This window comes from Microbacterium sp. NPDC089190 (assembly GCF_040701795.1).
Lineage (GTDB): Bacteria > Actinomycetota > Actinomycetes > Actinomycetales > Microbacteriaceae > Microbacterium > Microbacterium galbum.
In genome coordinates, this window is record NZ_JBFBHF010000001.1 from 676,073 (window position 1) to 733,374 (window position 57,302).

Annotated in this window: 51 protein-coding genes and 1 pseudogene (2 of these 52 running past the window's edge); 25 read left to right on the plus strand and 27 right to left on the minus strand. The window is 70.2% G+C overall.

From position 1 onward, the window contains the following. Together nirB and AB0230_RS03330 are read right to left on the minus strand one after the other, a co-directional pair. Window positions 1–802: the 5' portion of a nitrite reductase large subunit NirB gene (nirB, locus tag AB0230_RS03325; RefSeq protein ID WP_366373951.1), read on the minus strand. Its footprint begins 1,778 nt before the window's first position; 802 of the gene's 2,580 nt are visible here — the first part of the coding sequence; its start codon is at window positions 800–802; its stop codon lies off the left edge, out of view. A 315-nt stretch (window positions 803–1,117) separates the two neighbouring features. Next, entirely contained in the window at window positions 1,118–1,555 is a 438-nt protein-coding gene (locus tag AB0230_RS03330; protein WP_366373953.1) for a nitroreductase family deazaflavin-dependent oxidoreductase, read from the minus strand. Window positions 1,556–1,631: 76 nt separating this feature from the next. Here AB0230_RS03330 and AB0230_RS03335 point away from each other — a divergent pair, with 76 nt between their 5' ends. Next, a complete protein-coding gene (locus AB0230_RS03335; RefSeq protein WP_315993433.1) occupies window positions 1,632–3,083 on the plus strand; it encodes an NCS2 family permease in 1,452 nt (483 codons plus the stop codon). A 442-nt stretch (window positions 3,084–3,525) separates the two neighbouring features. Here AB0230_RS03335 and AB0230_RS03340 read toward each other — a convergent pair whose 3' ends face one another. From AB0230_RS03340 to sucC, 3 genes are all read right to left on the minus strand, one after another. Beyond that, window positions 3,526–3,807 (minus strand): hypothetical protein, encoded by a 282-nt coding sequence (locus AB0230_RS03340; protein WP_366373955.1) that lies wholly within the window; start codon window positions 3,805–3,807, stop codon window positions 3,526–3,528. Between the two features lie 706 nt (window positions 3,808–4,513). Then, on the minus strand, window positions 4,514–5,416 hold the full coding sequence (gene sucD, locus AB0230_RS03345) for a succinate--CoA ligase subunit alpha (protein ID WP_315993434.1): 903 nt from the start codon (window positions 5,414–5,416) through the stop codon (window positions 4,514–4,516). 17 nt (window positions 5,417–5,433) lie between these two features. Beyond that, window positions 5,434–6,597, minus strand: coding sequence for an ADP-forming succinate--CoA ligase subunit beta (gene sucC / locus AB0230_RS03350; protein WP_363386639.1), 1,164 nt, complete (start codon window positions 6,595–6,597; stop codon window positions 5,434–5,436). A gap of 264 nt (window positions 6,598–6,861) precedes the next feature. Here sucC and AB0230_RS03355 point away from each other — a divergent pair, with 264 nt between their 5' ends. Together AB0230_RS03355 and AB0230_RS03360 are read left to right on the plus strand one after the other, a co-directional pair. Next, entirely contained in the window at window positions 6,862–7,557 is a 696-nt protein-coding gene (locus AB0230_RS03355) for a WYL domain-containing protein (protein ID WP_366373958.1), read from the plus strand. A 93-nt stretch (window positions 7,558–7,650) separates the two neighbouring features. Further along, window positions 7,651–8,031, plus strand: a complete 381-nt coding sequence (locus AB0230_RS03360) for a VOC family protein (RefSeq protein ID WP_363386645.1) — start codon at window positions 7,651–7,653, stop codon at window positions 8,029–8,031. A 106-nt stretch (window positions 8,032–8,137) separates the two neighbouring features. Here the strand turns inward: AB0230_RS03360 and AB0230_RS03365 are convergent, their stop codons facing one another. The 4 genes and pseudogenes from AB0230_RS03365 to AB0230_RS03380 form a co-directional block, all read right to left on the minus strand. Further along, a complete protein-coding gene (locus AB0230_RS03365; RefSeq protein ID WP_315993438.1) occupies window positions 8,138–8,353 on the minus strand; it encodes a hypothetical protein in 216 nt (71 codons plus the stop codon). Window positions 8,354–8,423: 70 nt separating this feature from the next. Continuing rightward, window positions 8,424–8,615: pseudogene (locus tag AB0230_RS03370) on the minus strand (nucleoside deaminase); the annotation flags it as partial. Window positions 8,616–8,708: 93 nt separating this feature from the next. Next, window positions 8,709–9,062 (minus strand): hypothetical protein, encoded by a 354-nt coding sequence (locus AB0230_RS03375; RefSeq protein WP_366373961.1) that lies wholly within the window; start codon window positions 9,060–9,062, stop codon window positions 8,709–8,711. Between the two features lie 56 nt (window positions 9,063–9,118). Beyond that, window positions 9,119–9,394 (minus strand): hypothetical protein, encoded by a 276-nt coding sequence (locus tag AB0230_RS03380; protein ID WP_366373963.1) that lies wholly within the window; start codon window positions 9,392–9,394, stop codon window positions 9,119–9,121. Between the two features lie 147 nt (window positions 9,395–9,541). On the opposite strand from AB0230_RS03380, the gene AB0230_RS03385 reads away from it, so the two are divergent. Both AB0230_RS03385 and AB0230_RS03390 read left to right on the plus strand, forming a co-directional pair. Then, window positions 9,542–10,003, plus strand: a complete 462-nt coding sequence (locus tag AB0230_RS03385; protein WP_366373965.1) for an SRPBCC family protein — start codon at window positions 9,542–9,544, stop codon at window positions 10,001–10,003. A gap of 261 nt (window positions 10,004–10,264) precedes the next feature. Then, complete coding sequence (locus tag AB0230_RS03390; protein ID WP_366373967.1) at window positions 10,265–13,348, plus strand: chitobiase/beta-hexosaminidase C-terminal domain-containing protein; 3,084 nt, start codon at window positions 10,265–10,267, stop codon at window positions 13,346–13,348. A gap of 143 nt (window positions 13,349–13,491) precedes the next feature. Here AB0230_RS03390 and AB0230_RS03395 read toward each other — a convergent pair whose 3' ends face one another. From AB0230_RS03395 to AB0230_RS03425, 7 genes are all read right to left on the minus strand, one after another. Next, complete coding sequence (locus tag AB0230_RS03395; protein WP_366373969.1) at window positions 13,492–14,193, minus strand: peptidase E; 702 nt, start codon at window positions 14,191–14,193, stop codon at window positions 13,492–13,494. Then, window positions 14,190–16,913, minus strand: a complete 2,724-nt coding sequence (locus AB0230_RS03400; protein ID WP_366373971.1) for a sugar-binding domain-containing protein — start codon at window positions 16,911–16,913, stop codon at window positions 14,190–14,192. The genes AB0230_RS03395 and AB0230_RS03400 overlap by 4 nt, the downstream gene beginning before the upstream one ends. Window positions 16,914–16,917: 4 nt before the next feature. Then, the gene (locus AB0230_RS03405; RefSeq protein WP_363578142.1) at window positions 16,918–17,778 is read right to left on the minus strand and encodes a carbohydrate ABC transporter permease; all 861 of its coding nucleotides are present in this window, start codon (window positions 17,776–17,778) and stop codon (window positions 16,918–16,920) included. Next, window positions 17,775–18,764, minus strand: coding sequence for a sugar ABC transporter permease (locus AB0230_RS03410; protein WP_363578140.1), 990 nt, complete (start codon window positions 18,762–18,764; stop codon window positions 17,775–17,777). Before AB0230_RS03410 ends, AB0230_RS03405 begins: the two co-directional genes overlap by 4 nt. Continuing rightward, window positions 18,761–20,830: a DUF6259 domain-containing protein gene (locus AB0230_RS03415; RefSeq protein WP_363578138.1), complete on the minus strand. Its 2,070-nt coding sequence runs from the start codon at window positions 20,828–20,830 to the stop codon at window positions 18,761–18,763. The genes AB0230_RS03410 and AB0230_RS03415 overlap by 4 nt, the downstream gene beginning before the upstream one ends. Window positions 20,831–21,097: 267 nt before the next feature. Then, window positions 21,098–22,363, minus strand: coding sequence for an extracellular solute-binding protein (locus AB0230_RS03420; RefSeq protein ID WP_363578136.1), 1,266 nt, complete (start codon window positions 22,361–22,363; stop codon window positions 21,098–21,100). Between the two features lie 64 nt (window positions 22,364–22,427). Next, a complete protein-coding gene (locus AB0230_RS03425) occupies window positions 22,428–23,690 on the minus strand; it encodes an extracellular solute-binding protein (protein ID WP_315993452.1) in 1,263 nt (420 codons plus the stop codon). Window positions 23,691–23,869: 179 nt separating this feature from the next. Here AB0230_RS03425 and AB0230_RS03430 point away from each other — a divergent pair, with 179 nt between their 5' ends. Together AB0230_RS03430 and AB0230_RS03435 are read left to right on the plus strand one after the other, a co-directional pair. After that, the gene (locus AB0230_RS03430; RefSeq protein WP_363578134.1) at window positions 23,870–25,180 is read left to right on the plus strand and encodes a DUF3863 domain-containing protein; all 1,311 of its coding nucleotides are present in this window, start codon (window positions 23,870–23,872) and stop codon (window positions 25,178–25,180) included. Next, on the plus strand, window positions 25,177–27,684 hold the full coding sequence (locus AB0230_RS03435; RefSeq protein ID WP_366373975.1) for a family 78 glycoside hydrolase catalytic domain: 2,508 nt from the start codon (window positions 25,177–25,179) through the stop codon (window positions 27,682–27,684). Before AB0230_RS03430 ends, AB0230_RS03435 begins: the two co-directional genes overlap by 4 nt. A 287-nt stretch (window positions 27,685–27,971) precedes the next feature. Here AB0230_RS03435 and AB0230_RS03440 read toward each other — a convergent pair whose 3' ends face one another. After that, complete coding sequence (locus tag AB0230_RS03440) at window positions 27,972–28,733, minus strand: SDR family oxidoreductase (protein ID WP_315993455.1); 762 nt, start codon at window positions 28,731–28,733, stop codon at window positions 27,972–27,974. A gap of 74 nt (window positions 28,734–28,807) precedes the next feature. Between AB0230_RS03440 and AB0230_RS03445 the strand changes: the two genes are divergently transcribed. Genes AB0230_RS03445 through AB0230_RS03455 form a run of 3 tightly spaced genes read left to right on the plus strand, consistent with a single transcriptional unit; the run spans window position 28,808 to window position 31,589 of the window. Further along, complete coding sequence (locus AB0230_RS03445; RefSeq protein ID WP_315993456.1) at window positions 28,808–29,710, plus strand: SIS domain-containing protein; 903 nt, start codon at window positions 28,808–28,810, stop codon at window positions 29,708–29,710. Beyond that, complete coding sequence (locus AB0230_RS03450; RefSeq protein WP_366373977.1) at window positions 29,707–30,663, plus strand: NAD(P)-dependent oxidoreductase; 957 nt, start codon at window positions 29,707–29,709, stop codon at window positions 30,661–30,663. Before AB0230_RS03445 ends, AB0230_RS03450 begins: the two co-directional genes overlap by 4 nt. Then, window positions 30,660–31,589, plus strand: a complete 930-nt coding sequence (locus AB0230_RS03455) for an aryldialkylphosphatase (protein WP_366373979.1) — start codon at window positions 30,660–30,662, stop codon at window positions 31,587–31,589. The genes AB0230_RS03450 and AB0230_RS03455 overlap by 4 nt, the downstream gene beginning before the upstream one ends. Window positions 31,590–31,643: 54 nt before the next feature. On the opposite strand, the gene AB0230_RS03460 is transcribed toward AB0230_RS03455, so the two are convergent. Continuing rightward, entirely contained in the window at window positions 31,644–34,097 is a 2,454-nt protein-coding gene (locus AB0230_RS03460; protein ID WP_366373981.1) for a glycoside hydrolase family 2 protein, read from the minus strand. 134 nt (window positions 34,098–34,231) lie between these two features. On the opposite strand from AB0230_RS03460, the gene AB0230_RS03465 reads away from it, so the two are divergent. The 9 genes from AB0230_RS03465 to AB0230_RS03505 all read left to right on the plus strand — a co-directional run bounded on the left by AB0230_RS03465 (window position 34,232) and on the right by AB0230_RS03505 (window position 44,214). Then, window positions 34,232–34,834: a glucose-6-phosphate isomerase family protein gene (locus AB0230_RS03465; RefSeq protein ID WP_315993460.1), complete on the plus strand. Its 603-nt coding sequence runs from the start codon at window positions 34,232–34,234 to the stop codon at window positions 34,832–34,834. Further along, window positions 34,827–35,516: a deoxyribose-phosphate aldolase gene (deoC, locus tag AB0230_RS03470; RefSeq protein WP_363578124.1), complete on the plus strand. Its 690-nt coding sequence runs from the start codon at window positions 34,827–34,829 to the stop codon at window positions 35,514–35,516. The genes AB0230_RS03465 and deoC overlap by 8 nt, the downstream gene beginning before the upstream one ends. Then, window positions 35,513–36,481: a shikimate dehydrogenase gene (locus tag AB0230_RS03475; protein WP_366373984.1), complete on the plus strand. Its 969-nt coding sequence runs from the start codon at window positions 35,513–35,515 to the stop codon at window positions 36,479–36,481. Before deoC ends, AB0230_RS03475 begins: the two co-directional genes overlap by 4 nt. Window positions 36,482–36,484: 3 nt before the next feature. After that, complete coding sequence (locus AB0230_RS03480; RefSeq protein WP_366373986.1) at window positions 36,485–37,996, plus strand: FGGY family carbohydrate kinase; 1,512 nt, start codon at window positions 36,485–36,487, stop codon at window positions 37,994–37,996. After that, a complete protein-coding gene (locus AB0230_RS03485; protein WP_363578118.1) occupies window positions 37,993–38,718 on the plus strand; it encodes an SDR family oxidoreductase in 726 nt (241 codons plus the stop codon). Before AB0230_RS03480 ends, AB0230_RS03485 begins: the two co-directional genes overlap by 4 nt. A gap of 10 nt (window positions 38,719–38,728) precedes the next feature. Beyond that, complete coding sequence (gene eda / locus AB0230_RS03490; RefSeq protein WP_366373988.1) at window positions 38,729–39,346, plus strand: bifunctional 4-hydroxy-2-oxoglutarate aldolase/2-dehydro-3-deoxy-phosphogluconate aldolase; 618 nt, start codon at window positions 38,729–38,731, stop codon at window positions 39,344–39,346. Window positions 39,347–39,610: 264 nt separating this feature from the next. Continuing rightward, window positions 39,611–42,505, plus strand: a complete 2,895-nt coding sequence (locus AB0230_RS03495) for a chitobiase/beta-hexosaminidase C-terminal domain-containing protein (RefSeq protein WP_366373990.1) — start codon at window positions 39,611–39,613, stop codon at window positions 42,503–42,505. 151 nt (window positions 42,506–42,656) lie between these two features. Further along, window positions 42,657–43,367 carry a histidine phosphatase family protein gene (locus AB0230_RS03500; protein WP_366373992.1) on the plus strand — a complete coding sequence of 237 codons (711 nt, stop codon included), beginning with the start codon at window positions 42,657–42,659 and terminating at the stop codon, window positions 43,365–43,367. After that, entirely contained in the window at window positions 43,360–44,214 is an 855-nt protein-coding gene (locus AB0230_RS03505) for an ADP/ATP-dependent (S)-NAD(P)H-hydrate dehydratase (protein WP_366373994.1), read from the plus strand. Before AB0230_RS03500 ends, AB0230_RS03505 begins: the two co-directional genes overlap by 8 nt. 31 nt (window positions 44,215–44,245) lie before the next feature. On the opposite strand, the gene AB0230_RS03510 is transcribed toward AB0230_RS03505, so the two are convergent. Beyond that, window positions 44,246–44,614, minus strand: coding sequence for a hypothetical protein (locus AB0230_RS03510; RefSeq protein WP_315993469.1), 369 nt, complete (start codon window positions 44,612–44,614; stop codon window positions 44,246–44,248). 246 nt (window positions 44,615–44,860) lie between these two features. Here AB0230_RS03510 and AB0230_RS03515 point away from each other — a divergent pair, with 246 nt between their 5' ends. Together AB0230_RS03515 and AB0230_RS03520 are read left to right on the plus strand one after the other, a co-directional pair. Beyond that, the gene (locus AB0230_RS03515; RefSeq protein ID WP_363578112.1) at window positions 44,861–46,165 is read left to right on the plus strand and encodes an MFS transporter; all 1,305 of its coding nucleotides are present in this window, start codon (window positions 44,861–44,863) and stop codon (window positions 46,163–46,165) included. Between the two features lie 54 nt (window positions 46,166–46,219). Then, window positions 46,220–46,474, plus strand: coding sequence for a hypothetical protein (locus tag AB0230_RS03520; RefSeq protein ID WP_363386723.1), 255 nt, complete (start codon window positions 46,220–46,222; stop codon window positions 46,472–46,474). A 39-nt stretch (window positions 46,475–46,513) separates the two neighbouring features. Here AB0230_RS03520 and AB0230_RS03525 read toward each other — a convergent pair whose 3' ends face one another. The 5 genes from AB0230_RS03525 to AB0230_RS03545 all read right to left on the minus strand — a co-directional run bounded on the left by AB0230_RS03525 (window position 46,514) and on the right by AB0230_RS03545 (window position 51,277). Beyond that, window positions 46,514–47,278: an alpha/beta hydrolase gene (locus AB0230_RS03525; RefSeq protein ID WP_366373997.1), complete on the minus strand. Its 765-nt coding sequence runs from the start codon at window positions 47,276–47,278 to the stop codon at window positions 46,514–46,516. A gap of 88 nt (window positions 47,279–47,366) precedes the next feature. After that, on the minus strand, window positions 47,367–47,672 hold the full coding sequence (locus AB0230_RS03530; protein ID WP_315993473.1) for a hypothetical protein: 306 nt from the start codon (window positions 47,670–47,672) through the stop codon (window positions 47,367–47,369). 154 nt (window positions 47,673–47,826) lie between these two features. Continuing rightward, on the minus strand, window positions 47,827–48,291 hold the full coding sequence (locus AB0230_RS03535) for an HPP family protein (protein ID WP_315993474.1): 465 nt from the start codon (window positions 48,289–48,291) through the stop codon (window positions 47,827–47,829). 59 nt (window positions 48,292–48,350) lie between these two features. After that, the gene (locus AB0230_RS03540) at window positions 48,351–48,809 is read right to left on the minus strand and encodes a hypothetical protein (protein ID WP_363578106.1); all 459 of its coding nucleotides are present in this window, start codon (window positions 48,807–48,809) and stop codon (window positions 48,351–48,353) included. Next, window positions 48,806–51,277: a nitrate reductase gene (locus AB0230_RS03545; RefSeq protein WP_366374000.1), complete on the minus strand. Its 2,472-nt coding sequence runs from the start codon at window positions 51,275–51,277 to the stop codon at window positions 48,806–48,808. The genes AB0230_RS03540 and AB0230_RS03545 overlap by 4 nt, the downstream gene beginning before the upstream one ends. 179 nt (window positions 51,278–51,456) lie before the next feature. Here AB0230_RS03545 and AB0230_RS03550 point away from each other — a divergent pair, with 179 nt between their 5' ends. The 3 genes from AB0230_RS03550 (at window position 51,457) to AB0230_RS03560 (ending at window position 52,887) form a co-directional block, all read left to right on the plus strand. Then, window positions 51,457–51,666 (plus strand): DUF1653 domain-containing protein, encoded by a 210-nt coding sequence (locus AB0230_RS03550; RefSeq protein WP_363578102.1) that lies wholly within the window; start codon window positions 51,457–51,459, stop codon window positions 51,664–51,666. 35 nt (window positions 51,667–51,701) lie between these two features. Next, window positions 51,702–52,304: a hypothetical protein gene (locus tag AB0230_RS03555; protein WP_366374003.1), complete on the plus strand. Its 603-nt coding sequence runs from the start codon at window positions 51,702–51,704 to the stop codon at window positions 52,302–52,304. A gap of 181 nt (window positions 52,305–52,485) precedes the next feature. Beyond that, a complete protein-coding gene (locus AB0230_RS03560) occupies window positions 52,486–52,887 on the plus strand; it encodes an aldehyde dehydrogenase (RefSeq protein ID WP_366374005.1) in 402 nt (133 codons plus the stop codon). A 48-nt stretch (window positions 52,888–52,935) separates the two neighbouring features. Here AB0230_RS03560 and AB0230_RS03565 read toward each other — a convergent pair whose 3' ends face one another. The 3 genes from AB0230_RS03565 to AB0230_RS03575 form a co-directional block, all read right to left on the minus strand. Beyond that, window positions 52,936–53,193 carry a nuclease gene (locus AB0230_RS03565; protein WP_315993480.1) on the minus strand — a complete coding sequence of 86 codons (258 nt, stop codon included), beginning with the start codon at window positions 53,191–53,193 and terminating at the stop codon, window positions 52,936–52,938. Between the two features lie 149 nt (window positions 53,194–53,342). After that, complete coding sequence (locus AB0230_RS03570) at window positions 53,343–54,857, minus strand: hypothetical protein (RefSeq protein ID WP_366374007.1); 1,515 nt, start codon at window positions 54,855–54,857, stop codon at window positions 53,343–53,345. Window positions 54,858–54,866: 9 nt separating this feature from the next. After that, window positions 54,867–55,814: a hypothetical protein gene (locus tag AB0230_RS03575; protein ID WP_366374009.1), complete on the minus strand. Its 948-nt coding sequence runs from the start codon at window positions 55,812–55,814 to the stop codon at window positions 54,867–54,869. Between the two features lie 414 nt (window positions 55,815–56,228). On the opposite strand from AB0230_RS03575, the gene AB0230_RS03580 reads away from it, so the two are divergent. Further along, on the plus strand, window positions 56,229–57,302 hold the 5' portion of the coding sequence (locus tag AB0230_RS03580) for an MFS transporter (protein ID WP_366374011.1). 324 nt of this gene lie beyond the right edge of the window; the window shows 1,074 of its 1,398 coding nt (coding positions 1–1,074); the start codon lies at window positions 56,229–56,231; its stop codon lies beyond the right edge, outside the window.

The following is a 57,302-nucleotide window of genomic DNA, read 5'->3' on the forward strand; positions in this document are numbered from 1 at the left end:
CGACGGCGAGGTCCGCGGTACGCGCGAGCTCGTCACGGGGGCGCACGCCGACCGTGAAGACGACGATGTCGACGGCCTCCCACGTGCCGTCGCGCAGCTCGAGGCCGCACACGGCGCCGGACTTGTCGGCATCCACCCGGGTCGTCACCGCCCGCGTGCGCACCTCGATGCCGCGCGCCTCGATGAGCCGCTGCAGCGCCTTCGCGCCGCCGAGGTCGAGCTGCGCCGACATGAGGCGCTCGTTCGACTGGAGCACGAACGGCGAGACGCCCTCGGCCTGAAGCGCTCCCGCTGCCTCGAGTCCGAGCAGACCGCCGCCGACGACGGCACCGCGCAGGGGCCGGCCGAGCTGCGCAGAGCGCTGCGCGACCCACGCGCGCATCCCGGCGACGTCGTCGAGGGTGCGGTAGACGAAGCAGCCCCGGTGGTCGAAGCCGTCGAGCGCGAGGCGTGCGGCGTAGGAGCCGGTGGCCAGAACGAGGCGGTCGTAGGCGTGCGTGGAGCCGCCCGCGGTGGTGACGGTGCGCGCCGCGCGGTCGATTCTGGTAACGCGGGCGTCGGTCTCGACGCGCACCCGCTCGTGAGCGAGCACCGCGGGATCGAGCGCGAGGTCATCGGGGGTCCTGCCGCTGAAGACGCCGGTCAGTCCGACCCGGTCGTAGGGCCCGCGGGCTTCGTCGCCGAGCACCGTGATCGACCAGCGGCCGTCGGTGTCGCGGCTGGTGAGGCTCTCGACGAAGCGGTGGGCCACCATCCCGGCACCCACGACCACGACGGATCCGGATGGAGCGGGGTGGAGCATGCCGTCACGGTACGCGGCGGACTTTGCCGACGCGTCAGCACCGTGTTTCGTTCCGGTTGCGGGGTTCGAGCGGGCCATGCCCCGACGCTAAGCATCCGAGGTTTCCCCCGCCCTCGCCCCGGCGTTACCCCGGGCGAACGTTTCCCTCACGCAGCGGTGGCGCTCGTGTGAGGTTTGGCCGCCGGCATCCGTCCCGCTCTTCCGTGCCCGGCGCGCTCTCGCGCTTCTCACCCGTTGAGTGTCCAAAACACCCCGGACGAATTTTCGCGACGTCCGGGTGTCTCGGACACTCAACGCCCACCGAGGGACGCCGCGTCAGTCGACAGGCTCCAGCACGAACAGCTCGATGCGCCGCTCCGTCTTCCTCTGGTACTCGTCGTAGTCGGGCCAGACCTCCGTCGCGTAGCCCCACCACTCCTCGCGCTCGGCGCCCTCGGCCTGGTGCGCGTCGTACTCCTTCTTCACGTCGCCGTCCTGGAGGGCGACGCGCGGGTTCTTCACGAGGTTGTAGAACCACGCGGGATGCTCGGGTGCCCCACCCTTGGATGCCACGACCGCGTACTTTCCGTCGTGCTCGACGCGCATGAGGGCGGTCTTGCGCAGGCCGCCCGTTTTGGCGCCGACGGTGGTGAGGACGATGATGGGTACGCCCCGCAGTTCGGCGGATTCCTGGCCTCCCGAGGCCTCGAACGTCTCGGCCTGCTGGCGGGCCCATTCGCTGGTGCTGGGCAGATACTCTCCTGAGAGCGACATGTCTCCCACGATACGTCGGCGTCTTCCCCTCCGGTCCTCACCCTCCCCTGTTTCTCTCCCGTTTCCTGGAGCCTTCATGAGCGCTTCCGCTCCCGAGACCACGGCCACCCCCGCACCGAAGAACGGCCTCGACCGCTTCTTCGAGATCACCGCCCGCGGCTCGACCGTGAGCGCGGAGGTGCGCGGTGGCGTCGTCACGTTCGTGACGATGGCGTACATCGTCATCCTGAACCCGATCATCCTGTCGGGCACCCCCGACGTCTCCGGCAACGCCCTCGGCTTCCCGCAGGTCGCCGCGGTCACCGCCCTCACCGCGGGCGTGATGACCATGCTCTTCGGGCTCGTCACCCGTCTGCCCTTCGCCTTCGCCGCGGGCCTCGGCATCAACTCGTTCCTCGCCGTCGGCATCGTCGGCGAGGTCACCTGGCCCGAGGCGATGGGCCTGGTCGTCATCAACGGCCTGATCATCGTGCTGCTGGCGGTCACGGGCCTCCGCCGCATGATCTTCGAGGCCGTCCCGCTGGCGCTGAAGACCGCGATCACCGTCGGCATCGGCCTCTTCATCGCCTTCATCGGCTTCGTCGACAGCGGCCTCGTCACCTCGACCGGGCTCAACTCTCCCCCGGTCGGCCTGGGCGTGGGCGGCTCGATCGCCACGATCCCGACGGCCCTGTTCGTGCTGACCCTCGTCATCACCGCCGTGCTGCTGGTGCGCAAGGTCAAGGCCGCGCTGCTGATCGGCCTGCTCTCGGGCACCGTCATCGCGGTGATCGTCGAGGCCGTCATGGGCCTCGGCGCGAAGGCAGACGGCAACCCCGGCGGCTGGGGTCTGAGCGTGCCGACGCTGCCGTCGCAGTGGGTGAGCCTGCCCGACCTGTCGCTCGTGGGACAGGTCGACCTCGCCGGATCCTTCGGCCGCATCGGCGCCCTCGCGGCCCTGATGCTCGTCTTCACCCTCGTTTTCACGAACTTCTTCGACGCCATGGGCACGATGACCGGCCTCTCGCGCGAGGCGGGCCTCGCCGCCCCCGACGGCACCTTCCCGCGCCTGCGCTCCGCGCTGGTGATCGAAGGCATCGGGGCCGTGGCGGGTGGGGCGACCTCCTCGTCGTCGAACACCGTCTTCATCGAGTCGGGCTCCGGCATCGGCGAGGGCGCCCGCACGGGCCTCGCCAACGTCGTCACGGGCGGGCTCTTCCTGCTCGCGATGTTCTTCACTCCGCTGACGAGCATCGTTCCCACCGAGATCGCCGCCGCAGCGCTGGTGATCGTCGGCGCGCTGATGATGGCGCAGATCCGCCACGTCGACCTCAGCGACATGTCGGTGCTCATCCCGGTCTTCCTGACCGTGACGGTCATGCCCCTGACCTACTCGATCGCCAACGGCATCGGTGCGGGCTTCGTCAGCTGGGTCCTCATCCAGGCGCTGTCGGGCCGCGCCCGCCGCGTGAGCCCGCTGCTGTGGATCGTCGCCGCCGGCTTCGTGATCTTCTTCGCGCGTGGTCCGGTCGAGGCGCTGCTGGGCTGAGCCTGGTGGTGTGCGGGGGCCCGGATGCCACGGCATCCGGGCCCCTTTCCCGTGGCCGCCGCGACAGGCGCCTCCGCGGCGCCGAAACCGCACACGTTTCCCGAGGCCGCACCCGTTGGGCGTCAGTCCGATGCGCTTTCGGCAATCGGATGCGTTCTCGTGCCGCGGCGGCCGCCCCCGCGGCGGTTACGCCGCGTGGGCGGTGGGCAGGGTCGCGGCCGGTCGCGGCGGGGTTTCGTCGCCGAGGCCGCACTCATTGCCCGAGGCCGCACCCGCTCGGCGCCCATCCGGTGCGTCCTCGGCATTCGGATGCGGTCTCGCGCCGCGACGGCCCACCCACCCCGGAGACACGAAGGGACGACCGCGACAGCCTGGCGCCCGGATCACGCGATGGAGCGAGACCGAACTCAAGCGGGAGAGTGTCGCGCGTTTCGTAGCCGCGTCAGCGCCTCTGCCCGCTGATTAGCAGAGGGCGGAGGTAAGTAACCGTCTGCATCAGCGGCGCCAATCCGAACACCGCGAACACGGGATACAACCCGAGGATCGGGACCACGGTGATGATCCAGGTCAACGCCCCGTACGTGTGCCCGATCGAGACGGCCACCGCGACGATAAGGCTCAGGATGCCGGGGAGCAAGGTCACGACGCCGATGATGACGGCGCACCAGATGAGCTCGCCCACGATGAACCACCCCGGTCCCGCGTGCAGAAGCCACGCGAACATCGGATTGTTCTCGTAACCGGTCGCAGGGTCAGACCAGTACGTCGCGGATTGTCCGAGGAGCGTCGACATCGAATCGGTCAGCGAACACGCGCATGCAGGGAGGGCGATCAACACCCGTTGGCGCGGGCTCGGCTGCAGCCAAACGCTTCTGAGCACGCGCATGAACACCCTTCCGACGTGACTTTCGCCGATGCTATGGCGCCGAAGCAGAGGACCAGCCCTCACGTCGGCCGTACGCGGGGATGTTCACCCATGAAGCACATCAGGGACTGACCCGGCTCACCTACTCCGGCCACGCGTCGCGCCGAAGCTCCCGTCACCCCGGATCCCGGGTCTCCTCGTCGTCACGAGCGGACCTTCGTCAACGGGTCGAAGAGCGGTGACAGTGTCCCCTGCTGTTCGACTCTCTGACACGCGACCGATGGGTGCGCCGCCCGGCGCCGGCGGCGGCTCCGCCGGCCGTGACGTTGGCCGAGATGACCCGCGTCCGCCGAGATGACACGCGTTCGGCCCGAATCGTGGGTCCGCTCGCGAATCCCCCGTCATCTCGAGGCCCCGCCGCCTGATAACCCGCCGCTCGACGGCCGCCCGACCGCCCACACCCCAGCCGTACGCCGCACCTCACCGCCGCGGCGGCGTCCCGCGCCCACCCCGGACAGGCGAAGGGGCCCGGATGCCATGGCATCCGGGCCCCAAAACCGAAACGTCAGAGCGCTTCGATGATCTCGCGCATCAGCGACGCGGTCTCGGACGGCGTCTTGCCGACCTTCACGCCGGCGGCCTCGAGGGCCTCCTTCTTCGCCTGGGCGGTGCCGGCCGAGCCGGAGACGATGGCGCCGGCGTGGCCCATGGTCTTTCCCTCGGGAGCGGTGAAGCCGGCGACGTAGCCGACGACCGGCTTGGTGACGTTGGCCTTGATGAAGTCGGCGGCGCGCTCTTCGGCGTCTCCACCGATCTCACCGATCATGACGATGGCCTTGGTCTCGGGGTCGGCCTCGAACGCCGCGAGGGCGTCGATGTGCGTCGTGCCGATGACCGGGTCGCCACCGATGCCGATGGCGGTCGAGAAGCCGAGGTCGCGCAGCTCGAACATCATCTGGTAGGTCAGGGTGCCCGACTTCGACACGAGGCCGATCGGGCCCTTGCCGGTGATGTTCGCGGGGGTGATGCCCACGAGCGCCTCACCGGGCGTGATGATCCCGGGGCAGTTCGGGCCGATGATGCGGGTCTTCTCGCCCTTCGACTTCGCGTACGCCCAGGCCTCGGCGGTGTCGCCGACGGGCACGCCCTCGGTGATCACGACGAGGAGGGGGATCTCGGCGTCGATGGCCTCGACCATCGCGTCCTTCGTGAAGGCCGGGGGCACGAACGCGATCGACACGTCGGCGCCGGTCTCGCGCATGGCCTCTTCGACCGAGGCGAAGACGGGGAGCTCGACGTCGTTGCCGGAGGCGTCCTTGTGCGAGACCGTGGTGCCGGCCTTGCGGGCGTTCACGCCACCGACGACCTGGGTGCCGGCCTTGAGCATGAGGGCGGTGTGCTTGGTGCCCTCACCGCCGGTGATGCCCTGGACGATGACCTTGGAGTCCTTGTTGAGGTAGATCGACATGTTTCTGTCCCTATCCCTTACGCGTTGGCCAGTTCGGCGGCCTTGTCGGCGCCCTCGTCCATACCGGCGGCGAGGGTGACGAGCGGGTGGTTGGCGGCGGCGAGGATCTCGCGGCCCTCTTCGACCTGGTTGCCGTCGAGACGGACGACGAGCGGCTTGGTCGCGGTGTCACCGAGGATCTCGAGGGCCTTCACGATGCCCTCGGCCACGGCGACGCACGAGGTGATGCCACCGAAGACGTTGACGAACACGCTCTTGACCTGCTCGTCGCCGAGGATGACGTCGAGACCGGCGGCCATGACGGTCGCCGAGGCGCCGCCACCGATGTCGAGGAAGTTGGCGGGCTTGACGCCGCCGTGCTTCTCACCGGCGTACGCGACGACGTCGAGGGTCGACATGACCAGACCCGCGCCGTTGCCGATGATGCCGACCTGACCGTCGAGCTTGACGTAGTTGAGGTCGTGCTGCTTGGCCTTGGCCTCGAGCGGGTCAGCGGCGTCCTTGTCTTCGAGCTCTTCGTGCTCGGGGTGGCGGAAACCGGCGTTCTCGTCGAGCGAGACCTTGCCGTCGAGGGCGATGATGTCGCCGTCCTCGCTCTGGATGAGCGGGTTCACCTCGACGAGGGTGGCGTCCTCGCCCTTGTAGACGTTGAAGAGCTTGACGAAGACGTCGGCCACCTTGGGGGCCAGCTCGTCGTCGAACTTCGCGGCCTTCGCGATCTCGAGGGCCTTCTCGGGGGTGATGCCCTCGAGCGGGTCGACCTCGATGCGGGCGAGTGCCTCGGGACGCTCGACGGCGAGCTCCTCGATCTCCATGCCGCCCTCGACGCTGGACAGTGAGAGGTAGGAGCGGTTGGCGCGGTCGAGCAGCACCGAGAAGTAGAACTCCTTGGCGATGCGGGCGCCGGCGGCGACCATGACGCGCTTGACGACGTGACCCTTGATGTCGAGGCCGAGGATGGCCTGCGCCGCCTCGAACGCCTCATCGGGGTTCTTCGCGACCTTCACGCCGCCGGCCTTGCCGCGGCCTCCGGTCTTGACCTGAGCCTTGACGACGACGACACCGCCGAGCTTCTCCGCGGCCGCCTTCGCCTCCTCAGGGGTGTCGGCGATGATGCCGGCGAGTACCGGCACCTCGTACTTTTCGAACAGATCACGTGCCTGGTACTCGTAGAGATCCACGGACAATCCTTCGCTGGGCGATCGGTGGTGGGAGGAGGCGAGATCTCTTGATATCAAGAGATCTTCACCAGGGGTCAACCCTACTAGACGGGGCTGAATCGCCTCGACGCTCACCCCTTCGATCGGAGGGATGCCCTCGTCCCGGGGTCTCCGCACGATCGTCGGACGTGCGAGGCGCGCGATCCGCCGTCGTTCGATCGCGGTCGCGATGAGTGATCATCGAGGCCGGCGCACAGTCGGGCGCGAACGGTCGATGATGGGTCGGTGAACCGAACCGATCGTCTCTACGGCCTGGTCGAAGAGCTCCGGGCCGTCTCCCCTCGACCGCTGAGTGCCCGCCGCCTCGCAGAACGATTCGAGGTGTCGGTGCGGACGATCGAGCGCGACCTCACTGCCCTTCAGCAGTCGGGGCTGCCGATCTGGGCGGAGCCGGGCCGGACCGGGGGGTTCGTCATCGATGCGTCCGCGACGCTGGGCCCGGCCGGCTTCACCCTCGACGAGGCCCTCGCGGTGCTCATCGGGCTCGGTGCACTCGGACGCAGTCCGTTCCGTCATTCCGCCCGCACCGCAGCCCGGAAGGTGCTCGCGGTCATGCCGGACGACGAAGCGGCACGAGCCCGTGTGCTCGCGTCGCGCGTGCATCTTCTCGAGGGCGAGGATGACGTCGATGCGCCCGCGGCACTCGCGGCCGCCCTTCGCGCGGATCGCGTCGTGCGCCTCCGCTACCGCGATGCCGGCGGTGCGGAGTCCACCCGCGACGTCGAACCGCTGGGATCGATCGGCAAGGACGGGCAGTGGTACCTCATCGCGTGGTGCCGGCAGCGCGACGGGGTCCGGGCGTTCCGGGGCGATCGGATGCTGTCGCTCGACGTGACGGACGAGCGGCCCCCGCGCCGCGCTCTCCGCGCTGCCGACCTCACGATCCCGTACGGACGCCTGCGGTCCGTCATCGACGACTGATCCTCGACCGGGATTCCGTAAACGCCGACAGGACGGTGTCGCCACCGTCGGCGAGGGTGAAGCCGTCCACCGTCTCGTCCCCGAAGGAATCCCATGTCATTCACCTCCATCCGAATCGTCACCGACGACGTCGACCGCCTCGTCGCGTTCTATGAGCGGGTCACCGGGCGGCGGGCCGAGCGTCCCTCCCCGGTCTTCGCGCAGTTCAGCGGCCCCGGCGCGAATCTCGCGATCGCGAGCGTCGAAACGGTCGCGATGCTCGACGGAGCCCTGACCGCCGCGGCGAATCGCTCCGTGATCGTCGAGTTCGACGTCGCCGACGTCGACGGTGCGTTCGCCGCGCTCGCACCCATCGGCGAGGATGTCGTCCTCGCACCGACCACCATGCCGTGGGGCAACCGGTCGGCGCTGGTGCGCGACCCCGACGGCAACGTCGTCAACCTGTTCAGCACGCCCACTGCCCATTCGGCATGACCGACGCGCACCCCCGGTGACGCGCACGTCGCCGACACGGACAGCGGCCGGGGTGATGACCCCGGCCGCTGCCCGGCTGCGACGCCGGAGGCGGGTGGGCCCCCGGTCAGCGCCGAGGCGCGGTGCGACCGCTCCGGCGGTTGATCGCGTAGATGATCGGGGTGAGCACGGCCAGGATGGCCAGGGCCCCGATCAGGATGAACGAGGTGTCGTGCTGCATGATCAGCTCGGCGATGATGTAGCCGATCGCGGCGGCCAGAGCGCTGTAGAACGCCTTCAGCCACTGACGAGCGGGGGACGGGGCGGCGAGGTTGTCGGTCATCACGGACTCCTTCGGTAGGTGCTGCGAACCCTATGGGGGATCGGATCGATCGCACATAGTGCTTGCATAACCGTCGCACGAGTTTCGTCTCGGCGTGGGCGGTGACGTCGCGCTCGGTGAGCACCGTGTTCTCGGCCTCGACCACCCGGCCGTCACCCGTGACGAGCACAGCGCCGAACGGGTGGTCGCCGTTCTCGCGCGCCGCTGCCGACAACCTGATCGCGCGGTGGAGGTGGGCGAGGTCCGCGGTGTCGAGTGGCATCCATGCGGACGAAGAGGGCGGGTGACGCCATCGCCCGGCAGATCGATCACCGCACCGGTGCGGTGGGGGCCGGAACGAACGGAGCGGGAGCGTTCAGCTCGAGGTGCCCGACTCGTCGGTGGTGTCATCGGTGCCGCCGCCCGAGCCATCGTCGGGGCTGCCTTCGCCCCTCTGCGGAGGAGTGCCCTCGCCGAAGTCCGGGCGGTTGCCGCCCATCTGCGGAGCGGTCCCGCCACCGAGATCGGGCATGGTCCCCGACGTCGCCGCAGCGGCGCCGGACGCCTCGCCGATGGCGAAGCCCGCGCCCCCGCCGACGAGCAGACCCACGACGAGCGCACCCGCGCCGATACCGGCCACGAGCCGACGCCCGGGGCGTGGACGCCGACTCGGGGGCGTGGACGCCGAATCGGCGGGCGGGGTGGCGGGGACGGGATCGAGAGAGGTCATGCCGCCGAGCGTGGAGTGCGCACCCTCACGCATCCCTGCCCGGTGCTGTCCGTTCGCTATGCCCGCGGGTCGGGCACGTCGCGGGGGCGATCGGGATCGGGCTCGCCCGTCTGCACCGTGCCGAACACCGCGGGCAGATCGGTCGACGACGCGGGCGTCCAGCCGTACGCCGTCGACTCCGCGGCGCCCGCGTCGACGACCGGGCCGAACGCCGACCGCAGGGCCTCGCGCCCGCTCTTCCTCCGCCGGCGCAGCACCGCGAACAGTCGCACGATCACTCCCACGGCGATGGCCGCCCAGAACGCGATTTCGATCCATCCGGACGTGCCCATGCGATGTCCCCCTCGTCGCCGCGTGAGTCCCCGACACTACCCCGGACGCGACGGCCGAGGTGAGCGAGACCGAGAGGGCGACGGTGCGGGGCAGGCACGCGAGATGCGGTCTCCGCCGCGACCCGCGCGAGCGGAGAGGATGAGGGTATGCCCTCCCGCTTCACGCTCGAAACGCACATGGCCGCCAGACCCGACGCGGTGTTCGATCTCGCGCGCGACATCGGTGCACACGTCGCATCGATGCGAGACAGCAGGGAGCGAGCCATCGCCGGGACCACCGAGGGGCCGATGCGCCTCGGCGACACGGTGACGTTCCGCGCCCGCCATCTGGGCGTCTGGTTCACACTGACCGCCCGGATCTCGGAGATGCGCGCGCCCTCCCGGTTCGTCGATGAGCAGGTCCGGGGCCCGTTCCGCTCCTTCCGTCATGAGCACCGTTTCGAGCAGACGCCGGGCGGGGGAACGAAGATGACCGACACCATCGAGCTCGCCTCGCCCGTCTTCGGGGTCATCGTCGAGCGCCTCATCCTGGTGCCGTATCTGCGCCGCCTCATCGCGCGCCGGAACGCGCACCTGGCGGCATCCTTCCTGGAGGCGGGGACCAGCTGAGGCGGTGCGCGTCGACGGCGCCCGTCACCGAACCGGTGCGCGTGAGAAGGCGGCCGGTCGCGAGCTGACGACCGCGGCAGTCGGGGCGTCGTCCCGCGAGGGGGTCTCGCAGCGGTTCGACGCCTTCCCTGCGACACCCGCGAGTAGTCGAACTACCTGATGAGGCGTTCTTCGTCCCGTCAATCGACCTGATTCCCTTTCTCGGGCTCTCATTCTGTAGTACAACTACCTCTATCAACCCTCAATGGAGATGGAGCCTTGATGAGACCCTCCCCCCGGCTGCGCCGATGCACAGCCCTCATGACCATCGGCGGGGTGATCGCCGCACTGGCCGTCGCCGGGTCGGCCGGCCCCGCCACGGCGGCGGACGCCGCGACCGTCTCGGTCGACACCGGCACCGTGGTGCAGGACGACTTCCTCGGCATCGGCGTGAACGTCATCCCCTCGGCCCTCATGGAGCGCTCACGGGGTTTCGGGTACTCCGACGCCGACTGGGCGGTCGATGCGGAGCGCATCGCGACCATTCGACCGAAGGTCGCCCGCGTGTGGTTCCAGATCGACTGGATGGAGCCCGACAAGGGCGTCTACACGTGGGACAGCGATCGGATGAAGGCGTTCTACCGCTACCTCGACGCCTTCCAGGCCGCCGGCACCGACATCGAGCTGAACTTCGGGTGGAAGGTCGGCTCGACCGTGCACGACTGGTTCTCGATCCCCGGCGTCGACCCGTGGACCAGCGCCCCGGCCGACAACGCCGCGTACGCGGCATCCGCGTCCGCTCTGATCGACCAGCTCAAGAACGTGCGCGGCTACGACAACGTCAAGTACCTGACGTATTACAACGAGCCCAACGGCAGCTGGGACTTCGAGGCGCCGGGCGATCAGCAGGCCGCGTACGTGCAGATGGCCCAGGCCGTGCACCAGCGCCTGGTCGCCGACGGCCTGCGCGACGAGGTCGAGATCTGGGGCCCGGAGGAGACCGGCGCCCCCGCGTGGACCACCTACATGGCGCAGAACGGCGGTGATGCGTTCGACCAGTACAGCTTCCACACCTACGGCGACTCGTACGGCTCCGTGCCGGGAAGCATCAACGCCCGGAAGAACGTCGCGGGCGGCAAGCCCGTCAACATGTCGGAGTTCGGCTGGTCGGACGACAACGCGAGCGGGTGGAACTCCGGCTACGCGAACTACGTGATCGCCGGAGCGAACCTGGGCCTGCACTCGATGCTCGTCTGGCAGCTCAACGGCACCTGGACCGTCGACCCCGACGGCGACACCAACGGCACCTACAACATGTGGGACGCCCTCCCCCTCGGGCTCGAACCACGAAAGACGTTCCTGTCGGCGGGTTTGCTGAACCGGTACATCCCCGCGCACAGCCAGGTGCTGGCATCCACGTCGTCGTCGTCCGACGTGCGGTCCGCGGCCTTCCGCGACGCGGCGGGCGACTACACCGTGCTGGTGGAGTCGAAGGGGGCGGCCCCGACCGATCTGACCGTCGACTTCGGCGGGACGACGGTGGACGCCGACTTCCACCGGGTCGTGTACTCCGATGATCTCGTGCCGGATGCCAATGCGCTCCTGCCCGCGGTCTCGGCCACCCTTCCCGCCGGCACGAGCTTCTCGGACGACCTCGGGACCGGCTACTCGTTCGCGGTGTACACCACCGCCGACCCCGCGGTGCAGGTGCGGATGGGAGACGTCGAGCCGACCGTGGCGTCGGGCTCGACGGTGCAGCTGACGGCCGACGTGATCGACGGCGCTCCCGGCGTGACGTGGTCCGTCGAGGGTTCGAGCAACGGTTCCGTGTCGAGCTCGGGCGTCTACACGCCGCCCGCGGTCGACTCCGAGCGCAAGATCGCCGTGCGTGCGACCAGCACCGCCGACCCCACGTCGTCGGGCATCGCGCTCGTGACCGTCACGCCCCAGCTGACGTCTGCGCGGGTCGACCCCGTGCAGTTCGACCTCGACAGCGGGGTGTACGCCGGGTCCGAGGTGCTCGCGCTCTCGACGGCGACCTCCGGCGCGCAGATCCGGTACACCACCGACGGTTCGGCACCGACCGCGAGCTCCACGCTGTACGAGCGACCGGTGATCCTGGCCGAGAGCTCCACGAAGCTGTACCGCGCGGCAGCCTTCGCGGCGAACAGGCAACCGTCCGGCGTCACGAGCCGCCTCTTCAAGGTCGGCGGCGTCTCGCAGGGTCCCGACGGCTACACCCTCTGCGCGAACGAGGGCGGCCAGTGCTTCTTCTCGGGGCAGCAGAGCGTCGCGTTCGGCGGCGACGGACTGTTCAGCTACCAGGCGAAGACGGGTCCGGTGTCGTGCGACACCGCGACCCTCGGCGACCCGAACCCCTCGGGCACGCAGCGGTGCTACGTCAGCCCCGAGCTGCCGTCGTCGTACCCGCTGGTCACCCTCACCAACGCCGGGTTCGAGAAGCCCGGCGGCACGAAGTCCAAGACCGGGCCGTTCACCAACGGCTGGACGTTCGACAGCCGCTCGGGCATCCAGAACGGTCAGGGGCCGCTCGGCCCGCCGACGCCGCCGGAGGGCCAGCAGGTGGCCTACCTCAAGACCGACGGCGGGGTGCAGGGCACCATCTCGCAGCAGGTGGCGTTCCCCGCCGGCGACTACCAGGTCGTGTTCGCCCTCTCGGGCCGCTCGGGCTACCCCGCGCAGAGCTTCGACGTGCTCTACGACGACACGGTCATCGGGTCGTTCGCCGTGGGCTCGACGAGCTCGTACACGACGCAGCGCTCGAACGCGTTCACCTCGACCGGCGGACGCCACACGATCACCTTCCGGGCCACCGCGCCCTCGGGCGATCGCACGGCGTTCCTCGACGCGGTGCGCATCGAGGCCCCCGTCGCCCCGGAGCCCGCGACGCTGTCGAACACGGGCTTCGAGGCGCCGTCCACGACGGGCGTCAAGTCGGCGCCGTTCACCGAGGGGTGGTCGTTCGTGGGCCGCTCGGGCATTCAGCGCAACGGCAGCGCCTTCGGCGCACCGACGGCCCCGGAGGGCACGCAGACCGCCCTGCTGCAGTCGCGCAACGGTGAGCACGGGTCGTTCGCGCAGACCCTGAAGATGGATGCCGGCACCTACACGCTGAGCTACCAGGCGTCACGTCGACCCGGGTACAGCGCGGTGCAGACGATCCAGGTGGTGGTCGACGGAACGGTGGTCGACAGCTTCGCCCCGCCGACGAACACGTTCACGGCGCACACCTCGCCGACGTTCACGGTGGCGGCGGGCGATCGGCAGATCACGTTCCGCGGCTCGGCCGCGACGGGAGACGCGACGGCGTTCGTCGACGCGGTCGTGCTGACGCCCGTCCCGTGAGGGACGACGAAGGCCCGGGCCGCTCGGTCCGGGCCTTCGTCGTGCATGCGGCGCCGACACGAGTCGCGATCGCGGGCGGGATGCCGCGGGCGCACCGGCTCCGACGGGTCGGGTCGCGGCGTCGGCGACGCACGGACACCGATTCAGAGAAGGCGCGTGGGCACCGGTTCGTCGGGCACGTGCGCATCGACGCGGTGCACGCGCCCGCCCGCGCGCTCGGTGACGAAGTCGACGGCCCGGTCGCCCTCGTACAGCACCGCGGTGCCCTCGTCGAGGCCGAAGCCACCGGGAAGGATGCCCGCGTCGACCGCCCGCCGCAGAGCCGGCCGCCGCTCGGCTTGCGAGTCGTAGTGCACCCCGAGCGAGCCGGGGAGGAACCCGAGGCCGTCGTCGATCGTCCGCACCTCGCCGAATCCGGAGGTGGGACCGCCCTCGTGCCAGCACAGCGCGCCCGCGGACGTTCCCGCCAGCAGCACGCCGCTGCGCCACGCATCGCGCAGGGCGGTGTCGAGGCCATGCGCCCGCCAGAGCGCCAGGAGGTTGACGACGCTCCCCCCGCCCGTCCAGACGAGGTCGGCCGACTGCAGGACCTCACGGAAGTCGACGACCGTGCGGCCGTAGAGCCGCAGGTGCACGGCATCCACCCCCGACGCCATCGCCGCGGCGAGCTCTCGCCCCTCGTCGATCCGCTGGTCGCCGCCGGCCGTGTTAATGAAGACCACGCGGGGCCTGCCCTCGACGCCGGTGAGGTCGAGAGCGTGGTGCAGGAGGGGACCGAAGGCCACGTCACCCCACGACGTGTCGGCCCACCCGCCGCACGTGGCCAGAATCCGGGGGGTGCTCACGCGCTCACCTCCACGGCATCCGCGTTCCACGCGCGCACGCGCGCATCGGGCCAGGTGGCGCCGGCGAGGGCGAACGCGATCGCGCGCTCCTCCCCCGCCTCGAGCCCGAAGGCGTTGTCGTCGAGCCAGGCGCCGAACGCGGTGGGGAACCCGTCGACGAGGACGAGGGGCGCAGGCACGTCGCCGACGTTGCGCACGCGCAGAACGCCGTCTCCCCAGCGGGCCTCGAGCCGCGTGCGCGGCTGCTCCTTCAGCGGCGCCGGGCCGGTGGCGTAGGGCGCGAGAAGCTCCTCGATCGGCCGGTCGGCCAGCTCGTCGAGCGGCAGCGCCTCGATCGCGGTCGCCTCGGCGCTCTTCGGCTGCGCGTTCAGCGCGTACCAGGCGGACGAGATGCGGGCGCCGTCCGCGTCGCGGAGGTACACCGCCAGCACGAGGGGACCGTCGTCGGGAAGCTCGGCGGCGAGGGTGAACGCGCGCGCGTGGGCGTCGGCATCCAGATCCACGGATGCCGACCGCTCGGCGATCACGCCGAAGCGGGCGTCGTAGAGGCGGGCGCTCACCGTCGCCGTCAGGGGGTGAGGCGTGTCGTTGGACGCGTGCACCTCGGCCGAGAGCACCTCGCCCGCCTCGAGCGCGGTGCGGTCGTACACCGCGAACGCCGACTGCGCCGCACCGAACTGCCGCGCACGGTAGTACGACAGCTTCGCGCGGCCGTAGTAGTCGACGATCGCCCACGACGCGCCGGGGAACACCTCGCCGACCTTGTAGAACCAGTACGCCGACGTGCGGGTACCCGCGTGCGCACGCAGCCGCTCCGACGCGAAGCGCAGGGCGTCGCCCTGGGCGAGCTGCGAGTACTCGACGAACGTGGCCCAATCGGTGAGCGGTCCGTAATGGGCGTAGCGCGCCTGTTTGAACAGGTCGAACAGCGAGAACTGCGCCTGGTGCTGCAGGATCGCGCCGTGCGCGGGCGGCGGCCACTGCTCCAGCAGCGCCGGATCGAGGAAGCGCGCCATGCTGTCGAGGTCGCACTGACTCGACAGCCCGTACTCGCCGAACACCGGGGGGACGTGCGTCGCGTACGCCTCGACGGGGTGACCCTCGTGGTAGACGCCGTAGTAGTGCTCGCTGCCGCCCCACGGGTCGGTGCGGTGGAACGGACGCGTCGGATCGTACTGCCGCACGCGGGTGCCGATGACGGTGAGCAGGTCATCGCCCGACACGGTGTCGGGGTTCTCGTTGCCCCCGCCCCACATCACCAGCGAGGGATGCGAGCGGAGTCGACGCACGATGCGGGAGGCCTGCGCGTCGACGGTGGCGAGCGTGGCGCCCGTGGCATCCAGTCCGAAACTGAGGGGGAACTCCTGCAGCACCAGGATGCCGCGACGGTCGCACTCGTCGTAGAAGGCGTCGCTCTCCACGGTGCCGCCGCCCCAGGCGCGGAGCATCTGCAGGTTCGCCCGCACGCACAGGTCGAGGATGTGCCGGTCGACGTCGAATCCGCGACGCGCCATCGGATCGGTGAAGCACCAGTTGGCGCCCTTGAGGAAGAGGGGCCGGCCGTTGACCACGAACCGCCAGTCGTACACGTCGTCGCCCGACACCTCGGGCAGCGCGCGCATCTCGACGGTGCGGATACCGATGGACGCGGTGCGCGCGGACCCGTCGACCGCCGCTTCGACGCGGTACAGCGGCTGCGCCCCGTACCCGAACGGCCACCACAACCGGGCGTCCGGGACGTCGATCTCGACCGCGTGCCGGGACGTGCCGCGGGCCGCCACGACCTGCGCCGTGACGTCGGAGACCACTGTCCCGTCGGGGTCGAGCACGCGGATGCGGGTCGGGGCGGCACCGCCGTCGGTGTGAGCGGTCAGGTCCCACTGCACGCGGATCCGCGCCGCCCCCTCGGCGGCGTGCACGGTTGAGACGAACAGATCCTCGAGCTCGAGGTCGGGCACGCGCTCCAGGCGCACTGCGCGCCAGATCCCCATCGAGATGAGGTGTCCGTAGTGCCATCCCCACCCGGGTGAGGGCTTGAGCACCCCGTGCCAGTCGCGCGGGGGCGGGTCGATGCGCACGACGATCTCGTCGGTACCGTCCCCGCGCAGCAGGGCCGTCACGTCGATGTCGGGACCGCCGTACATGCCGGAGTGGCGGGCGATCGGTTCGCCGTTGAGCCAGAAGGATGCCGCGTCGTCGACGCCGTCGAACGACAGGCGCACGCGCTGCCCGAGCCACGACGCCGGCACGTCGAATCGGCGGGCGTACCACCACTGCTGCTCCTCGACGCGGGTGCGCCGGAAGTGCCACGGCCATTCGGCGGGCGCCCCGTGCGCGACGAGCTCCGCGTGGGTGTGGTCGTGCAGCAGCGGGTCGGGGATCTCGCCCGCGGCGGTCAGGGCCGCCTGCACCGTTCCCGGGACGGCGGCACGGATCCAGTCCGAGCGGTCGGTGTCGGGTCGGTGCCAGCCCACCGGCGCCGGCGGTCGCGGACCGGCGAACCACCGCTCGATCGCGAACTCCCGGCCCGCGGGCGCGCCCGCGAGCAGCCACTCGCCGTCGAGCGGGACCACGTCGCGGTCGACGGCGAGCGCACCGCCGCCCCGCGCCGAGACGGGCGGCGCGGAGACGGGCAGGGTCGCGTGATCCTGCACCCAGCGGTCGCCGTACAGCGGCGAGGCCAGCGACCGCGCCCTCTCCCGGTCGTCGAGCGAGGTCATGCCCTCACTTCACCGCCCCGGCGTACAGACCGCTGACGAAGAAACGCTGCGCGAAGACGAACAGCAGCAGGATGGGCAGGCTCATGATGAGCACGGCCGCCATGATGTTGCCCCAGTCGGCGAGGTATTGCGCCTTGAAGTACAGCACGCCCGTCGTCAGGGTGCGCTTCGACGGGTCGGTGAGCAGCAGCTGCGGGACGAGGTAGTCGTTCCACACGCCCACGCCCTGCAGCACCCAGAAGGTCGCGATCGCCGGGCGGGCCAGCGGGAGGAAGATGCGGCGGAAGAGGGTGAAGTAGCCCGCGCCGTCGATGACCGCGGCTTCGACGATCTCCTTCGGCACCTGGCGCATGAAGGCCGCCATGAGGAAGACGCCGAAGGGCAGCGCACCCGCGATGTAGATGAGGATGACGCCGGCGTAGTTGTTGATGAGGCCGAGGTCGCGCACGACGCGGAACTGCGGTACGAGCGCGAGCTGCATCGGCAGGAAGATACCGGCCGCCAGCAGCAGGTACACGCCCGAGCCGATGCGGGTGGCCTGACGCACGATCGCGTACGACGCCAGCGCCGCGACGAAGGTGGCGACGGTCATGCTGACGACCGTCAGCAGCACCGAGTTGAAGAAGAGGTTCGCGAACCCGGCATCCTGCCAGGAGGTGACGAAGTTGTCGAAGGTCGGCGCCTGCGGCAGACCGGTCGGGTTCGTCAGCACCTCGAGGTTCGGCTTGAACGCCGTGATGACGATGATGACGATCGGGTAGATCATCGCGATGCTGAGCACGATCAGCAGCAGGTTGATCGGGAGGCGGCGGGCCAGGCGGAGCAGGGACCGCGTGTCCACGCGGGGGGTGGCTTGCGTGCTCATCGGTTGCCCTCCTCGGCGGCGACGCGGTTGTTGAGTCTGTTCTGCACGGCGGCGATCGCGATCAGCACGATCAGCACGAGCACGGCCATCGCCGAGGCGTAGCCGAAGTTGTTGTTGACCAGGCCCTCCTGGAACACCTGCGTCATGAACAGCTGCGTCGAGTTGCCCGGTCCCCCTCTCGTCATCAGATAGACGGTGTCGAAGGCTCGCAGCGCGCCGTTGATCGACAGGACGAGCACGAGGCCGATCGAGGGGATCATGAGCGGGATCGTGATGAAGCGCATCGCCTTCCAGCCCCGCGCGCCGTCGACCTTGGCCGCCTCGAGGATCTCGCCGGGGATGGTCGAGAGCCCCGCGAGGAAGATGACGACGTTGAAGCCCAGCCCGCTCCAGAGGTCGACGAGGATGACGCTGTACAGCGCCAGGTCGTAGTTGCCGAGCCAGTCCTGGGCGAGCCCGCCGAGACCGATGCTGCGCAACAGCGTGTTGAACGTGCCCGACGTGGGGTCGTACATGAAGCTCCACGTGAACACGATCGCCACGGGCGAGATGACCATCGGTGCGAAGAAGATCGCGCGGTAGATGTTGCCGAGCCGGAGCTGGCGGTGCAGGAGCACCGCGATGAGGAACGCCAGGATCGTCTGCACGATGATCTTGAAGAACCCGTATATCGCGGTGTTGCCGATCGCCTCCATGAGCACGGGGTCGCCCGAGAAGATGCGCACGAAGTTGTCCGCTCCCACGAACTCCCACGCGCGGTTGAACCCGCGGGCGTCGGTGAAGCTCGCGACGATGACCTGTCCCATCGGATACACCGTGAAGACGGTGTAGAGCACCAGCGCGGGGGCGACGGCGATCCAGAACCTGCCCGCGGTGGAACGCCCGGTCCACAGGCGCGCCTTCAGCGAGCGCGTGGTCACCGCCTGCGTCGCGGTGGGGTCGTCCAGGGCGAGGACCCGCGGGTCCTCGACGCGTGTGCTGCTCATAGCGTTCCAATCGAGTCGGAAGAGGGGATGACGACGGTCACGCCCCGGGCGGGCACATCGATGCGCCCGTCCGAGACCGGGGCGCGGCGCCCGTCGAGGTCGTCGGTCTCGGCCGCGCCGAGACCCGACAGGTGAAGCGACAGGGGTTCGTCGTCGTAGGTGGCCACGACGACGGCGCGGGTGCCGCCGGCCCCCTCCCACACGGTGAGGAGGTCGTGGACCGTGCCGTCGGGGCGGTGGGCGACGACGTCGTGGTCGGCGACGAGGCGCCCGTTCCAGAGCAGGTCGCGGTGGCGCTCGCGCAGCGCGTCGGCCGCACGGGCGAGGGCCACGGTCGCGGGCATGTCGCCCGGTCGACCCTTGAAGTTGTACGGCTCGAGGCTCATCGCGTACCCGTAGAGAAGGCACTGCGCGACCATCGAGCGGTCGTCGAACCCGGTGAGCGCGGTCACGATGCGGGCATCGGGACGCAGCTGCCGGCCGAGCGGGCGGTGCGTCGGCGAGGCGCTGCGGAAGTACGACACGTCGTAGTGCGCGAACTGGTCGTCGTACGCGCCCTCGGCGGCGATGACGAAGGTGTCGGCGCGGTCGCCGAGCCCCGCGCGGATCTCCTCGACGACGTCGGCATCCCACGTGAACGCGCTCGCGCCCACCGGATGCCCGTGGTCGTCGGCGAAGCACAGCAGCGCACGACCGTGATAGAGCGACTCATCCGCCAGGATGCCGTCGGCCCCCCACGCGGCCATCTCGGCGACCTCGTCGGCGAAGCGGCGGCGCAGCGCCTCGACGCCGAAGCACAGCGGCACGTACCAGGGGGTCGCGATGCCGTAGCGCTTGCGCGACGAGTGGTACACCGGACCGGGCTGCGCATAGGGCTGCCCGTTGACGTCGCGCGAGACGAAGGGCTCGAGCTCGTCCCACAGCGGGCCGGGCTTCTCGACCCAGACGTACTTCACGTAGAGCACGGTGGCGACGTCGAGCTCGCGCGCGCGGTCCAGGGCGCGGCGAAGACCCTCCTCGCCGCCGAGCTTCGCGGCGGGCCGGTGCCGGGGCACGAGACCGTCCTGACCGCCTTCGTTCCAGCCGACGATCTGGATCGCGCCGATGCCCTCGCGCGCGCACTCCTCGATGATGTCGACGAGGGCGTCGAAGTCGTAGCGGGGTTCACCCTCGGTCGACATGAGCTGCACCTGCAGCCACGAGCGCGGCTCTTGGAGCCAGGATGCCGCGCTCCGCCGGGTCGGCTCCTGCGTGGGCAGGTAGGCCGCGAGGCCGTCCTGCCACTCCCCCGCGTACGGCGCGAGAGCCATTTCGGGAAGCGTGGCCTCGGTTCCCTCGCCCTGGGGGAAGTGGATGGCGTCGAGGGTGACGGCCGCATCGTCGGCCGCGGTGCGGCGCAGGCTGTCGGCGAAGCCCGGGACGAGGCTCGCGCGCCAGCCGATGAAGTCGAGGGTGCGGGCAGCGGGCTGCACCGTGAGCCCGCCCGTTTCGCTCGCGAGCACGACGAAGGGCGACGTCGGCGTCCCCACCAGCTCGGGGCGCAGGTTGCCGCTGGCGTAGTCGGGGTACAGCGTTCCCCAGTAGGGGGCGTTGGAGTCGAACACCGGCAGCAGCGATACGCGCGTCCCCGTGGAGTAGTCGACGCCGCGGAGTTCGAGTGCGCCCTCGACCGGACGGATGCCGCCGAGCGAGGGGAAGCGGACGGCCTCGACGCCGCCGGAGTCGAGGTGGAACGACAGCGACAGCCGCAGCACCCCGTCGCGCACGCGCGCCCCGACGACGATCTCACCCGTCAGCCGCTCGCCGGCGGAGGTCACGGGATCGCGCCACACCAGGCGCAGCGCCGTGTCACCCTCCCGCTCGACGTGCGTCAACGTCTGCGCGGCCGTCTCGACGACGACCGTGCGGTCGCCTCCCCGCGGGATCTCGATCACGAACAGCGACGGACGCCCGCCCGCGAGGGGCGCGAGACCGGTGTTCGGGCCGTCGAGAGCGCGCAATCCGCCCGTCTCGGGGTCGAACGTCGCGGTGGTGCGATCGTCGGCGATCGTCAGCAGGGAGGTCACAAGCACATCCTCGTTCTCGTTGTGTAGCCATACTACATGTGGTGGGCGATTCTGATGCTGCGGATCCGGCATCCACGCAGGAATTCACCATTTCGCGTAGCCGCGCTACCGTTCCGCTCGAGCAGCCTCTCTCCCCATCGACGGTGCGGGGCGCGTTCTGCCGTTCGGGGCGGGAGACACTCGCCCCGAACGGAGAATCGCGCCCCGAACACGACATGACGGAGGCGGATGCCACGGGTACCGGCTCGACCGGCGACCCGTCGCGTCTCAGTCGGCGTTCGCGCGGACCTCGACGAGCGCCGCATCGAGCTCGGTGATCACGGTGTCGACGTCCGCGCGGCCCGCGATGAGGTTCTGCATGCCCACCAGGAGCGTCTCCTGCAGCTGCGGGTGCGCGGGGATCACGACGGGGCGGAAGGTCTTCCCCTCCCACGCCGCCGTCATCGCGGGGAAGAGCGGGTCGTTCGCCGAGACGTCGATGCCCTCGGTCGTGGGGAACGCCTTCACCGAGGTGAGGAAGTCGGTGTACACGTCGTCCTGGAAGAAGAAGTCGATGAAGCTCTCGGCCGCTTCGACGCGATCGTTTTCGGGGTTGATCCCCCACGCGACGAGGTAGCTCCCCCACATGTCGGCGACATCGGCGTCCAGCGTGGGGAAGTTCATGTAGCCGGGCTCCACCCCCGCCGCTCGCGCATCGGAGAGGATCCAGGTCGCGGGGAACATCGCCGCCTGACCGGTGAGGAAGGCGGACTTCGCCGCCGACTGGTTCGTCCCGAGCGGATCGGGCATGTACGCCGGGACGAGGTCCTTCACGACCTCGAGCGACGCGGCGTAGCCGGGGATGTCCGCGAAGGTCTTCTCCCCGGCGAGCAGCTCCTCGATCGCGCCGGGATCGTCGGGGAACACGTGCTGCGCCATCGCGTAGTAGGCGACGAACTGCGGCCACCAGCTGTCCTGCGCGCTCATCGCGAGCGGCGTGATCCCCGCCGCCGAGAGCTTCTCGGCTGCGGCCGTGAGCTCGGTGTAGGTCTGCGGCACCTCGGTGATGCCCGCCTTCTCGAACAGGGCGGTGTTGTAGATGATGCCGTTGCCCGACTGCGAGATGGGCACGGAGTACGCGGCATCCCCGTCCGCTCCCCGACGGGCTTCCTGCGCCGCCGCGTCGTCGAGCCGCGAGAAGAAGTCGGCGCCCGAGAGGTCGGCGGCGAAGCCGTCGCGCACGAAATCGGTGAGATTCTTCGGGTCGAAGCCGTAGACGTCGGGGCCGGCACCGCCGGAGAGGCGCGTCTTGAGCACGTTGTCGTAGTCGTTCGTGTTGACGAACTCCGCGTTCACGGTGATGCCGGGGTTCTCGGCCTCGAACGCGTCGATGACCGTCTCGTACGCCTTCTGGGTGTCGCCCCCGTCGCCCCACATGAGGAAGCTCAGGGTGGTCTCGTCGCTCGCGGCGGACTGGCATCCGGTGAGGGATGCCACGGCGAGTCCGGCCAGGGCGGTGGCGGCCGCGGCCGTCAGGGGAAGGGAGCGGGGCATGAGAGCGCCTTTCGGAAAAGGAACCGCCTCGCCCGGGATCTCCCGAGCGAGGCGGTTCGGATGTTCAGCGGTTGTTGGCGCGGTACTGCTCGAGCGCGAGGTCGAGGTCGCCCAGCACCTGTTCAGTGCTCTTCTGCCCACTGATGATGTTCTGCAGGCCCACGAGCAACGCGTCCTGGATGCTCGGATCGGTCGGCGAGAACGCCGCCACGAAGGTCTTGCCCTCCCACGCGGCCTGCATGTCGGGGAAGAGCGGGTCGACGTCGGCGCCGATCTCCACGCCCTCGGTGGTCGGGAAGAGCTTCACCTTGTCGAGGAACGTCTTGTAGGTGTCGTCCTGGAGGAAGAAGTCGAGGAACTTCTGCGACGCGGCGAGCTTGTCGTCGCCGTTGTTCGGGTTGAGGCCGAAGCGCACCTGGTAGGTGCCCCACAGGTCGTCGGAGGGCTGGTCCACCGTCGGGAAGTTCATGTAGCCGAGGTCCAGGCCGGCCTCACGGGCGTCGGAGAGGATCCAGGTGGCGGGGAACATGGCCGCCTGGCCGCCCAGGAACGCCGATTGCGCGGCGGTCTGGCTCGTGCCGACCGGGTTGGGCATGTAGTACGGCGTCAGGTCGCGCACCACGTCGAGCGACTCCGCCCAGGCGTCGCTCTGCGAGAACGTCGTCTCACCCGCGGCCATCTGCTCGCCGAGCTCCTCGTTCGCCCCGTGCTCTGCGAGCGCGTAGTAGACGATGAACTGCGGCCACCAGTTGTCCTGCGCGCTCATCGCGAAGGGGATCACGCCGGCGTCGGAGAGCTTCTTCGAGTCGGCGAGGAGCTCGGAGTAGGTCGTGGGCGTCTCGGTGATGCCGGCCTGCGCGAAGAGCGCCTTGTTGTAGATGATGCCGTTGCCCGAGAGCGAGATCGGCAGGTTGTACGTGCCGCCCTCGCGCTGGCTGTCCTTCGCCGCCTCCGGGGTGAGCTTGGAGAGGTAGCTCTCTCCGCCGTCGGAGAGGTCAGCGGCGAAACCGTCGTCGACGAACGTCTTGATGTTGCCGAGGTCGAAGCCGTAGATGTCGGGCCCCGCGCCGCCGGAGAGGCGGGTCTTGAGGATGTTGTCGTAGTCGTTCGTGTTGAAGAACTCGGCGTTCACCGTGATGTCGGGGTTGGCCTCCTCGAACTTCGAGATGACGTCCTCGTAGGCGGTCTGGGTGTCGCCCCCGTCCCCCCACATCAGGAAGCTGAGCTCGGTCGGGCCTCCGCTCGAACCCCCGGCGCACCCACTGAGCGCGCCCACCGCCGTCAACGTCACGGCTGCGATCGCCGTGTGCTTCAGCCACTTCGTCATGGCTCGTCCCCTCATCTTCAGTGATCGCCGGTCACGCCGCTGCGACCGGAGTACGTCGGTAGCGATACTACACAAAAGGGGAGTGAACGCCACCTGATTCGAGATAAACGGGTTGGATTGCAGAGCAATCGCTAGTCAGACTACGCAGACGACGCCTCCGGCTAATAGGGTGTCGCCTCATGGACTTCCCCTCGACGCCGATCGGCCGCCGACTGACCATCAACACCATCGTGCGGCGTCACCAGATCGAAGCGACGCGCGACCGCTCCCTGTGGGAGGACGAGACGCCGCTGCACTCCGCCGCCCTCGTCGAACGCTTCTCCGACGCCGTGCGCAGCGCGGTGCCCGACGCGCGGCTCACCTGGGCCCTGTCGTGGGGAGCACTGACCGACGACTCGCCGCGCTACCGCGACATCCGGCGCACCCTCGCGCGGATCGCGACGGAGCACGGCGACGACGTCACCTTCGTCCCGGGCGGCTTCTTCGCGAATCTGTACGGCTCGCGCGACGAGGTGGCCCGAGACATCTCGGATGCCGTCGACCTGCTGCACGCGTCCTTCGACCGGGCCACCACCTCTCTCGTCGCCGGGTTCCTCGCCGCCGAGAACATCTCCCGCGCCCGGGATCTCGGCATCCGCACCGTGCAGGGCAACATCTGGAGTCAGTTCGACATCGACCTCCAGGACGGCGACGGCTCGCTCGCGTACCCCTACTACCCCTCCCGGAACCACTTCCTCGTACCCGGCCGCGGCGACGACCGCATCGACGCGGTGCAGCTCGACGGCTGGACGGTCGACCTCGTCGCCGCCCGCGGGGCGGGGATGTCGACGGCGTTCAACTCGCGTCTCGGCCTCGGGCCCATCGAGACCCTGCACCGCCTCCCCCGAGAGGACGCGCTGCGCGAGCTGTACGCCACGAGCGAGGCCCATCTGAACGATCGCAACGTGCAGCGCAACGGCCTGGGGTGGCTGACCGTCAACTACGAGATCAGCGAGGTCGCGCGCGGCTTGGCGCACGACCCCACGACCCTCGACGCGTGGACGGGCTGGCTGCGCGGCATCCGCGAGACGTGGACCGACCTCGAGGTGACGACGATCGGGGCCTTCGGCGAGGAGTGGCGGCAGCGCCACCCCGACAACGAGGGCCTGGCCTACCTCCTGCAGCAGTCGGGGTCGGGCGTGCAGGGCTCGCGCGCCGGGGAGACCGTCACCTGGTTCATGACGGCGGACTTCCGCCTCGGCGTCGTGCGCGCAGGCGCAGACGTCGACGTCTTCGACTACACGTCCTACCTCGACGCCCCCCGGGAACCGACGCAGCTCGGCGACCGCCGCTGGAGCCTGCTGGGCGAGATCAACCAGAAACAGACCCGTCCGCAGGACCGCCCCGTCGCGTGGGGTCGCTTCCTCGAGGCCCACCCCGACGTCGAGGCCGCCCTCGAGAACACCTGGGCCGACGCCCCCGAGCGCGCCGAGCTGCAGGTGCGCGCGTGATCGCGGTCGGCGACCTGACGGTCGAGCACACGGTCGACCCCGTCGGCGTCGGCGGCGATCCGCGGTTCGGATGGGTGCTGCGCAGCGACGTTCCGGGCGCGCGCCAGCTGTCGTACCGCCTCACCGTCGCCGACCGCGACGGCACGGTGTGGAGCACCGGCCGCGTCGACTCCGAGCGGAGCGTCGACGTCGCCTACGAGGGGCCGGCACTGAAGCCGCTGCGGCGCTACGCCTGGACGGTCGTGGTCACCACGACCGCGGGAGACGCCGTCGCCTCGGGCGCATTCGTCACCGCCGTCACCGACGGCGACTGGCGCGGGGCCCTCTTCGTGGCGGGTCCCCCTGAGACCATCGCGGCCCCTCTGGTGCGGACGGCGTTCGAGATCGACGGCGAGGTCGACGAGGCGTTCCTCGTCATCGCCGCCGGCGGGCTGGCGCGGGTCGAGCTCGACGGGCGGCCCGTCGACGACGGCGTGCTCGGGCCCGGCTTCACCGACTACGACGTCACCGCGCAGTACACCGTCGTCGACGTCACCGATCGCCTCCAGCCGGGATCGCACGCACTCGGGCTCGAACTGGGCCGCGGCTTCTACGGCATGCGCGGACGCAACACCTGGGACTGGGAACGCGCCCCCTGGCACGCCGACCCCTGCGCGCGCGTCCTGCTCGTGGTGCGCGGCGCGGCCGGCGAGCGGGTGGTCGTGAGCGGGCCGGACTGGCGCACGGCATCCGGCCCGACGCTCCTCGATGACCTGTACGCCGGCGAGGACCACGACGCGCGGCGCGAACGACCCGGCTGGAGCACCCCCGCGTACGACGACGGGGAGTGGATGCCGGCTCCGGTCGTCGACGGACCCCGGGGACGCCCCGTGCCCCAGCGTCAGCCGCCGATCGTCGAGGGCGACCTGCTCGAGCCGGTGTCGGTGACGGCCCTGGCCGAGGATCGGTGGGTCGTGTCGTTCCCCCGCGTGATCGCCGGGTGGGTCGAGGTCGCCGCCGACGCCGACGACGGAGCCGTCGTCGAGCTGCGCTTCGGCGAGACGCTGCGCGCCGACGGCACGCCCAACTACGACGACGAGAAGGGGTACTTCGACGGGCGGTTCCAGACCGCGCGCCTGACGCTCGCGGATGCGCCCGTGCGCTGGCATCCGCGATTCACCTGGTACGGGTTCCAGCACGTGGAGGTGCGCGCCCGGATGCTGCCCGCCCTGCGAGCGCGCGTCGTGCACACCCGCGCGCCGCGCACCGGGAGCTTCTCCAGCTCGTCGCCCCTGCTCGACACGTTGCACGAACTCACCGTCCGCACGATCCTGAACAACCTCCACGGGCTGCCCACCGACACCCCGAAGTACGAGAAGAACGGGTGGACCGGCGACGGCATGGTGGGCGCCGAGATGATGCTGCTGAACCTCGACGTGCACGAGCTGCTCGCCAAGTGGTCCGACGACATCGCCGCCTCCCGCCACGGCGCGGGAGCTCCCGAGGTCATCGCCCCGCACGGCGGCTGGCACATGGACTGGTCGCCCGCCCCCACCTGGCACTCGGCGCTGCTGCTCGTGCCGTGGGAGATCTACCGCCAGCGGGGCGACGAGCGCGTGCTCGCCGACGTCTGGGCCGACGCGAGCGATTACCTGCGCTTCGAGATCGCGCGAGCGGTCGACGGTCTCTCCGACACCACCCTGGGCGACTGGGTGAGCCCCGAGACGGACGCCGGCGGCGGCAACGCGCCCGAGGACACCCGTATCGCCGCGACGGCCTTCGTCATCGCGATGTGCGACGCGGCCGCGAAGATGGCCCTCGTCCTGGGGCGCGAGGTCGACGAGTGGCGCACCGCGGCATCCGCCGCGCGCCGCGCCTTCGTCCGGGAGTTCTGGGACGCCGACAGCGGCGAGGTGCGCGGCGTCGGCGACGCGGGGTACCGGCAGGCGCACACCGTGCTCGCGCTCGCCTTCGACGTCCTGCCCGAGGCCGATCGGCAGGCCGCCGCCGACCGCCTCGCTCGCGACGTCGTCGAACGCGGCCACCACCTCTCCACCGGCGCCCTGGCCACGAAGCACCTGCTCCCCCAGCTCACTCGCTACGGCCACGGGGAGACGGCGCTCGCAGTGGCGTTGCAGACCACCTTCCCGAGCTGGGGCTTCTGGGTCGAGCGCGGCGCGACCTCGCTGTGGGAGCACTGGAAGGAGGAGTCGCGCTCGCGCGGGCACTACTTCCTCGGCACGCTCGACGACTGGCTCTACGCCGACGTGGCCGGGCTGCAGGCGGTCTCGCCGGGGTGGCGCGACGCGCGGATCGCCCCGCGCGTGATCGGCACCGCGCTGTCGTCGGCATCGGCTGCCGTGCGGATCCCGTACGGCGAGCTGTCCGTGCGGTGGCGCGTCGAGGGCGGCGAGGTAACGCTGTCGTGCGAGGTGCCGATCGGCGTCCGCGCCGAGATCGAGCTGCCGGGGTTCCGCCGCCGGGTCGAGGCCGGGAGGCACGAGGTGCGGGTGGCGCTGGACTGAGGGCGAGGCGAACCGACTGACGAGGAGGTCCCGGTTCGGCCGCGAACGCGATCCGCGCAGGAACACGCGGTCGGGCGGCTGATCGCCGGCTCGGGTCTGCCGGTCGCCGCGCTTCCGGTGGCGGTCTGGAGTGCGGCGGCGGCGTCACCCACGCCGAACAACGCCGTCCACCACAGCGATAAACGCTTCCCGTGCTGAGAAACGGTCTCTCCGAGCGTTTCTCGGCACAGGAAGCGTTTATCGGCAGCGGGCAGGTGGGCGCGCGGGCGGGGCGGGGCGGCGGCGCCTCACCAGGCGGAGTAACCGCCGTCGATCATCACCACCGAACCGGTCATGTACGACGCGGCATCGGATGCCAGGAAGGCCACCAACGACCCGATCTCCTCGGGGGCCCCGAGCCGACCCATCGGCGTGCGCCGCACCCAGTCGTCCCACCACTCGTCGGGGACGCCCTGCTTGGTCAGGTCGGTGCCGACGTAGCCGGGGGCGACCGCGTTGACGCGGATGTTCTGCTCGGCGAACTCGATGGCCAGCGACTTCACCGCCAGGTGCACGGCGCCCTTCGACGCGTTGTACGCGGCCTGGCGCTGAGGTGCGTTCGCGAGCTCGCCCGACATCGAGCCGATCGCGACGATCGATCCGCCGCGATCCTGCATGTGACGGGCTGCCTCGCGGGCGCACCAGAAGGTTCCGGTCGCGTTGACGGCGAGCACGCGGTCCCAGGTCTCGCGCTCCAGCTCGAGGGAGGGCTGGTGGTTGGCGATCCCCGCCGAGGTCACCAGCACGTCGACGGACCCGAGGCGCTGCGCGACGTCCGCGAAGGCGGCTTCGACGGCGGCGGGGTCGGTCACATCGAGGTGCACGTACGACACCCGACCGTCGGGGAAGGAGGATGCCGCTTCCGTCCCGGCCTCGTCGAGGACGTCGGCGATCACGACGCGCGCACCGAACTCCACGAGGGCGGTCACGACCGCGAGGCCGATCCCCCGCGATCCTCCCGTGACCACCGCGACGCGATCCGTCAGCTCCAGCCGTTCCCGGTACATCATCGTCCCCCTTCGGCACTCCACCATGGAGCGCGAGTCCGCTAAGATGTAGCCATACTACATGGAAGGAGCTCGCGATGACCCTCGACGTCGAGCAGGCCAGCGAAGAATCCACCGACACTCTCCTCGAGCGCATCACCCGGCAAGTGCCCCACCTGCGCCGTTCCGAGCAGAGGGTCGCCGCGATCGTCCTCGACGACCCCGTCAGCGCCGCGCAATTCACGATGGCGGGTCTGGCCGAGGCCGCCGAAGTGAGCGAGCCCACGGTCATGCGCTTCTGCAGCTCCGTGGGGTGCGAGGGATTCCAGGACTTCAAGATCCAGCTGGCGCAGACCCTCGCCCTCGGTCTCCCGGTGACGCACTCGTCGATCACCGCCGACGACTCCCCGGGCGATGTGGCGGAGAAGATCTTCGACCACACCATCTCGAGCCTCGACCGTGCCCGGCGCACCCTCGCACCGGCGGCCGTCGAGAAGGCGATCGCCGCGATCCTGGATGCGAGCGACATCCTCTTCGTCGGCTTCGGCGCGAGCGGCGTGATCGCTCAGGACGCGCAGCAGAAGTTCCCCCTGTTCGGCGTGCCCTGCCAGGCGCCCGAGGACTTCCACCAGCAGTTCATCGCCGCCACCATGTCGGGCCCGCGCAGCGTCACCGTGGCGATCTCGAACACGGGCCACACCGAGCAGACCCTCACCGTCGCGCGCGCCGCGCACAAGGCCGGCGGAACCGTCATCTCGCTCACCGGGCGCACGAGCCCCCTGTCGGAGATGGCCGACGTCCCCCTGATCGTGCGCACGTTCGAGGACACCGACGTCTACACGCCGTCGACGAGCCGCCTCGCCGGCCTCGTCGTCATCGACATCCTCGCCACGGGCGTCGCCCTGCGCCGCTCCCCCGAGCACACCGCGGCCGTGCGGCGCATGAAGAGCGAGCTGGCGGCGATGCGCCAGTCCGACGACACCGGCGAGGACCCGTCGTGACCGCCACGGTCCTGGTGACCTCGCGCTCGTTCGGCTCGGGGGCGTTCGACGCCGCGGGGGCGCTCGCCGACGCCGGGTACCGGCTCGTCCGCTCCGGCTCCGCGCACCGGCTCGACGAGCTCGCCCCCCTGCTGGCCGAGGCGGACGGGTGGATCGCCGGAACCGGGCCGGTCACGGCCGCGCACCTCGAGCTCGCGCCGCGGCTGCGCGGCATCGCGCGCTACGGCGTGGGCGTCGACAACGTCGATCTGGTCGCCGCCGCCGCGCGCGGCATCCCCGTCACGAACACGCCGGGTGCGAACTCCGCCGCCGTGGCCGAGCACACCCTCGCCCTGCTGCTCACCGCTCTGCGCGGCATCCCGGCCGCCGACCGCCGGGTGCGGGCGGGCGACTGGTCGGGCCGTTCCGCGCGCGAGCTGTCGGCACTCACGGTGGGAGTCGTGGGTCTCGGGCGCATCGGCCGCCTCGTCATCGAACGGCTTCGGGCGTTCGGAGCCACCGTCCTCGGTGCCGATCCCTGGGTCGATCCGTCCGACCCCCTGTTCGAGAGCGTGCAGCGCACCGATGTGGCGGAACTCGCGAGCCGCTGCGATGTCGTGACACTACACGCGCCCGGAGGGCAGACGGTGATCGACGAGCGCTGGCTCGCGACCGACGAGCGCCCCGTGCTGCTGGTCAACACCGCGCGCGCCGACCTCGTCGACGAGGAGGCCGTGGCGCGCGCCGCGCGTCGCGGACGCGTGATCGCGTACGCCGCCGACACCCTCGCGACCGAGAACGTGGGCGAGACGGGGTCGCCCCTGCTGGCCGACGATCTCGCCGACCGCGTCGTGCTGACCGCGCACCTCGGGGCCCAGACGCGCGAGGGCGTCGATGGGATGGGGCGCATGGCGGTCGCCGACATGCTGGCCCTGCTGCGCGGGGCGGCCCCCGCGCACCCCGTGCCCGCATGACTCCCTTCGTCCGGACGGCGATGGGCGACGTCGCCCCCGAGACCCTGGGGCGCGTCGACTACCACGAGCACCTGTTCCAGGTGTCGCCGCTCCTGCCCGGCGACGACCTCGACGACGAGGACGCCGCCCTCGAGGAGACGCGCCAGTTCGCGGCATCCGGATTCGAGACGATGGTGGATGCCACCCCCCTCGGCCTCGGGCGCCGTCCGGCGGCCACGCGGCGCATCGCCCGGGCAGCCGGGGTGACCGTGGTGCTGACGACCGGCCTGCACCGCCGCGAGCACTACCGCGACGGCGACCCCCTCCTCGACGCGGGGGTCGACGACCTCGCCGCGGCGTTCGAAGCCGATCTCGTGGCGGGGGCGGCCGAGCCGGGCGGCGAGCGCGACCCGGCTGTGCGCGCCGGCGTGCTGAAGGCGGGCCTCGGCTACTGGCGCATCGACGCGCACTCCGCTCGCACGATCGAGGCCGTCGGTCGCGCCCACGCCGCGACCGGCGCTCCCGTCATGGTGCACCTCGAGCACGGGACGGCGGCGTTCGAGGCCCTCGCGACCCTCGACGCCGTGGGGGTCGCGGCCGACCGCGTGGCCCTGGCCCACATCGACCGCAATCCCGACCCCGTGCTCCACGCCGAGCTCGCGGCCACGGGCGCCTACCTCGGCTACGACGGTCCCGCGCGCGCCCGGGAGCACCCCGACGCGGTGATCCTCGACTGCCTCGTGCGAGCGGCGGAAGCCGGGGCCGCCCGCCGCATCCTCCTCGGCGGCGACGTCGCCCGCCGCACGCGGTACGCCGCATACGGCGGCATCCCGGGTCTGCGCTACCTCGGCGAGCGCTTCGTGCCGCGCCTGCGTCGCGAGGGCGGGGGCGACCTTGCCGATGCGGTGCTCCGGCGCAATCCCCAGGCCTGGCTCGCCTGGCGCTGACGACCGCGTACCCGGGCCGCGCTCCGTTGGGGGGAGCACGGCCCGGGGCCGGCGTCAACGCAGCACGGGCCGTGCGACGGGCACGAGGTCGTTGGCCGAGCGCAGGACGGGCGCGCGGCCGAACGCCTCCGCGTCGAGGCCCGCGGGGGCGTCGATGCGGAAGACGGCCGACTCCCCCGGGAGCAGGGTGATGAGGGCGCGATCCACGCGCGCCGCGGGGTGCACCCGGTCGACCAGCAACGTGACGTCCTTCGCGACCGCGCGCGCAACGGCGGTCGCTTCGTAGCCGCCGTCGACGGCCCGCACCGATACCGACACGGGTTCCGGGTCGAGAGCGAGGGCGGGGTCCTCGGCGAAGAACCAGAACGCCCGTCCGCCGCCCGGCAGCTCCGCGACGAGTACCTCTTGCGCGGCGTCCTCGGTGGTGCGGAGCTCCTCGGGCACCTCCAGGAGTGCCGCCGAGCGGGCGGCGACGTGCACGGGTCGTTCGACGCGCGCCCTCTCGACCCCGTCGAGGGTCAGGCGACGCAGTGCGACGGTCCCGGTCCACTCGTCGTCGTGGTCGTCGTGGAGCGCGAGCGCGAGCCCCTCGTCGTGCGGCTGGAACGATGCGAACCGGTCGGCGAACACGGCGCGCAGGGCGTGCCACAGCGGCTTCCGCTGGCCGTGGGAGTCGACCGCCGCCCACGAGATGACCGGCCAGCAGTCGTTGAGCTGCCAGACGATCGCCCCCTGATTGAGGGGGTGCAGCGACCGGAAGTGCGCGATGCCGAACGCCACCGCGCGGGCCTGGTTGAGCTGCGTCGCCCAGTGCCAGTCGTCGATCGTGCGGGGCGCGGCGATGTGGGACCCGAGCCCGCGTTCGAGCTTGCCGTTGCCGTCCACGGCCTTCTGATGCACGAGCATCAGGGGACCGTAGGGATCGGCGGGCTCGTCGTGCACGACCGAGAAGAGCGTCGCCCACGCCGGCGGACCCTGGAACCCGAACTCCGACACGAAGCGCGGGCGGTAGTCGCGGTAGACGTCGTAGTCGACCTGGTTCCACACGTCCCAGATGTGCGTGGTGCCGTGCGCGGGGTCGTTCGGGTGCACGTACCTGCTGAACCCGTAGGGACTCCCCGGCGAGTAGGGGGTCGCGGGCGCGAGGTCGGCGACGACCCCGGGGAACAGCTCCTGGTAGTACCCCTCGCCCCACGTGGCACCGCGCAACCGCGGCCGCCACTTCCAGTCCACCCAGCCCCAGATGTTCTCGTTGCCCCCGTTCCACACCACGAGGCTCGCGTGCGGGGCCAGGCGCGTGACATTGTCGCGCGCCTCGGCGGCGAATTCGTCCCACAGCTCGGGGTCCTCGCTGTACGCCGCGCACGCGAGGAGGAAGTCCTGCCAGACGAGGATGCCGTTCTCATCGGCGAGGTCGTAGAAGTCGTCGGACTCGTAGATGCCGCCGCCCCAGACGCGCAGGAGGTTCATGCCGGCGTCGGTCGTGTCGCGGAACCGCTCGGCGAGCCGTTCGCGGGTGATGCGGGAGAAGAAGGTGTCCTCGGGGATCCAGTTGGCCCCGCGCACGTAGACGTCGCGGCCGTTCAGCCGCACGACGAACGGGGCGCCGTCATCGTCGGGGGTCGTGTCGATCTCGACGGCACGGAAGCCGATGCGCTTCTCCCAGCGGTCCGGCCCGGCCGTGACGACGAGCGACGACAGCGCTGGCGCGCCGTATCCGCGCGGCCACCACAGCTCGGCATCCGGGATCACCGCCTCCAGCACGGCGCTCGTCGCCTCCGCCGCGACGACCGCTTCGAGGACGCTCCCCGCGACCTCGGCGCGCACGGCCACCTCGCCCGCGGCCTCGCGCTGCACTTCGACCTCGACGCGCAGGCGGCGCGGGTCGCCGCCGACGCCGGTCTGGGGGCGGACGGCGGCCAGACGGCATCCGCTCCACGCGTCGATGCCGATCAGGCGCCAGATCCCGCTCGTCACCAGCGCGGGGCCCCAGTCCCACCCGAAATTGCACGCCGACTTGCGGATCGCGTTGAAGGGATGCTCGTACGAGTGCGGACGTTCCCCGAGCACGGCCTCGCGCTCGCGGGCGTACGCGATCGGCGAGGCGAACTCCACGCGCAAGCGGTTCTCGCCCTCGCGCAGGATGCCGTCGACCCGCCAGCGGTACGTGCGGTGCTGATTGCGGGTCCGGGCGATCTCCACACCGTTCAGGGTCACGTGGGCGACGGTGTCGAGGCCCTCCGCGACGAGGTCGTGCACCGTCTCCCCGTCGGGGCTCCAGGTGAAGATCGTCTCGTACGCCCAGGCGTTGTGCCCGATCCACGCCAGCAGCGCCTCGTTGTCGTCGACGTACGGGTCTGGGATGAGACCGGCGGCGAGGAGGTCGGTGTGCACGACGCCGGGCACGGTCGCGGGGATCGGATGCGCGGGGATCGCCGCGAACGACGCCGGGACGTCGCCGCCGGCGTGGTGGAGCATCCACCCGTCGGTGATTGCGGAAAAGCTCATCCCCCAGAAGTAGCACAACTACCTGTAGCAGCCCCATGTTGGCGTCCCGAGACGGGGAATTGCCTCCTCGTGCACCTTTCTTGTAGTCTCACTACTCAGCGACCGTCGCGGTCGCGCGTGAAGGAGATCCACTGATGTGCGCCGCTGCACGACCGGCCGAACCCGCCCGACTGTCGGTGGATGCCGCCCGCGGGCTGCTCGACGGACGGTCCGAGAGATACGAGAAGCGTCTCGGCGACCTCGCCGGGGTCTACCGCGACGGGGCCGCGTTCGTCGAAGCGCTCGGCCGCGATACCGGCGAGCCCGTGTACTGGGTCGAGAGCAGTACGCCCGAGACCGGGCGGGGCGCTCTGACGATCGGGCTGAGCGTGCTGCGTCCCGGCCGCATCGGCGACGAATTCGCGATGACGCGCGGGCACCTGCACGCGCAGTCCGAATTCGCCGAGCTGTACTACGGCCTGTCCGGATCGGGCGTCATGCTGCTCGAGTCCGTCGACGGCGAGTCGCGCGCGCTGCCGATCGGCCCCGGGGTCGTCGTGCACGTTCCCGGCGGATGGGTGCACCGCAGCGTCAACGTCGGCGACGACACCCTCGTCACCCTCTTCGCCTACGCCACCGAAGCCGGTCAGGACTACGGGCTCATCTCCGACGCCGGCGGGATGCAGCAGCTCGTCGTCGCCGACGGCTCCGGGTGGACCACCCGGGCCAACCCCGACCACGGGGGCTACCGTGCCTGACGCAGACGCCGTCCTGGCCGACCTCGCCCGCCACATCGACATCAGCTGCGTCCAGGCGCAGCACGATCGCGACGACGTCGACGAGCTCGCGCGGCGCGCGGTGGCGGGCGGCTTCGTCAGCGCCCACGTGCTGCCGAACTGGCTGCCCCACCTCCGCGACCGCCTCGAAGGGAGCTCCGTGCTCGCCGGCTCGCCGGTCGCCTTTCCCAGCGGCGGCGCGACCACCGCGACCAAGGTCGCCGAGGCGACCGAACTGCTCGAGCTCGGCGCACAGGAGCTCGACGTCGTCGTCGCGATCGGGCGCCTGCGCTCCGGCGACGGCGCATACGTGGAGCGCGAGCTCGCCGCGGTCGCCGAGGTCGTCGACGGCCGGGTTCCGCTGCGCGCGATCCTCGAGGTCGGGCGCCTCGACGACGACGACATCCGCCGCGGCGTCGACGCCGCCGTGGCGGCCGGCATCCCGTGGATCAAGACGGGAACCGGGTGGTCGGGCGTGCCCACCTCTCTCGCCCACATCCGCCTGATCGCCGACCGCGCAGCCGGCCGCGCCGCGCTGAAGGCGGCCGGCGGCATCCGCGACATCGACACCGTCCGCGAGATGGCCCGGCTCGGGGTCACCCGCTTCGGCATGAACGCCGACGCCGCCCTCATCGCCGTCTCGGCCTCGAAGGAGAAGCCATGACCTTTCCCACCCTCACCGCCGACACGCTGCGTCCGGCGACCGTGCCGACGCTGTACTTCATCGGCGTCACCACGGGGCGCTCGTCCATCCAGCACGTCTTCCCGCTGTGGGCCGAGCACCTCGGACTGACGGATGCCGTGCTGCAGGGCATCGACCTGCCGCTGCACGCGCCCGCCGAGGACTACCGCCGCGTCGTGCGCTTCATCGCCGAGGATCCGCTGAGCCTCGGCGCTCTGGTGACCACGCACAAGATCGACCTGTACGCCGCGTGCCGCGACCTGTTCGACGAGGTCGACCCGTTCGCTTCGCTCATGGGCGAGACGAGCTGCCTGTCCAAGCGCGACGGCCGGCTCGTGTGCCACGCCAAGGACCCCATCTCCAGCGGACTCGCGCTCGACGCCTTCCTGCCCGACGGGTTCTGGGCCGGCGGCCCGGCCGACGCGCTGCTGCTGGGGGCGGGCGGCTCCACCATCGCCATCAGCTGGTACCTGTCGCAGCGCGAACGCGGGCTCGATCGCCCGGCCCGCATCGTCGTCACCAACCGCTCGGCCGGTCGCCTCAACCACCTGCGCGAGATCCACGCCTCGCTGCCGACCGACACCCGGTTCGAGTATTACCTGACCCCCACCCCCGCCGACAACGCCCGCGTGCTGGCCGACCTGGCGCCGCGGTCGCTCGTCGTGAACGCGACGGGCCTCGGCAAGGACGCCCCGGGCTCGCCTCTGCCCGATGACGCGGCCTTCCCGCAGGACGGCGTAGCGTGGGACCTCAACTACCGCGGGGACCTGGTGTTCCTCGACCAGGCTCGCGCGCAGTCCGATGCCCGCGCCCTGCGCGTGGAGGATGGGTGGATCTACTTCGTGCACGGATGGACGCAGGTTATCGCCGAGGTGTTCGACATCGAGATCCCCACGTCCGGGTCCGCTTTCGAGCGGCTGAGCGACCTCGCCCTGGCCACGCGCTGACCGATGGGGCCGCTCGCTCTCGCCCTCGACCTCGGCACCGGGGGGTGCAAGGCCTCGCTGTGGTCGGCGGACGGCCGGTCGCTGTCGGAGACGGTGGTGACCTACGCCACCTCCCACCCCGCGCCGGGTCGCGCCGAACAGCGACCCGAGGACTGGTGGGATGCCGTGACCGCGGCCACGCGCACCGTGCTGGCGGCGGTACCCGGCGCTCGTGACGCCGTGATCGGCATCGCGCTGTCGGGGCAGAGCCTGGGTGTCGTGCAGGTCGACGCGCGCGGCGGACTGGTCTCGCAGACGACCCCGATCTGGTCGGACACCCGCGGCCGCAGCGCCGACGTCTTCGAGCGCATCGACGAGGACTCCTGGTACCTGCGCACCGGCAACGGCTTCGGCGCCGCGCTGTACCCCGTGTTCAAGGCGCGGACGATGCAGCGCGAGGACCCCGAGCAGTGGTCGCGCACCCGATGGCTGCTCGGCTCGAAGGATTGGATCACGCTCCGCCTCACGAGTGAGATCGCCACCGATCACTCCATGGCATCCGGCACCGGCGCCTACGACCTCACCACGGGCGCGTACGACGACGAGGTGCTCGACGCGACGGGCATCGACCGCTCGCTGTTCGCCGCCCCGCGCGAGGCGGCCGAGGTCGTCGGCACGCTCCGCCCGGAGGCCGCCGAGGCGCTCGGCCTTCCCGCGGGGGTCGCCGTGCACGCCGGCGCGGTCGACAACGCGGCGATGGCGCTCGGTTCCCGCGGAACGCGGGAGGGTCGCCTCTACGCGGCGCTCGGATCGTCGAGCTGGATGACGGTGACCTCCCGCGCGCCGGTGGTCGACGTCGCCACCCGCCCCTACGTCTTCCGCCATGCCGTTCCCGGCCTGCACGTCAGCGCGCTGTCGACCTTCAGCAGCGGGACGACTCTGACGTGGCTGCGCGACCTGCTCGCGCCGGGCGGCGACATCGGCGAGCTCATCGACCGCGCCGACGGCAGCCCTCGCGGCGCGCGCGGGGCGGTCCTCGTGCCGACGCTCGCGGGCGGCACGCCGCTCGAGGGCGGCAGCGGCGTGCGCGGCGCGCTCACCGGTCTCGAGCTGGGCACCGGCACCTCCGACCTCGTCCGCGCGTGCCTCGAGGGCGTGGCCTTCGCCCTCGACCGGAGCCTGCGCCACATCCGCGCGCTCGGCGGTCTGCCCGGCGACGCCGATCTGCTGGTGTCGGGCGGCGGCAGCCGGTCACCCCTGTGGAACCGCATCTACGCCGACGTGCTCGGCACCCCGCTGCTGCGCACCTCCGTCGACCAGCAAGCCGCGACGCTCGGCGCTGCAGCGCTCGTCTTCGTCGGTTCCGGCACGTGGAGCTCGTTCGACGCCGTCGACGACGCGCACGAGGAGCTCGAGCGCATCGTCCCCGACCCCGCCGGCGTCGCCGCCTACGACGCGCTCCGCGAGCGCTTCGCCGCCGCGTCCGACGCCGCCGCCCTGTTCGCCCGAACCCTCCCCGCGAAAGAGATCCCATGACCTCCCTCCCCCTCGTCGTCATCACCGGCGCCAGCTCCGGGATCGGCGCCGCGACCGCGCGCGCCTTCTCGGCCGCCGGCCACCCCCTGCTGCTCATCGCCCGCCGCCTCGCGCCGATGGCCGCCCTCGAGCTGCCGGATGCCGAGCTCGTCGAGGCCGACGTGACCGACACCGCCGCCGTGTCCGCCGCCCTCGCCCGCACCGAGGAGCGCTTCGGCCCGGTCGACCTGCTCGTGAACAACGCCGGCCTGATGGCGCTGTCCGCGGTGGCGGAGCAGGACCCGGCGCTCGTGCAGGAGCAGTTCGACGTCAACTGCGTGGCCCTGGTGAAGAACTCGCAGCTCGTTCTCCCCGGTATGCAGCAGCGCGGCCGCGGCACCATCGTCAACATCGGCTCCATCGCGGGCAAGCAGCTCTACGACAACCACGTCGTCTACAACGGCACCAAGTACGCCGTCCACGCCATGACCGAGGGCCTGCGTCGCGAGAACGCCGCCCACGGTGTGCGCGTCCTGCTCGTGGCGCCGGGCATGGTCGACACCGGCCTGCTCGGCAACACCGGCGAGGGAGACGTGCTCGACGGCTACAACGCGTACAAGAAGAGCATCGGCGGGGGTCTCGTGCCCGACGACATCGCCGCGGCGATCCTCACCGCCTACCAGCAGCCGCAGCACGTGAGCTTCCGCGAGATCGTCGTGGCGCCCACCTCGCAGGACGCGTGAGGTGACGACCATGCTGAACGGCAGCCGCATCGTGCCCGTCGTCGTGCTCGACGACGCCTCCTTCGCCCCCGACCTCGCCGACGCCCTGGCCGCGGGCGGCATCCCGTGCGCCGAGATCACCCTGCGCACCCCCGCCGCCCTCGAGGCGATCCGCGCGATCGCCGGCCGCTCGGACTTCGCGGTCGGAGCCGGCACCGTCACCACCGTCGCCCAGGTCGACGCGGCGGTCGACGCCGGGGCGACGTATCTCGTCTCGCCCGGCTTCGACGACGCCGTCGCCGAGCGCGCCGCCGCGCGCGGGGTACCGCTCGTGCCCGGTATCGCGACGGCCACCGAGATCCAGCGGGCCGTGGCCGCGGGCCTGGACCACCTCAAGGTCTTCCCGGCCGCGGCCGTGGGCGGCCCCGGGGCCCTGAGGGCCTTCGCGGGTCCGTTCCCCGACGTGCGGTTCCTCCCCTCCGGCGGGGTGTCGGCGGCCAACGCGGGCGAGTACCTCACGCTGCCGTCGGTGTTCGCCGTCAGCGGGTCGTGGATGGTTCCCTCGGCGGCACTGTCTGCCCGGGACGCCGAGACCGTGCGCGCGCTCTCGGCGGAGGCCACCGCGGCGATCGGCGTCCCCGCGGCCTGAACCCCGTTCCGCGCCCTCTCGCGCGCCGACGCCCCGGCACGCGAGAGGGCGCATCGGTGCGCCCACACGCCCGCCGCGTCCCGTCGAATACGTAGCTTCACTACCTTCACTACCTCGCGAAACGCGGCCTCTTCCGCGTCATTCCGCCACTTGCGTCCTCCGTGAGGAGCGCATAGCCTCGCTATCGTCACCCCCGGCGTAGCAGGACTACATTCTCACGTGGCTCCTCGCGCCATCCCCGCATCAATGGCGATAGGAGATCCCATGAGTCGACGGCGCACAGCCCTCGCCCTCACGGCGGCGACCAGTGTCGTCGCCAGCGCCCTGCTCCTCCCGACTGCGGCGTCCGCGGCCGACGAGCAGCGCACCGTCACCGTCCACCTCGATCAGACGGTGCAGGAGGACTACCTCGGCGTCGGCGTCAACGTCATCCCGTGGAGCCTGCTCGAGGGCACGACGAAGTACGGCTACGACGACGCCGACTGGGAGGTCGACGTCGAGCGCATCCAGACGCTGCGGCCGAAGGTGGCGCGCGTGTGGTTCCAGATCGACTGGATGGAGCTCGAGAAGGGGCAGTACGACTTCGAGAGCCCCGAGATGCAGGCGTTCTATCGCTATCTCGACGCCTTCAAGAGCGCGGGCACCGAGATCGAGCTGAACTTCGGATGGAAGGTCGGCGAGCGCGTCCACGACTGGTTCACGATTCCGGGCGCCCCCGACCCGTACATCTCGGCACCGGCCGACCTGCCGGCCTACGGCGCCTCGGCGTCCGCGCTGCTGCAGAACCTCTTCGACCGCGGCTACGACAACGTCGACTATCTGACGTTCTACAACGAGCCCAACGGCAGCTGGGACTTCTGGGCGCCCGGCGACGAGAAGGCCTACTACGCCGATATGGCGCGCGCCGTGAGCGACCGGCTGACGGCCGACGGCCTGCGCGACGACGTGCAGATCTGGGGCCCGGAGGAGGTCAACGCGGTCGCGTGGACCCAGTACATGGCCGAGAACGCCGGCGATGTGTTCGACCAGTACTCGTTCCACCTGTACGGCGAGTCGTACGACGCGATGGGGGATGCCATCGCCCAGCGTCGCGCGGTGATCGGCGACGCCCCGCTGAACCTCTCGGAGATGGGGTGGACCAACCCCGGCACGAGCGTGTGGGAGACCGGGTACGCCAACTACATCGTCCGCAGCGCCAACGACGGCGTGCACTCGAACCTCATCTGGCAGCTCAACGGCGTCATGACCGGCGACCCCGCCGGCGACACGAACGGCTCCTACAACCTGTGGGATTCGCTCATCCTCGGCCTCGCGCCCACGGCCGCGTTCTACGAGGCCGGACCGTTGATGCGCTACGTCCCGGCGCACAGCACCGTGCTCGGCACCGAGGTGTCGGATGACGACGTGCGTGCCACGGCGTTCCGCGCTCCGGACGGTGAGCTGACGGTTCTCGTCGAGACGCAGGAGGGTGCCTCGAAAGACGTGCGCGTACAGTTCGAGGGCGGCGACGCCACCGACGACTTCACCCGCATCCCCTACACCGATGCGATCGCGCAGCCCGAAGACAACGCGCTGCTGCCGGCCTCGACCGGCACGCTCACGCCCACGGGCAACGCCTTCACCGACGACACCGTCGGTGCCGAACACAGCTACGCCATCTACACGACGGCGCCGGCGGCCACGCAGGTCGCGATGACCCCCGTGCGCTCCGAGGTCGCCGGCGGCGGCCAGGTGCAGCTCGACGCGAGCGTGATCGACGGCACCGGCACGCCCACCTGGTCGGTCGTGGGCGACGACAACGGCAGCGTGGATGCGAACGGCGTCTTCACCGCTCCCGCGGTCGACACCGAGCGCAGCGTCGCGGTGCGCGCCACCCTCCCCGACGGGGAGTACGGCGTCGCCCTGGTCGAGGTGACCCCGGCGAGCACGGCGGGCGTCACCGACGCCCCGGTGTTCAGTCTGCCCGGCGGCATGTACCCGTCCATCGAGGCCGTGACGATCACCAGCGGCACCCCGGACGCGCAGATCTACTACACGACCGACGGCAGCGAGCCCACGGCATCCTCCCCCGCGTACACCGGTCAGATCTTCCTCGAACCGCTCAAGACGACCTATCTGCGGGCCGTCGCGATCGCCCCGGGCGACAGCGCTTCGGGCGTGACGTCGCGGCTGTACAAGGTGCTCGACGTGCAGAACGCACCCGACGGGTACGCGTTCTGCCAGTACGCCGACGGCGGCACGTGCGTCTTCGACGGCGAGGCGAACGTGGCCTTCGGCTCCGCGGGACAGTTCGTGTTCGGCACCTTCACCGACGGCGTCGACTGCTCCGTCGCGTCGTTCGACTCCGACCCGAACCCGGGCGGCGACAACCGGTGCTTCGTCAACCCCGACGTGTCGGAGGAGCCGCCGCTGGTGAGCATCCTCAACGCCGGGTTCGAGCGTCCCGCGACCGGCGGGACGGCGAACGGTCCGATGGTGAACGGCTGGACGTTCAGCGCTCGCGCCGGCATCCAGCACAACAACAGCGTGTTCGTCCCCGCCTCGCCCGCCCCGCAGGGCGAGCGCACCGCGTACCTGAAGAGCGACTCGGGGCTGGCGAGTCGCATCGACCAGACCGTGGTGTTCCCGGCCGGCACCTACGCGATCACGTTCGCCGCGGCGAACCGCGTCGGTTTCGGCGGGCAACAGGAGTTCGACGTGCAGGTCGACGGGCAGACGCTCGGTCACTACGTCCCGGTGGGCGGCGACTACCGGTACTACGAGACGGAGCCGTTCACCGTGACGCAGGGCGAGCACACGATCTCGTTCGTGGCGACGACCACCGAGGGCGACAACACCGGATTCGTCGACGACATCCGCGTGGTCGCCGCCGACGACACCCCGTCCGACACGACGGCCCCCACCGTGACGGTCAAGCAGGGTGCCGAGTTCACGCAGGGCACGGCCGAGGCCTACGACAAGGTGAGCTTCAAGCTGTACGACGCCGGCAAGATCGATCGCGCCACCATCAACGGTGTCGTGAAAGACCTCGTCGACAACGAGTGGTCCGACGTGAACTTCGTCGCACCGGGCGTCTTCGGCGCCGTCTCGGGCGACAACACGATGGTCGTGCAGGATGCCGCCGGCAACACCACCACGGTGGAGTTCCGCCTGCGCTGACCTGCGCTCGCTCGGAGCCCGCTCGCGCCTCGGCGCGGGCGGGCTCTCGCGCGACGACCCCTCGCCGGGGAGGTCGTCGGAGGAACGCCGTCAGGCCGGGCCGCTGTCAACGCCCGCGCGCCGACCGCCGATGTCGACCTACCGTGCCGCCATGGCAGTGAACCGACTCTGGCTCGTCCGACACGGTGAGAGCGACGGGAACGTCGCCGCATCCCAGGCGGAACGCGACGGCTCGCCGGTGATCGCGCTCGACACCCGCGACGCCGATGTGCAGCTCTCCCCGGTCGGACGCGAACAGGCCGAGGCGCTCGGCACGTGGCTCCGCGGGGCCGAGTCGAGCATCGACGAGTACTGGTCGTCGCCCTACCGCCGCGCCCTGCAGACGCTGTCGGTCGCGAGCGGATCCCCCGCGCCGAACGCGCTCGTCGACGAACGACTCCGCGACCGCGAACTCGGCATCCTCGACCTGCTTACCGCGAAGGGCGTCGAGGAATTGCATCCGGAGGAGGCCGCGCGCAGACGGCACCTCGGCAAGTTCTTCCACCGACCCCCGGGCGGGGAGTCATGGGCCGACGTCGCCCTGCGGCTGCGATCGTTCCTCGGCGAGGCCCTCGATCGACCCGGGCCGACCGTGCTCGTCGTCGCGCACGATGCGGTCATCATGCTGATGCTCTACGTGCTGCTCCCCCTCGACGAGGCGAAGCTGCTGGCGTTCGCCTCCACGCACACGGTGCGCAACGCGTCCGTGACCGAGCTCGTTCGGGGCGACGAGGGGTGGGAGCTGGTCACGTTCTCGGCCGTCGACCACCTCGAGAGCGAGGGCGCCGATGTCACCGTGCACTCCGGAGAAGACGATGCCTGACAAGACCATGCCCGCGAAGACCATGCCCGAACCCGTCACCCTGGCGTTCCTCCGCGCGTGGGGCGTGCCCGACCCGGGCGGCTCGAAGAAGTCGCGCGGTCAGATCGTCGTGGTCGGCGGGTCCCGCCGCTCCCCCGGCGGCGTGCTGCTGTCGGCCGAGGCCGCGCTGCGCGTGGGAGCGGGTCGCGTCGGCATTGCGGCGCCCGCCGGAGTCGCCGCCGGCCTCGGCCCCGCGATGCCCGAGGCCGGCGTCTACGAGCTGCCCACCGGTTCGGATCCCGTCGACGCTTCCCTGCACTCGGCGCTGGACTCCGCGGACGCCGTGCTCCTGGGCCCCGGCTTCGACGACCCGGATGCCACCCGCGCGGCGCTGCACGCCGTGGCCGAAGCCGAGGTGGCCCGGCTCGTGCTCGACGCGTTCGCGCTCGGCATCCTGCCCTCCTTCGATCGCGGCCTGCTGCCGCCCGACCTGCTGATCAACGCGAACGAGGAGGAGGCCGAGCTGCTGCTCGAGCGAGACCTCGGCCGCGACCGCGCGGCCGACATCTCCGAGATCGCCGAGCGCTACGACGCCGTGGTGCACTGCTTCGGCACGGTCGCGCATCCCGACGGCCGCTGCTGGCAGGCCGAGCCCGGCGGGTCGGGACTCGGCACGGCGGGCAGCGGCGACGTGCTGTCCGGTGCGATCGTGGGCCTCGCCGCGCAGGGGATGGATGCCGAGCGCGCGGCCGTGTGGGGCGGATGGACGCACGCGCGCGCCGGAGACCGGTTGACCGAGCGCGTCGGCATCGGCTTCCTCGCGCGCGACCTGCTGCCCGAGCTCACGGCCGTGCTGCACGAGAGCTGAGGGCGGCAACCCGGGCGGACGGGCGTCGTCGTCAGTGTCGACCGCTGTTGCGGTCCCACTCGAGCGAACGGTACTGCAGGTAGGTGCAGAGGTTGGCGGCGACGACGATCTCGGCCCCCAGTGCGCCCATCTCGTGGGGCGGTGCCGTCAGATCCTCCGGTCGGGCCGTGAGGGTCATCTCCCACGCCGGGTCGTCGAAACCGCGAGGCTCCATGTAGATGCTGGCGCGCGCCTTGCGCAGTCGCATGATGACGAGACCCGTGTCATTGGTGCGTTCGCCGTCCTGCTGCGCGACCACGATGTCGGCGCCATTGCTGTTGCCGGCCGCGAGGAAATCGTCGACCCATTCCTGCAGAACGGCGGCGTTGCGTCGGGGCGGAAAAGGGATCTCCTCGGTCACGCATTCATCCTCTCATTGAAACCACTTCCCGGGGATTCGCGCGGTTCGCGCCGACGACCGCCGAACAATCTGCGGGGTCGGACTCCGCGCATCTGTCCTGCCTGTGCCGACCCCGTCACACGATCATGCCGTCGCCGGCGGAAGCGGAAGGCTCTCACCCCGCGGTTCCGCGAGAGGCCTCGTCGCCGGGGTGCACACCGCTCGAGAGACGGACCGCTCGATCGGCCCCCGCCTAGGCTGGTCGGTGTGAGCAACGCCGCCGCGGGACCAGCCGGGCCCGTCGGGCCGGCGGAAGTCCTGCGCACGCCGGCATTCGCGCTCTTCTGGAGCGCGACGACCCTCCGCGCCTTCGGCACGGCGATCGCCGGGGTCGCCTTCCAGGTCCTCATCGTCACGGTCATCCAGGCGACGCCGATGCAGATCAGCATCCTGAGCGCCCTGGGTGTCGTGCCGTACCTCTTCCTCGGGCTCATCATCGGCGCCCTCATGGACCGGTGGCGACGCCAGCCCACGCTGGTGCTGACGAGCGTCGGCCGGGCGGTGGTGCTCGCGACGATCCCCGTGCTCCTGCTCACCGACACGTTGACGTTCTCATCGCTCGCGGTCGTCGTCCTGGCGCTGGGCGTCCTCACGCTGTTCGCCGATTCCGCGGCGCAACCGCTTCTGCCCCATCTGGTCGCCCGGCGGTCCCTCGTCATGGCGAACGCCCGCCTCGGGCAGAGTGCGACCGTCGCCGGCACAGCCGGCCCCGCCCTCGGCGGCGCGTTGCTCACCCTCGTGGGCGCGCCGGTGCTGTTCCTCGTCGAGGCGGGCCTGCTCGCGGTCTCGGCGCTGCTGCAGTCGCGTATTCGCGTGACCGAGACGCGGGCCGAGCCCCGCCCGCTCGGTCGCCATCTCGGTCACGACATCGTCGAGGGAGTGCGGTACACCTACCGGCATCGCACGCTCCGCCCGCTCGCCCTCTCTGTGCACACGTGGTTCCTCGCGCACAGCATCGTGACGACGCTCTTCGGCGTCTTCACGCTGCGGGAGCTCGGCGTGCCCGAGTGGGCGTTCGGTCTGATCCTCGCCGTCGGCGGGGTCGGCGGCTTCCTCGGCGCGGTCGTCGCCCCCCGCATCGGCGCGCGCCTGGGGGCCGGACGTGCGATTCTCCTCGGGCGCACCCTCACCGTCGCACCCTGGCTGGCGCTGGCGCTCCTCCCCCTCACCGCGACGACGTCCCTCGCGCTTCTCCTGCCCCTGCTCGCCGCCGTGCAGTTCCTCTACGCCCTCTCGCAGGGGATCGAGGATGCCAATGAAATGGGCTATCGACAGGCCGTCGCCCCCGATTTCCTACAGGGCCGGATGAACTCGACCATCCGCACCGCCAACCGCGTCATCTTCTTCTTCGGAGCGCTCTCCGCCGGCTTCCTCGTGACCCTCTTCGGCTATCCCGTCGCCCTCGGCGTGGCCGCGATCGTCTTCGCCGTCGCCGCCCTCGTCATCCTCTTCTCGCCCCTCCATCGGGCGCGACACGATGACGACCACGGCGTCCCGGGTGCTTCCGCCTAGCGCCTCGTGCTCTTTCGGCTTCGCATCTCGCTCGCATCCTGCAAGGCTGCGGGGATGCGAGGTTCAGTGTGGGGGCTGCTCACGGCGGCGATCGGAATGACCATCATCGTGCTGCTGATCATCGACGGCACCGCGTACGGCATCTGGCTCGACGAGATCGGTCCTTCCCTCGACATCGCCGAGCAAGCCGCTGCCCCCACGATCGTGCTCCCCGGACTGATCGGGCTCCTGGCGATCGCGCTCATCGTCGGGGGCCTGGCCGTCGGGCTGACCATTCCCCGCGGCCAGAGGGATGACAGGGCTCGCTGAGTCGAGTCACACCTCACGCCCGGCGACGACGAGCCGCCCTCACGGCAGCGGAGGGCGCACCTTCGCCGCGGCGAAGGCCCGAATCCGCTCCGCCGACGCCGCGGGTGCGGTGAAGTGCGCCAGGTGACGATGGCCCGGGATCACCGCCACCTCGCCGTCGGCCGCGCGCGCGGCCAGGAGCTCCGCCCAAGCCTGTCGCGCGATCGGGTCCGTTCCTCCCCGCACGACGAGCAGGGGCACGGTCAGCATCGCGACGCGGTCCTCGATCGGGTAGCTCAGCATGTGCCGGGCCTGACGGACGTACCAGGCGGGTCCGCAGCGCGCGTAGTCGGTGACGACGATGCCGTTGAGGCGAGGCGGCTCGAGAGCCGAGTCGCGCGCCAGCAGCGCCGCCTGCGTCAACGGCCCGCGCCGTGCGCGATCGGTCACGGGCCCGAACGCGACGACCCCGCCGACGAGGTCGGGCCGCCGCACGCCCAGCTCGACCGCCCACTGCGCGCCCATCGAGTGCCCGACCACCACCGCGTCCCGCACGTCCAGCAGATCGAGCACGAGCCCGAGGGCCTCCGAGACGTCCCGGATGCCGGGATTGCGGCCCGGCTTGGGGAGTCCGGCGAAGCCGGGCAGGTCGATCGAGTGCACCTCGGCATCCGTCGCCAGCTGCGCGTGCAAGCGCGCGTGGTACCGGTGCGACATGCCGATGCCGTGGAGGAGGACGTAGATGGGAGCGTTCGCGCGCCGGGTTGAGAACGACCGGAGAGCGAGGTCGTTCACCGTGTGGAGCGTCGGAGTGGGCTGCGTCACATCGGTCACCGTAGGGCCGTTCGTCGCGACCTCGTCCGAGGGTTGCGCCGCGGCCCGGCTCACCCCTCGGGGCGCGCGGGCCGAGCGGTCACCGCGCTGAGGCGACGTGACGTTCGCGCGCGACGCGGATCGGCCGGCGCCACCATGGCGCCTCGCCGGCGGGGGCGCAGTGGTCGTCGTGCGTCGCGAGATGATGCGCCCACAAGGCCTCGGACACCTCCCGGAGGTCGACACCTGCTGCGACGACGCGCGCCTCCTCGTCGAACGCGCTCCACACGCCCTCGGGATCCCGACTGACGTACCCGAACAGTCGACGCGAGCACGCGCCCATCACGAAGTCGTCTTCGACGCGCTTCCACGTCGGATGCAGGTGGACACCGGTCAGCGAGAACATCGGCCGCTCCTTCGCGCGCCAGGATTCGGGGTGTCAGGGATTCTTGCACTCGGGAAACGCACAGGTAACCGATCCTTCGCATCCCGGTGGGTCGACTGCTCTTTGCGGCCGTGACCCTGGCACCACGGTCCGCCGGGAGGGGTACCGGCTGAGCTCATCCTCCTTCGTGCTCCCTCCCCAGCAGCAGCCTGTTCAGCCCCCACCCCGCCACAGTGACCAGGACGATCGCCCCCGCCATCGCGGCCAGTTGCGTCGGCTGGGTCAGGATGCCGAGACTCACGATCAGCGTCGTCGCCCCCGCGGGCGGGTGGGGCGTCTTCAGCAACGTCAGCACCACCGTGGTGGTCGCGACGGAGAGGGCTCCCGCGGCGAGGTAGCTCGCGGTGAGACCCCCGGACGGCACGGGCGGCTGCCCGTTCAGCCCGAGGGCGTAGAAGCACGCGGCTCCGACGACGAGCCCCACCCCGTGCCCTACGAGCGCGTTCCGCGGGCGTGAAGACGGCGTCTCGGGGGACTCGAAGAACAGCATCACGGTGGGCCCGAGGCTCGGGAACAGCCACGGCTGCCGGGTGGCGAGCCCGACCGCGCCGGCGAGCGCGAGCGCAACCAGCGACAGCACCCCTGCATACAAGGCCGCACCGCTCGGTCGCTGCCGCAGCCGCGCGCCGACCCGCTTCATCATGACGCCACGAGCAGCGCCTGGGGGGCGGCCTGCTTCAGCCGCGTCGAGAGCCAGGCCTGCTGCGTCTTCGTCTGCGCCTCGCAGTCCTCGATGATCGCGAGCAGTTCTTCGTCGCGCAGAGCCAGGGCGGCCTGCTTCACCACCGTCCACGTCGTGTCGACGAAGGCCACGAGAGCATGCAGGTCCTGCAGGTCGCGCAGCAGCCCGAGGGGCCCGCCCCGACTCTCGTTCATCGCCTCCGCGTGGAAGCGCTCGGGTTCGGCATCCGGTTCCTCGCCGTACCGCTCGACGACCGGGGCGAGCCGGCGGACGTGCTCGTCGCACTGCTGCGCCAGCGTGTGCGAGAGGTGGAAGACGTCGGGTTCGTCGCCGTGGCCGTCGGCGAGCTGCCGGAACGACTGCGCGAGCACGTCCTCCCCTGCGTGCAGCAGCCCGAGGTACGACGCGAGGTTCACGATTCCTCCCCCGTCGCGATCTGCGGCGGCTCGACAGGCCGCAGCGACTCCTGGGCCTCCCCCTCGGGTCCGCCGACGGTGGCGGGCACGGAGGAGGCCGGACGGGATGCCGTCGTCGTCGGCGCCGGCGCCGGCGCCACCCCGTCCGCGACCTTCTGCACCTCCACCGCCGCGACCTTGAACAGAGGTTGCTTCGACACCGGGTCCCACTCGGTCATCGTGAGCTCGTTGGCCGCGGTCGGATGCCCACCGGGCCCCGATCGCCCCTCCTCCCAGTACCCGTAGTGGAACGGCGCGAACACGCACCCGTCTCGCACGTCGCCGACACGGGCCGGCACGACGATCTCTCCGCGGGCCGAGGTCACCCGCACGAGGTCGCCTTCGCGGATGCCGCGCTCCGCGGCATCCGTCCGCGACAACTCGACCCACGCCGAGGGCGCCGCGCGCTGCAGCTGCCGCGTGCGCCCCGTCTTCGTCCGGGTGTGGAAGTGGTACGCCGTCCGCCCCGTCGAGTACTGGAGGGGGAAGTCCGCGCTCGGCGACTCGTGCGGCGGGTTGTAGGCCGCGGCTTTGAGGATCGCGCGGCCGTCCACGCGCATCGCCTTGTAGGTCACCGGTCCGATGGTCGCCCCGGTCAGCAAATCGTGCCCGTAGGTCTCGGCGCGGTCGAGGTCGGTGGGGAAGACGCCGTCGCCGTACAGGCGCACCGTCCCGTCGGGGTGCTCGTCGTTGCACGGCCAGGGCACGCCGCTGCCGCCGCGGAGCTTGTCGTAGCTGAGGCCGGTGTAGTCGCAGAGCCGCCCGCGGGTGCACTCCTGCCAGGCGCGGAAGCCGTCTTCGGGCCCGATCCAGTCGAGCAGCGGGGCGCCGTCGTCGCGGCGGAAGTCCATGCGCCGGGCGTAGTCGAGGAAGATGTCGAGGTCGCTGCGCGCCTCCCCCGGCGGCTCGACGGCCTTCTCCGACAGGTGCACCGTGCGGTTGACGTTGGTGAACGTCCCCTGCTTCTCGCCCCATCCCGCCGCCGGCAGCACGACGTCGGCCAGCATCGCCGTCTCGGTCAGGTAGAGGTCCTGCACGACGAGGAACAGCTCGGGCTTCGCGAGGATGCGCCGGATCCGCTCCGCCTGCGGCATCGACACCGCCGGGTTCGTCGCCTGCACCCACAGGAACTCGATGCTCCCCTGCTCGGCGTACCGGAAGATCTGCATCGCGTGCGTCGGCGGCGACCAGTGCGGGATCTGATCGACGTGCACACCCCACAGCTCGGCGAGCTGGCGCACGTGCTCGGGGTTCTCCCAGTTGCGGAACCCCGGGAGGTCGCCGTCCGCCCCGGCCTCGCGCGCGTTCTGCGCGGTCGGTTGCCCGTTCATCTGCAGGATCCCGGCACCCGGTCGCCCGATCCTGCCGGTGAGCAGGTGCAGATTGTTGACCTGGCACGCGGATGCCGTGGCATCCGACGCTTGATAGAACCCCTGCAGCACCGTCGAGAGCACGCGCGGCGAATGCGCGAAGATCCGGGCGGCTGCGCGCACGTCGTCGGCGTCGACGCCGCAGGTCTCGGCGACGGCCTCGGGCGTCCACGGCTCGACCGTGGTCTTCAGCTCGTCGAAGCCGACGGTGTGCGCGGTGATGTAGTCCTCATCGATCCAGCCGTTCGTGAGCAGTTCGCGGATCAGTCCGTTCATCAGTGCGAGGTTCGTGCCCGGTCGCACCGGAAGGTGCACGTCGGCGCGACGGGCGACCTCGGTCAACCGCGGATCGACGCACACCACGCGCGGCGGGTTGGGGCCGGCGAGGCGGTCGAGCACGCGCGTCCACAGCACGGTCTGCGTCTCGGCCATGTTGTGTCCGAACAGGAAGATGGCGTCGCACTCGTCGATGTCGGCATAGCTACCGGGCTGGCCGTCGGAACCGAAGCTCTCCTTCATGGATGCCGCAGCCGTGGCCGTGCACAACCGGGTGTTGCCGTCCATGTGCGGGGTGCCCAGGCCCGCCTTGCCGATGATGCCGAGGGCGTAGTACTCCTCGAGGAACAGCTGCCCCGAGCTGTAGAAGCCGTGGGTCAGTGGGCCTTTCCCGCGCAGTAGATTCTGGCTGCGTTCGACGATCCGGGTCATCGCGGTGTCCCAGTCGGTCTCGACCAGTTCGCCGTCCACGCGAATCATGGGTCGGGTGAGGCGGTCGGGACTCGTCATCCCCTGCCAACTGCCGAACAGTCCCTTCGGACCCAGGCGCCCGTGATTGACGATGTCCATCGGGCGACCGCGCACCCCCACCATCCGCCCGTCCTTCACGGCGATGTCGGTGCCGCACCCGTTGCTGCACAGCACGCACGCCGACTGCACCCACCGGTCGACGTCGTCCTCCGTGAGCCCGTCGGCGAGCTTCAGGTCGACGCGCACCGGCCACCGCTCCCCCTGCGCGAACGGCGTGCGCGTGCCCCAGATGTGTTCGATGCGATCGATCATGATCACGTCCTCCCGGTCGGCGGCGACGGTAGGACGGCTTCGGCGAACGACGCAGTACCTCGACAGGGGATGGAGGTAGTGCCAAGGTTCGCTCGCTCGGCGAAGCCGCTGCTGCTGGCAGACTCGGACACCGAGACCGTGCGCGCTGACGCGTCGTTCGGGGGAAGGATGGTCGGAGAGTGGAAATCGAACCCGGCATCTACGAACACTTCAAAGGCCAGCGGTACGAGGTCTTCGGCATCACCCGGCATTCCGAGACCGAGGAGATCTTCGTCTCCTACCGAAAGCTCTACGACGACTATTCGTACTGGGTGCGCCCGGTCGAGATGTTCACCGGGTCCGTCGAACGCGACGGCTATTCCGGTCCGCGATTCCGGCGCATCGCGTAACGCGTCTCGGCGGTATCCCGTGCGAGAGTGACGACGTGAAACTGTATTCCGACTTCGCGGCGCAGCGGGTGCGTCAGGTGACGGTCGACGTCGTCGCCCTCGTTCTCATCGCGCTGAGCGTCGCGACGGGGATCACGGTCTTCTCCACCGTCAGCCGACTCGCGCAATTCGGGCGCGACATGCAGACCGCCGGCGCGGACTTCCGATCGTCGATGACCGATGTCGGCGCCCGGTTGAGCGGCGTCCCCCTCATCGGGTCGGGCATCAGCGCCCCCTTCGACACGGCCGGCTCCGCAGGCGACACCCTCGCCTCGGCCGGTCAGACGCAACAAGACCTCGTGCTGCAGGCGGCGACCGTGCTCGGGATCGGCGTCGCCGGCCTGCCGATCCTGATCGTGCTGCTCGTGTGGCTCTTTCCCCGCCTGCGCTTCGTCACGCGCGCGACGCGCACCCGCGCTCAGCTGCGCGCCGGTCTCGACTCCGACCTCCTCGCGCTCCGCGCCCTCACCCACCAGAAGGTGGCCGCCATCGCGAAGGTCGGCCCCGACGCCCTCGGCGCCTGGCGCCGCGGCGACCGCGAGGTCGTGCAGCGGCTCGCCGGAATGGAACTGAGGTCGGTCGGCATCCGCGTTCGGTGAAGGTGGACGCTCATCGCCCGCGGCGGGCGTTCGACGTCACCGGTAGATGGGCATTACACGACCTGATGAACCTGCCGCGGGCACTGTCGACCGTCACCGCCTCCGGCGTAGCATCGCCCGTACGCCGGAGTCCCTTCGCGGCATCCGGTCCCTCCGTCACAACGAGCACTCGGGAGAAGCAATGGACACGATGGCCATGATGAAGTCGATGGACATGGGCGAGATGACCATGGACATGGATGCCATGCAGGAATGCATGCAGTCCCTGAACGCGTGCGCGATGGCCGCGGCGATGTGCGCCGGCAGCGACATGATGCACGGCCCCGAGATGGCGACCTGTTGCGCCATGTGCTCGAACATGGTCGAGATGGCTCAGGCGACGATGCACATGATGATGCGTCCGGCCGGCATGAATATGGACGTGATGAGCGCCATGATGACCGCCTGCATGACCATGGGCAAGGCGTGCGCCGCCGAGTGCCGCGCCCACGGCGACATGGACGAGATGTGCCGCTACTGCGCCATGGCCTGCGACGACATGGTCATGAAGTGCGAGGCCATGATGGCGTCGATGAGCGCTTGAGTTCTGTTCTTTACTGCGGCCGCTGACGTTTCGTCGGCGGCCGCTCGGCTATGCGGCGCGCGCGGTCGTGATGATCGCGGACGCGCTGAGCAGCTCGGCGACCGGGTGGTACGCCACCGGCTCCCCCACCGCGATGTCGACGGCCGGGCCGATGATCCGCAGCCGCACCGTCGTGCCGTTCAGCGGCGCGATCGTCGCGGTCGAGCCGTCGGCTTCGGTGACGAGGCCGTCCCACCACGCAGACGGGTTCGAGGCCGCCATGCAGCGCTGGATCGGGTGGACTGTCGACGAGATCGTGCGGGACATGGCTTCACCTGCCTTCGGAGTGGTTGGTGTGATGAAGCTACGGGATGCCGCGGGGACGGGCGATCTGGGGCGTAGTGGGGCGTAACAGCGGGGAAACCGCGACGCTCTGGAGGTTAGCCAGTTTCGCTCGCCCTGAGCGTTCCAGCGCACTATCGAACTAGCAGCGCTGCGAGAGCTGCGACCGCATATACAGCCGGGACCACTAGCCGGATCCTGAACACTGTTCTACGAGCGGAAACTATGGACTCCAACCGCAGGATCTCGTCGCGTTCCGAATCTGTCAGAAGGTCAGCAACGGTCCGAAGGTCCTTCCGCAAGTTATCTAACGGAGCGCTCAGCGGCGGCCCCTCGACCGCAGCGTTCCACAGGATCAATCCGATAAGGAAGAAGAACAACAGGATGCGCAGATCTTGAGCCTGACCATCCGTCAGCACCTTGGTGGTCTGCGCGATAATTACGCCTCCAATCGCCAGAAGTGAGGCGACTGACCGCTCAATTGCGACACGAGCCGCCGCAACGACTTGCTCAGTGGTTCGATTTGCGATGTCCAGAGCTAGCGTCCGTGCGGATCTCCTCGAAAGAAGAACTTCGCTCACAGCATCTCGGCGAAGAGTGGCGAACACAGCAGCGGCGGCCTCGTAGACATCCGCACTCCGCTCCCATGGCGGCTGGTCCCGATAAAGGCTCGCTACCTGTTGCACAGCCAAACGCTGGTCGACGGCATCAGGCGCGCTCGCCCACTCCCACATTTCGTACGCTCGTCGAGCTTGATACTCGTCCACCTCAACGACTGCACGCTCGAGGCGATGAGTCACCCGCTGGAGTCCGAAGATTTCGACAACGAGCGCGCCGTCGGCGCGGAGAATTTCGACCTTCGTCGAAAGGGCGACCCACGACATGGTCGCGCACCTCCTCCACGCGGCTCTTTCGAGATCGACTAGCCTCAGTCCGGTCCTCAGCGTCGGAGTCAAGGCCTTTGGGCTGGCCGCTTCGGGACAGTTAGGCACTCGCCGTTGACTCGCTGCGCTTCGAGCGAATATTTGTTTTGCCTGAGAACTGTCCGTGGCAGACGAGAGCGGCACAATTGCTGATCGACCGAGGTGAAGTACGTTCCCTTCCTCGAGGTTCTCGACCAGGAAGATTGCAGGTTTCTCCGCATCCCAAGTGGGTCCGAGGGCCCATACCGGAACATCCACCAGAAGCGCTTCGACGCTGGAGACTTCCGGAAGCACTCGCCACGTCACCGACGGCTCGGCAGTAGTTAAAGCCGATGCGAGATCGTGGGTGAGGGTGACGGTCCATCTACCCGGCAAGGCGAGGGCCGCATCCGCGTCGCCAGCCCAAGCATCGGTCGCCGTATCAATCAGCTCACGGCTGAAAGTTTGCAGGTAGTCGACGGGGCTCCGACGAGACACAACTGGGTTCGCGCCCGCCGCCATCTGGACCACCAATGACGCTTCGCCGAACTTCCCTTCAGCCGCGATCCTCCCCACTTGGCCAAGCGAATTGTTCAAATCAGCCAGCATCTTGGCAGGGTTATCACCAGACTTGACAATCGAGACGGAACTCAGGTTCCTGGTGACAGTCCAACCGCTTGCTCCCAAGATGCGGACCGATGCGCTCCACTCGCGTGTTTCTCGAAGTGCTCCTATAAACTCATCCACGCTTTGACGTTAGGGCGTACTACCGACATCGGATGGCTGGACCGGCGTGAGCGGCGTGCTCGTACGGATGACTGTTTCATAGTCCGTCCCGACTTGCGACGTTCGAACTTGAGCCAACCGCGCCAGAGGCAACTTGAGCTCGATGTCATCGGCCTCGAAGCTCTTTTTTGCAATGAGGGCAAATTGGGGACGGATCATTCCGGGCATCGATCCCCCGGCCCCGAGTTCCGGCGCGGTGGCGTGAAAGGTCGGCACCTGAGCACGGATCCGCTCGATTACTACCTCAGCGTCACCACCGTTGCCGACAGCTGCGGCAGCTGCAGCGATGCGAGTTGGCGGCAACTCGGAAAGCTGCTCAATCAACGCCTTCTCGGTGACTCGCGCGTTCGGCGAAGCATCGATGCGATAAGCATTTTGAAAGTACTTCGCTGTCCCCTCAACGACGGCGTCTAGGACGACGAGATTGGAATGAGGCGCTCGTGGATCTGGCCACGAAAGACCCTTCTGTATGTCTCCGGGGCGAGGCAATAGGTCCTTGAAGACTCTGAGGCGCACGCCCTCGCCGCTGCGGTCAAGCTGGGCTGCCTCGACCTCGGCGTCGAGTTTTAGCAGGCTGACAGTGCGATCTGCGGCTCCACGTCGAGCCTCGACGACGAGGGCGACCACACATGACGATGAGTTGACCCCCTGCATGGCGTCTGCAAGCTGTCGCACTAGACGACCTGCGGTCTCGACGAATTGAGCTCTGTCGGCTGTCAGCGCAGTAGTGAAGTCATCCTCAAGAGTCGAATCCGGCCGAAAACGACCTCGAGTTTCGGACGCGTTCGTTGTTTTCCTCAGCCGATCGACGTGACGAACAAGAAAATCTTCCTCTTCATCGTCGAGATCGCTCCACGTCGGAGAGATGACATTCCTACCTCGCTCAGTAATCACAGCGAGTGCACACTTCTCGATCATTGGCCCCCCTCGGACAAATCGACCCCGGCCGGTTGCTCGACACTATCTTTTCCTGGATTAGAGAAACAAACTGCATAGGCAAAGCGGGCTGGCCCGACCTGAGCTGCCCTCCCAGGGTCAAACGTCAGCGGCGCCGAGCGCGCACAACGCGCCACCAAGCGAGCAGTCGCCTCGAGAGCGGAGTTCGCAGCGAAGCAGTGCCCCTGATGGCACCGAGCCCTCCTAAGAAGGACCGCTGTCGATGTAACGCCCAAGTAAACTCCCCCTCTCCCACCCCGCCCCGCGGGGTGAGCCAACCGTTACCTCCCCGCCCCCGCTAACGCCCTCCCGGGAAACCCCTCCTCCCTACGCTGACGGCACGCCCCGCCCATGCGAGGCGCTGCACCTCCCCCGCATCGCCCACCGGAGGCCCCCGTGACCGTCACCGACCCGCGCCCCGAAACCGCCACGCCGCCCGCAGCCGCAGCGCCCGAGGCCGAGAGCGCCGAGCTACAACACCGCCCCGGCCGCTGGATCGACAACTGGAACCCCGAGAACGCCACGCAGTGGGCGAAAGAGGGCAAGGCCATCGCCTCCCGCAACCTGCGGTGGTCGATCTTCGCAGAGTTCCTCGGCTTCGTCGTGTGGCAGCTGTGGTCGGTCGTCGTCGTGTCGCTGCCTGCGGCGGGATTCCAGCTGTCGACGGGTGAGATCTTCTGGCTCATCTCCATGCCGAGCCTCGTCGGTGCGACGCTGCGCATCCCCTACACGTTCATGGTTCCGCGCTTCGGCGGCCGCAACTGGACGATCGTCTCCGCCGCTCTTCTGCTCATCCCGAGCATCGGGCTCGCCATCGCGGTGTCGAACCCCGCGACGCCTTTCGGCCTCCTGCTCCTGATCGCCGCGTTCGCCGGCTTCGGCGGGGGCAACTTCGCCAGCTCGATGTCGAACATCACGTTCTTCTACCCGGCCGCGCAGAAGGGATACGCCCTCGGACTCAACGCCGCCGGCGGCAACCTCGGCGCCTCGGTCGCGCAGTTCGTCGTGCCCATCGTCATCACCGTCGGCGCCGCCGCCACCCTCAACCTGCCGCTCGCGGGCCTCATCTGGGTGCCGCTGATCCTCGTCGCGATGGTCGGCGCGTACCTCCGCATGGACAACCTCTCCGCCGCGAAGGCCGACATCACGGCATCCCTCGCCGCTCTCAAAGAGCCGCACATGTGGGTGCTCTCGCTGCTCTACATCGGCACCTTCGGCTCGTTCATCGGCTTCGCGGGCGTCTTCCCCAAACTCCTCGCCGACACGTTCCCCGACTTCAAGGGAATCGCCATCGGTACCGCGACCGTGACCCTCGCCTTCCTCGGCGCCCTCGTCGGCTCGCTCGCCCGCCCCTACGGGGGCAAGCTCGCCGACCGCTTCGGCGGAACCGTCATCACGATCGGCGCCTTCACGGTGATGGGGCTCGGCATCCTGAGTGTGATGCTCACCCTGCCGATGCAGAACTTCGCG

Bases quoted from the DNA above. Each gene is read 5' to 3' on its own strand.
- AB0230_RS03400 (WP_366373971.1), bottom strand. From the start codon at position 16,913: ATGACCTCGCTCGACGACCGGGAGAGGGCGCGGTCGCTGGCCTCGCCG.
- AB0230_RS03410 (WP_363578140.1), bottom strand. From the start codon at position 18,764: ATGAGCAGCACACGCGTCGAGGACCCGCGGGTCCTCGCCCTGGACGAC.
- AB0230_RS03440 (WP_315993455.1), bottom strand. From the start codon at position 28,733: ATGATGTACCGGGAACGGCTGGAGCTGACGGATCGCGTCGCGGTGGTC.
- AB0230_RS03520 (WP_363386723.1), top strand. From the start codon at position 46,220: ATGCGAGGTTCAGTGTGGGGGCTGCTCACGGCGGCGATCGGAATGACC.
- AB0230_RS03575 (WP_366374009.1), bottom strand. From the start codon at position 55,814: ATGATCGAGAAGTGTGCACTCGCTGTGATTACTGAGCGAGGTAGGAAT.
- AB0230_RS03425 (WP_315993452.1), bottom strand. From the start codon at position 23,690: ATGACGAAGTGGCTGAAGCACACGGCGATCGCAGCCGTGACGTTGACG.
- AB0230_RS03560 (WP_366374005.1), top strand. From the start codon at position 52,486: ATGGACACGATGGCCATGATGAAGTCGATGGACATGGGCGAGATGACC.
- sucD (WP_315993434.1), bottom strand. From the start codon at position 5,416: ATGTCGATCTACCTCAACAAGGACTCCAAGGTCATCGTCCAGGGCATC.
- AB0230_RS03475 (WP_366373984.1), top strand. From the start codon at position 35,513: ATGACCTTTCCCACCCTCACCGCCGACACGCTGCGTCCGGCGACCGTG.
- AB0230_RS03390 (WP_366373967.1), top strand. From the start codon at position 10,265: ATGAGACCCTCCCCCCGGCTGCGCCGATGCACAGCCCTCATGACCATC.
- AB0230_RS03405 (WP_363578142.1), bottom strand. From the start codon at position 17,778: ATGAGCACGCAAGCCACCCCCCGCGTGGACACGCGGTCCCTGCTCCGC.
- AB0230_RS03375 (WP_366373961.1), bottom strand. From the start codon at position 9,062: ATGACCTCTCTCGATCCCGTCCCCGCCACCCCGCCCGCCGATTCGGCG.
- AB0230_RS03360 (WP_363386645.1), top strand. From the start codon at position 7,651: ATGTCATTCACCTCCATCCGAATCGTCACCGACGACGTCGACCGCCTC.
- AB0230_RS03430 (WP_363578134.1), top strand. From the start codon at position 23,870: ATGGACTTCCCCTCGACGCCGATCGGCCGCCGACTGACCATCAACACC.
- AB0230_RS03380 (WP_366373963.1), bottom strand. From the start codon at position 9,394: ATGGGCACGTCCGGATGGATCGAAATCGCGTTCTGGGCGGCCATCGCC.
- AB0230_RS03505 (WP_366373994.1), top strand. From the start codon at position 43,360: ATGCCTGACAAGACCATGCCCGCGAAGACCATGCCCGAACCCGTCACC.
- AB0230_RS03460 (WP_366373981.1), bottom strand. From the start codon at position 34,097: ATGAGCTTTTCCGCAATCACCGACGGGTGGATGCTCCACCACGCCGGC.
- AB0230_RS03545 (WP_366374000.1), bottom strand. From the start codon at position 51,277: ATGATCGATCGCATCGAACACATCTGGGGCACGCGCACGCCGTTCGCG.
- AB0230_RS03335 (WP_315993433.1), top strand. From the start codon at position 1,632: ATGAGCGCTTCCGCTCCCGAGACCACGGCCACCCCCGCACCGAAGAAC.
- AB0230_RS03495 (WP_366373990.1), top strand. From the start codon at position 39,611: ATGAGTCGACGGCGCACAGCCCTCGCCCTCACGGCGGCGACCAGTGTC.
- AB0230_RS03500 (WP_366373992.1), top strand. From the start codon at position 42,657: ATGGCAGTGAACCGACTCTGGCTCGTCCGACACGGTGAGAGCGACGGG.
- AB0230_RS03465 (WP_315993460.1), top strand. From the start codon at position 34,232: ATGTGCGCCGCTGCACGACCGGCCGAACCCGCCCGACTGTCGGTGGAT.
- AB0230_RS03330 (WP_366373953.1), bottom strand. From the start codon at position 1,555: ATGTCGCTCTCAGGAGAGTATCTGCCCAGCACCAGCGAATGGGCCCGC.
- AB0230_RS03530 (WP_315993473.1), bottom strand. From the start codon at position 47,672: ATGTTCTCGCTGACCGGTGTCCACCTGCATCCGACGTGGAAGCGCGTC.
- AB0230_RS03455 (WP_366373979.1), top strand. From the start codon at position 30,660: ATGACTCCCTTCGTCCGGACGGCGATGGGCGACGTCGCCCCCGAGACC.
- AB0230_RS03445 (WP_315993456.1), top strand. From the start codon at position 28,808: ATGACCCTCGACGTCGAGCAGGCCAGCGAAGAATCCACCGACACTCTC.
- AB0230_RS03385 (WP_366373965.1), top strand. From the start codon at position 9,542: ATGCCCTCCCGCTTCACGCTCGAAACGCACATGGCCGCCAGACCCGAC.
- AB0230_RS03365 (WP_315993438.1), bottom strand. From the start codon at position 8,353: ATGACCGACAACCTCGCCGCCCCGTCCCCCGCTCGTCAGTGGCTGAAG.
- eda (WP_366373988.1), top strand. From the start codon at position 38,729: ATGCTGAACGGCAGCCGCATCGTGCCCGTCGTCGTGCTCGACGACGCC.
- AB0230_RS03480 (WP_366373986.1), top strand. From the start codon at position 36,485: ATGGGGCCGCTCGCTCTCGCCCTCGACCTCGGCACCGGGGGGTGCAAG.
- AB0230_RS03485 (WP_363578118.1), top strand. From the start codon at position 37,993: ATGACCTCCCTCCCCCTCGTCGTCATCACCGGCGCCAGCTCCGGGATC.
- AB0230_RS03420 (WP_363578136.1), bottom strand. From the start codon at position 22,363: ATGCCCCGCTCCCTTCCCCTGACGGCCGCGGCCGCCACCGCCCTGGCC.
- AB0230_RS03565 (WP_315993480.1), bottom strand. From the start codon at position 53,193: ATGTCCCGCACGATCTCGTCGACAGTCCACCCGATCCAGCGCTGCATG.
- AB0230_RS03340 (WP_366373955.1), bottom strand. From the start codon at position 3,807: ATGTTCGCGTGGCTTCTGCACGCGGGACCGGGGTGGTTCATCGTGGGC.